General features: G+C 32.1%; 55 protein-coding genes, 1 pseudogene and 1 other annotated feature (2 of these 57 cut by a window edge). Of the genes and pseudogenes, 54 read left to right on the top strand and 2 right to left on the bottom strand.

Going from position 1 to position 57,671, the window contains the following annotated elements; all coding sequences use genetic code 11:
- From aroA to thrS, 25 genes and pseudogenes are all read left to right on the top strand, one after another.
- Nucleotides 1-661, top strand: partial view of a 3-phosphoshikimate 1-carboxyvinyltransferase gene (gene aroA, locus B5E87_RS02435; protein WP_087243358.1) — the 3' portion only. Its footprint begins 614 nt before the window's first position; only the last 661 of its 1,275 coding nucleotides appear in the window; the start codon falls outside the window, past its left edge; its stop codon occupies nt 659-661.
- A complete protein-coding gene (gene aroC / locus B5E87_RS02430; protein ID WP_087243357.1) occupies nt 642-1,709 on the top strand; it encodes a chorismate synthase in 1,068 nt (355 codons plus the stop codon). The genes aroA and aroC overlap by 20 nt, the downstream gene beginning before the upstream one ends.
- Before the next feature lie 2 nt (nt 1,710-1,711).
- Nucleotides 1,712-2,830, top strand: coding sequence for a chorismate mutase (locus B5E87_RS02425; protein ID WP_087243356.1), 1,119 nt, complete (start codon nt 1,712-1,714; stop codon nt 2,828-2,830).
- On the top strand, nt 2,817-3,323 hold the full coding sequence (locus tag B5E87_RS02420; protein WP_087243355.1) for a shikimate kinase: 507 nt from the start codon (nt 2,817-2,819) through the stop codon (nt 3,321-3,323). Before B5E87_RS02425 ends, B5E87_RS02420 begins: the two co-directional genes overlap by 14 nt.
- A gap of 684 nt (nt 3,324-4,007) precedes the next feature.
- Nucleotides 4,008-4,895: an ROK family protein gene (locus B5E87_RS02415; protein ID WP_087243354.1), complete on the top strand. Its 888-nt coding sequence runs from the start codon at nt 4,008-4,010 to the stop codon at nt 4,893-4,895.
- A 33-nt stretch (nt 4,896-4,928) separates the two neighbouring features.
- Nucleotides 4,929-5,627, top strand: a complete 699-nt coding sequence (locus B5E87_RS02410; RefSeq protein ID WP_087243353.1) for a hydrolase — start codon at nt 4,929-4,931, stop codon at nt 5,625-5,627.
- A gap of 282 nt (nt 5,628-5,909) precedes the next feature.
- Nucleotides 5,910-6,797 (top strand): thymidylate synthase, encoded by an 888-nt coding sequence (gene thyA, locus B5E87_RS02405; protein ID WP_087243352.1) that lies wholly within the window; start codon nt 5,910-5,912, stop codon nt 6,795-6,797.
- Nucleotides 6,797-7,273, top strand: a complete 477-nt coding sequence (locus tag B5E87_RS02400) for a dihydrofolate reductase (RefSeq protein WP_087243351.1) — start codon at nt 6,797-6,799, stop codon at nt 7,271-7,273. The genes thyA and B5E87_RS02400 overlap by 1 nt, the downstream gene beginning before the upstream one ends.
- On the top strand, nt 7,270-7,989 hold the full coding sequence (locus B5E87_RS02395; protein WP_087243350.1) for a lysophospholipid acyltransferase family protein: 720 nt from the start codon (nt 7,270-7,272) through the stop codon (nt 7,987-7,989). Before B5E87_RS02400 ends, B5E87_RS02395 begins: the two co-directional genes overlap by 4 nt.
- Nucleotides 7,990-8,175: 186 nt before the next feature.
- The gene (locus B5E87_RS02390; RefSeq protein ID WP_087243349.1) at nt 8,176-9,135 is read left to right on the top strand and encodes a hypothetical protein; all 960 of its coding nucleotides are present in this window, start codon (nt 8,176-8,178) and stop codon (nt 9,133-9,135) included.
- A gap of 88 nt (nt 9,136-9,223) precedes the next feature.
- Nucleotides 9,224-10,348 carry an FAD:protein FMN transferase gene (locus tag B5E87_RS02385; protein WP_479684542.1) on the top strand — a complete coding sequence of 375 codons (1,125 nt, stop codon included), beginning with the start codon at nt 9,224-9,226 and terminating at the stop codon, nt 10,346-10,348.
- A gap of 10 nt (nt 10,349-10,358) precedes the next feature.
- On the top strand, nt 10,359-10,598 hold the full coding sequence (locus B5E87_RS02380; protein WP_087243347.1) for a TIGR03905 family TSCPD domain-containing protein: 240 nt from the start codon (nt 10,359-10,361) through the stop codon (nt 10,596-10,598).
- A 70-nt stretch (nt 10,599-10,668) separates the two neighbouring features.
- On the top strand, nt 10,669-10,977 hold the full coding sequence (locus tag B5E87_RS02375; RefSeq protein WP_087243346.1) for a hypothetical protein: 309 nt from the start codon (nt 10,669-10,671) through the stop codon (nt 10,975-10,977).
- A gap of 39 nt (nt 10,978-11,016) precedes the next feature.
- Nucleotides 11,017-14,076: a DNA polymerase III subunit alpha gene (dnaE, locus tag B5E87_RS02370; protein WP_241147114.1), complete on the top strand. Its 3,060-nt coding sequence runs from the start codon at nt 11,017-11,019 to the stop codon at nt 14,074-14,076.
- A gap of 2 nt (nt 14,077-14,078) precedes the next feature.
- Entirely contained in the window at nt 14,079-16,688 is a 2,610-nt protein-coding gene (polA, locus tag B5E87_RS02365) for a DNA polymerase I (RefSeq protein WP_087243344.1), read from the top strand.
- A 7-nt stretch (nt 16,689-16,695) separates the two neighbouring features.
- A complete protein-coding gene (gene mutM / locus B5E87_RS02360) occupies nt 16,696-17,508 on the top strand; it encodes a DNA-formamidopyrimidine glycosylase (protein ID WP_087243343.1) in 813 nt (270 codons plus the stop codon).
- 12 nt (nt 17,509-17,520) lie between these two features.
- A complete protein-coding gene (gene coaE, locus B5E87_RS02355; RefSeq protein WP_087243342.1) occupies nt 17,521-18,117 on the top strand; it encodes a dephospho-CoA kinase in 597 nt (198 codons plus the stop codon).
- Nucleotides 18,098-19,345: a DnaD domain protein gene (locus B5E87_RS02350; RefSeq protein WP_087243341.1), complete on the top strand. Its 1,248-nt coding sequence runs from the start codon at nt 18,098-18,100 to the stop codon at nt 19,343-19,345. The genes coaE and B5E87_RS02350 overlap by 20 nt, the downstream gene beginning before the upstream one ends.
- Nucleotides 19,342-20,235, top strand: a complete 894-nt coding sequence (locus B5E87_RS02345) for an ATP-binding protein (protein ID WP_087243340.1) — start codon at nt 19,342-19,344, stop codon at nt 20,233-20,235. Before B5E87_RS02350 ends, B5E87_RS02345 begins: the two co-directional genes overlap by 4 nt.
- Nucleotides 20,236-20,328: 93 nt before the next feature.
- A complete protein-coding gene (pfkA, locus tag B5E87_RS02340; protein WP_087243339.1) occupies nt 20,329-21,288 on the top strand; it encodes a 6-phosphofructokinase in 960 nt (319 codons plus the stop codon).
- Between the two features lie 32 nt (nt 21,289-21,320).
- Nucleotides 21,321-22,745 (top strand): pyruvate kinase, encoded by a 1,425-nt coding sequence (gene pyk / locus B5E87_RS02335; protein ID WP_087243338.1) that lies wholly within the window; start codon nt 21,321-21,323, stop codon nt 22,743-22,745.
- A 403-nt stretch (nt 22,746-23,148) separates the two neighbouring features.
- Nucleotides 23,149-23,427 (top strand): hypothetical protein, encoded by a 279-nt coding sequence (locus tag B5E87_RS02325; protein ID WP_087243336.1) that lies wholly within the window; start codon nt 23,149-23,151, stop codon nt 23,425-23,427.
- Between the two features lie 231 nt (nt 23,428-23,658).
- Complete coding sequence (locus B5E87_RS02320; protein ID WP_087243335.1) at nt 23,659-23,841, top strand: hypothetical protein; 183 nt, start codon at nt 23,659-23,661, stop codon at nt 23,839-23,841.
- Between the two features lie 42 nt (nt 23,842-23,883).
- Nucleotides 23,884-24,174: pseudogene (locus B5E87_RS02315) on the top strand (GNAT family N-acetyltransferase); the annotation flags it as partial.
- The gene (thrS, locus tag B5E87_RS02310) at nt 24,174-25,907 is read left to right on the top strand and encodes a threonine--tRNA ligase (protein WP_087243333.1); all 1,734 of its coding nucleotides are present in this window, start codon (nt 24,174-24,176) and stop codon (nt 25,905-25,907) included. The pseudogene B5E87_RS02315 and the gene thrS, both read left to right, overlap by 1 nt.
- A gap of 71 nt (nt 25,908-25,978) precedes the next feature.
- Here the strand turns inward: thrS and cysK are convergent, their stop codons facing one another.
- On the bottom strand, nt 25,979-26,905 hold the full coding sequence (gene cysK / locus B5E87_RS02305) for a cysteine synthase A (RefSeq protein WP_087243332.1): 927 nt from the start codon (nt 26,903-26,905) through the stop codon (nt 25,979-25,981).
- A 164-nt stretch (nt 26,906-27,069) separates the two neighbouring features.
- Between cysK and B5E87_RS02300 the strand changes: the two genes are divergently transcribed.
- The 11 genes from B5E87_RS02300 (at nt 27,070) to B5E87_RS02250 (ending at nt 37,079) form a co-directional block, all read left to right on the top strand.
- Nucleotides 27,070-27,420 (top strand): hypothetical protein, encoded by a 351-nt coding sequence (locus B5E87_RS02300; protein ID WP_087243331.1) that lies wholly within the window; start codon nt 27,070-27,072, stop codon nt 27,418-27,420.
- Nucleotides 27,421-27,429: 9 nt separating this feature from the next.
- Complete coding sequence (locus B5E87_RS02295) at nt 27,430-28,596, top strand: cation diffusion facilitator family transporter (RefSeq protein WP_087243330.1); 1,167 nt, start codon at nt 27,430-27,432, stop codon at nt 28,594-28,596.
- 40 nt (nt 28,597-28,636) lie between these two features.
- Nucleotides 28,637-28,870, top strand: a binding site (T-box leader).
- A 33-nt stretch (nt 28,871-28,903) separates the two neighbouring features.
- A complete protein-coding gene (locus tag B5E87_RS02290) occupies nt 28,904-29,923 on the top strand; it encodes a methionine ABC transporter ATP-binding protein (RefSeq protein ID WP_087243329.1) in 1,020 nt (339 codons plus the stop codon).
- A 1-nt stretch (nt 29,924) separates the two neighbouring features.
- Nucleotides 29,925-30,590: a methionine ABC transporter permease gene (locus tag B5E87_RS02285; RefSeq protein ID WP_087243328.1), complete on the top strand. Its 666-nt coding sequence runs from the start codon at nt 29,925-29,927 to the stop codon at nt 30,588-30,590.
- Nucleotides 30,591-30,602: 12 nt separating this feature from the next.
- Nucleotides 30,603-31,424 carry a MetQ/NlpA family ABC transporter substrate-binding protein gene (locus tag B5E87_RS02280; protein WP_087243327.1) on the top strand — a complete coding sequence of 274 codons (822 nt, stop codon included), beginning with the start codon at nt 30,603-30,605 and terminating at the stop codon, nt 31,422-31,424.
- A gap of 276 nt (nt 31,425-31,700) precedes the next feature.
- A complete protein-coding gene (relB, locus tag B5E87_RS02275) occupies nt 31,701-31,919 on the top strand; it encodes a type II toxin-antitoxin system RelB family antitoxin (protein ID WP_087243326.1) in 219 nt (72 codons plus the stop codon).
- Nucleotides 31,916-32,182: a type II toxin-antitoxin system RelE family toxin gene (locus B5E87_RS02270; RefSeq protein WP_087243325.1), complete on the top strand. Its 267-nt coding sequence runs from the start codon at nt 31,916-31,918 to the stop codon at nt 32,180-32,182. Before relB ends, B5E87_RS02270 begins: the two co-directional genes overlap by 4 nt.
- 311 nt (nt 32,183-32,493) lie before the next feature.
- Nucleotides 32,494-33,159 carry a response regulator transcription factor gene (locus B5E87_RS02265; RefSeq protein ID WP_087243324.1) on the top strand — a complete coding sequence of 222 codons (666 nt, stop codon included), beginning with the start codon at nt 32,494-32,496 and terminating at the stop codon, nt 33,157-33,159.
- The gene (locus B5E87_RS02260) at nt 33,144-34,142 is read left to right on the top strand and encodes a sensor histidine kinase (RefSeq protein ID WP_087243323.1); all 999 of its coding nucleotides are present in this window, start codon (nt 33,144-33,146) and stop codon (nt 34,140-34,142) included. Before B5E87_RS02265 ends, B5E87_RS02260 begins: the two co-directional genes overlap by 16 nt.
- A 55-nt stretch (nt 34,143-34,197) precedes the next feature.
- Nucleotides 34,198-36,396: an ABC transporter permease gene (locus B5E87_RS02255; RefSeq protein WP_087243322.1), complete on the top strand. Its 2,199-nt coding sequence runs from the start codon at nt 34,198-34,200 to the stop codon at nt 36,394-36,396.
- Nucleotides 36,393-37,079, top strand: a complete 687-nt coding sequence (locus tag B5E87_RS02250; RefSeq protein ID WP_164483551.1) for an ABC transporter ATP-binding protein — start codon at nt 36,393-36,395, stop codon at nt 37,077-37,079. The genes B5E87_RS02255 and B5E87_RS02250 overlap by 4 nt, the downstream gene beginning before the upstream one ends.
- 26 nt (nt 37,080-37,105) lie before the next feature.
- Here the strand turns inward: B5E87_RS02250 and B5E87_RS02245 are convergent, their stop codons facing one another.
- Entirely contained in the window at nt 37,106-38,896 is a 1,791-nt protein-coding gene (locus tag B5E87_RS02245) for a flavin reductase (RefSeq protein ID WP_087243321.1), read from the bottom strand.
- 225 nt (nt 38,897-39,121) lie between these two features.
- Here B5E87_RS02245 and ppk1 point away from each other — a divergent pair, with 225 nt between their 5' ends.
- The 18 genes from ppk1 to B5E87_RS02150 form a co-directional block, all read left to right on the top strand.
- On the top strand, nt 39,122-41,176 hold the full coding sequence (ppk1, locus tag B5E87_RS02240; protein ID WP_087243320.1) for a polyphosphate kinase 1: 2,055 nt from the start codon (nt 39,122-39,124) through the stop codon (nt 41,174-41,176).
- Between the two features lie 4 nt (nt 41,177-41,180).
- A complete protein-coding gene (locus B5E87_RS02235; protein WP_087243319.1) occupies nt 41,181-42,266 on the top strand; it encodes a 6-phosphofructokinase in 1,086 nt (361 codons plus the stop codon).
- A 126-nt stretch (nt 42,267-42,392) separates the two neighbouring features.
- Nucleotides 42,393-42,869, top strand: a complete 477-nt coding sequence (locus B5E87_RS02230; protein WP_087243318.1) for a pyridoxamine 5'-phosphate oxidase family protein — start codon at nt 42,393-42,395, stop codon at nt 42,867-42,869.
- Nucleotides 42,870-43,010: 141 nt separating this feature from the next.
- Nucleotides 43,011-43,592: a TVP38/TMEM64 family protein gene (locus tag B5E87_RS02225; RefSeq protein ID WP_087243317.1), complete on the top strand. Its 582-nt coding sequence runs from the start codon at nt 43,011-43,013 to the stop codon at nt 43,590-43,592.
- Between the two features lie 420 nt (nt 43,593-44,012).
- A complete protein-coding gene (locus B5E87_RS02220; RefSeq protein ID WP_158095525.1) occupies nt 44,013-45,389 on the top strand; it encodes an MBOAT family O-acyltransferase in 1,377 nt (458 codons plus the stop codon).
- An 11-nt stretch (nt 45,390-45,400) separates the two neighbouring features.
- Nucleotides 45,401-46,522 (top strand): hypothetical protein, encoded by a 1,122-nt coding sequence (locus tag B5E87_RS02215; RefSeq protein WP_087243315.1) that lies wholly within the window; start codon nt 45,401-45,403, stop codon nt 46,520-46,522.
- A 1-nt stretch (nt 46,523) separates the two neighbouring features.
- Nucleotides 46,524-48,032 (top strand): amino acid adenylation domain-containing protein, encoded by a 1,509-nt coding sequence (locus tag B5E87_RS02210; RefSeq protein WP_087243314.1) that lies wholly within the window; start codon nt 46,524-46,526, stop codon nt 48,030-48,032.
- Nucleotides 48,025-49,206, top strand: coding sequence for a diaminopimelate decarboxylase family protein (locus B5E87_RS02205; RefSeq protein ID WP_087243313.1), 1,182 nt, complete (start codon nt 48,025-48,027; stop codon nt 49,204-49,206). Before B5E87_RS02210 ends, B5E87_RS02205 begins: the two co-directional genes overlap by 8 nt.
- A gap of 4 nt (nt 49,207-49,210) precedes the next feature.
- A complete protein-coding gene (locus B5E87_RS02200; RefSeq protein ID WP_087243312.1) occupies nt 49,211-49,438 on the top strand; it encodes a phosphopantetheine-binding protein in 228 nt (75 codons plus the stop codon).
- A gap of 28 nt (nt 49,439-49,466) precedes the next feature.
- Nucleotides 49,467-49,859: a DUF5301 domain-containing protein gene (locus tag B5E87_RS02195; RefSeq protein WP_158095524.1), complete on the top strand. Its 393-nt coding sequence runs from the start codon at nt 49,467-49,469 to the stop codon at nt 49,857-49,859.
- Between the two features lie 122 nt (nt 49,860-49,981).
- The gene (locus B5E87_RS02190; RefSeq protein ID WP_087243310.1) at nt 49,982-50,740 is read left to right on the top strand and encodes a MurR/RpiR family transcriptional regulator; all 759 of its coding nucleotides are present in this window, start codon (nt 49,982-49,984) and stop codon (nt 50,738-50,740) included.
- Between the two features lie 9 nt (nt 50,741-50,749).
- Nucleotides 50,750-51,766, top strand: a complete 1,017-nt coding sequence (locus tag B5E87_RS02185) for a CapA family protein (RefSeq protein WP_087243362.1) — start codon at nt 50,750-50,752, stop codon at nt 51,764-51,766.
- Between the two features lie 446 nt (nt 51,767-52,212).
- Nucleotides 52,213-52,806 (top strand): Abi family protein, encoded by a 594-nt coding sequence (locus B5E87_RS15665; RefSeq protein ID WP_087243308.1) that lies wholly within the window; start codon nt 52,213-52,215, stop codon nt 52,804-52,806.
- A 255-nt stretch (nt 52,807-53,061) separates the two neighbouring features.
- Nucleotides 53,062-54,474: an ROK family protein gene (locus B5E87_RS02170; RefSeq protein ID WP_087243307.1), complete on the top strand. Its 1,413-nt coding sequence runs from the start codon at nt 53,062-53,064 to the stop codon at nt 54,472-54,474.
- Between the two features lie 62 nt (nt 54,475-54,536).
- Complete coding sequence (fmt, locus tag B5E87_RS02165; RefSeq protein ID WP_087243306.1) at nt 54,537-55,487, top strand: methionyl-tRNA formyltransferase; 951 nt, start codon at nt 54,537-54,539, stop codon at nt 55,485-55,487.
- Between the two features lie 251 nt (nt 55,488-55,738).
- Complete coding sequence (locus B5E87_RS02160) at nt 55,739-56,236, top strand: GyrI-like domain-containing protein (RefSeq protein ID WP_087243305.1); 498 nt, start codon at nt 55,739-55,741, stop codon at nt 56,234-56,236.
- A 118-nt stretch (nt 56,237-56,354) separates the two neighbouring features.
- Complete coding sequence (locus B5E87_RS02155) at nt 56,355-56,996, top strand: helix-turn-helix domain-containing protein (protein WP_087243304.1); 642 nt, start codon at nt 56,355-56,357, stop codon at nt 56,994-56,996.
- Between the two features lie 3 nt (nt 56,997-56,999).
- Nucleotides 57,000-57,671, top strand: the 5' portion of a protein-coding gene (locus tag B5E87_RS02150; RefSeq protein WP_087243303.1) for a pyrimidine-nucleoside phosphorylase. It continues 630 nt past the right edge of the window; 672 of the gene's 1,302 nt are visible here — the first part of the coding sequence; the start codon lies at nt 57,000-57,002; its stop codon lies off the right edge, out of view.

Genomic DNA, 57,671 nt, shown 5'->3' with positions numbered 1-57,671 from the left:
TCACATTGAAAATCATGATTATCGTGAGTTTATCATTCGTGGAGGACAACAGTATCAGGCATGTGATTATCGTGTTGAGGCTGATTTTTCTCAGGCAGCCTTTTATCTGGTAGCAGGAGCCTTGCATAATGATGTGCTTCTTCAAGATTTGAATATTGATTCTTATCAAGGTGATAAGGTTGTCATTGAACTGTTGAAACAAATGGGGTGTCAATTTGAAAGAACAGCTCAAGGAGACAGGATGTCTTGTCAAAAGATGCATGCAATCACAATTGATGGTTCACAATGTCCAGATATTATTCCCGTGATGGCTTTAGCTTGTGCTGTTAGTGAAGGGACTTCCAGAATTGAAAACATTAGTCGTTTACGTATCAAAGAATGTGATCGTCTCAAAGCAACAGTCGAAGTGATTAATCAACTGGGAGGACAGGCTAAGGAATTTGAAGACGCTATGGAAATTCAAGGCGTTGCTTCATTACAGGGTGGACATGTTTCATCTTATCATGATCATCGTATGGCGATGATGGAAGCTATCGCTTCAAGTGTGTGTGATCAGCCCGTTGTCATTGATGATGAACAATGTGTGGACAAGTCTTATCCAGATTTCTGGGAGGATTTTCAGTCGTTAGGAGGTGACTTTCATGAGTGCGAATTGGGGTAGTCATATTGAATTGTCACTTTTTGGTGAAAGTCATGGAGAAGCCATTGGTATTGTGATGGGGAACTTGCCAGCAGGTATTCGCCTGGATATGGAACAGATTCGCTGGTATATGAAACGTCGTGCACCGGGGCAAAATAAAATGTCAACACCTCGACAGGAAAAAGATGAGGTACATATTGTCAGTGGACTTGTAGATGGAGTCACAACAGGAGCGCCAATATGCGCCATGATTTATAATCAGAATCAGCATTCTAAAGATTATAGTGAGCTAAAAGCCTGCATGCGCCCAGGGCATAGCGATTATCCAGCCTATATGAAATATCATGGTTTCAATGATGTGCGTGGTGGTGGACATTTTTCAGGACGTCTGACGGCTCCCCTTGTTTTTGCTGGAAGTATTGCCAGACAAATTTTAAAAGAAAAAGGAATTATTGTTGGGGCACATATTCAAAGTATTCATCATATTCAAGATCAACCTTTTCCAGTAGATATTGATGAAACATTATTAGAACAATTATCATCAAAAATGTATCCCACTCTTGATGAAGATGTTTTTTCAAAAATGCAGGAAGTCATTGAATCTGCACGACTTCAACAGGATTCAGTTGGGGGAATTGTTGAATGTGCGATTATAAATGTTCCAGCAGGAATAGGCAATCCATTCTTTGATTCTATTGAATCTCATTTATCGCCATTACTCTTTAGTATACCAGCGGTAAAAAGTGTCAGCTTTGGTCAAAGAAATATCACTGAAATGTATGGTCATGAAGCGAATGATGCTTACTATTATCAAGAAGGACAAGTGAAAACAAAAACCAATCATAATGGTGGAGTCACGGGAGGTATCACAAATGGAATGCCGATTGTTTTTCAAGTTGGTATCAAACCGACACCATCTATTTCACAAATACAGGAAACAGTGAATGTACAAACACAAACAAATACACAAATTCAAGTGAAAGGAAGACATGATCCATGTATCGTACCAAGAGCAGTGGTCGTTGTTGAATCCATGGCTGCTTTAGGTATTTTGGATATGCTGGGATAATTATGAAGGATTTAAAACAATGTCGTCAGGAAATTGATGAAATAGATGAACAGATGATGGCTTTATTTGAACGAAGAATGAAAGTAGCAAAAGATGTTGTGACGTATAAGATGGCTCATCATATGGAGATTTTTCAAAGTGAACGCGAAGCTCAGGTCATTCAAAACAATGTTTCACGTATCCAGTCAGAAGATTTTCATTCTTATGCAAAACTGTTTCTGACATCTATGATGAATATTTCAAAGTCATATCAGACAACATTTTTACCGCATCCTCAAACCTTGACTTATGCTTTGCCTAAGGCCAATAATATTACAGTTGGATTTCAGGGGGTACCAGGTTCTTTTTCACAAAAAGCATTAGATACTTATTTTGGTAAACAAACCAAAAGACAACAATATACGCATTTTAAAGATGTTTTTGAAGCTTTAAAACGTGATGAAATAGATTATGGTATTGTTCCTTTGGAAAATTCATCTACTGGAGCTATTAATGATAATTATGATGCGATTAGAGATTATGGATTTTATATTGTTGGTGAACAGAGTCTTTCTGTTTCACAACATTTATTAGGCATCAAAGGGGCTAAGCTTGAAGATATTCAAGACGTTTATTCGCATCCTCAAGGTTTATTACAGACATCTCTGTTTTTAGAAAAACATCATATTCAACCTCACGAATATGAAAATACAGCGATGGCAGCCAAGTATGTCTCAACATTACAGAATCCTCATATTGGAGCTATAGCCTCTTCTCAGGCAGCTCAATTATATGATTTAGATATTCTTCAAGATAATATTCAAAATATTCAAAACAATGCCACTCGTTTTATTATTTTTGGGAAACAATTAGAAGTTGTAGAAGATGCTTCATGTATTAGTATTGTTTTTACCTTACCACATCAAGTCGGCGCATTATATCAGGTCATGAAGATTATTTATGATTATGCGATTAATATGTTACGTATTGAATCACGCCCATTATTAGAAACACCTTGGGAATATTATTTCTATGTGGATTTAGAAGGAAGTTTAAAAGATGTGGCGATGATACAGGCTTTGGAAGATATGAAAGCTCATACCAAAACAATGAGAGTATTAGGAAATTATGTTAAAAAGTAAAAAAAATATTATCTTGATTGGTATGATGGGATGTGGAAAAACGACAATTGCACGTTTGTTAAAAGATCAGTTAAAAATGAATTGGATTGATATGGATATATATATTGAAGATAAATATCAGATGCGTATTTCTGAAATGTTTGATATATCTGAAGATTATTTTAGACAAAAAGAAACAGAATGTTGTTTGGATGTTTCTAAAATGGAAAACATGATTATTTCAACGGGTGGAGGTGTCGTTGAAAGATGCGATAATATCAAGGCGCTTCGTCAAAATGGTTATATTATCTATGTTGATAGACCCATCCCCTTGATATTAGAAGATATAGACACTTCATCACGTCCTTTATTGAAAGATGGGGCTCAAAGACTTTATGAGCTCTATCAAAAAAGACATCCTCTTTATTTAAAGGCCTGTGATTATCATGTTGATAATGATGAAACATTAGAAGAGATATGTACAAAAATAATATTGAAATTAAAAGAATTATAGTCATTGATAAGCTATAATTCTTTTCTTTATCATTTCTACTCTGGCTAATTTTAACAATTGAAAATTGTAGACTTTTTTATTTGAATATGTATAATATAAATGCATATTTGGTGCATATTCATAATGAGGTGTTCAATCTCAAGGCATCCTATGATGACGAGTGACGGTTATGACTCGTCGGTAAAATAAAAAATGACCGAACGATGATGATGTGTGAGAGCAAAGACACATCGGTAAAATAAAAAATGGCTCAAGGATGCAAGATAGAGGAATCTGTAACAGGTTCCTCTTATTTTTTAGAAAAAGGAAGATATTCAAAATGTATGATTATGTAGAACATGTTAATGGTTATATACCATTATATATCAAACAATTTGATAGAAAATATAAATATTCTACTCTTCAATATTTTCATAAGGAATTGAGGATTTCGAAGTGAAGATAAAAATGTTAGGAAAATTGATATGAAGTATCATTGAAATGATGTAGTTGTGAGATGAATCATGACTATAGTTTGATTTATATCAATGAAAAATTTATGTTTAGAATCGAGATGTCATTTATCAAATAAATAGGATATGATAATTTTATCGTTTCTGTAAAGATATTTCTGGTTTGGTTATTCACAGGGAAGTTTATTTAATGGTATAATAAAGTGTAAAAAGAATAAGAAAGGTGAATGAAATGAAAAAATATTTATGTGTAGATGTTGGTGGGACAGCCATTAAAATGGGGATATTAGATGAAGAAGGAACAATTTATGAAACAAAGAAAGTCAAAGTTCCTCCAACAATAGAAGAGATGTACCAGGTTATCGTTGATGCTTTCTTTCATGAAGATAATTTAGAAGGTGTTGCTTTAAGTATGCCAGGTGCAGTAGATAGTGAAAAGGGAATTATTGGTGGTTCTAGTGCTATTGATTATATTCATGGACCACATATTAAAGAAGATTTAGAAAGTCGTTTACATGTTCGTGTCGAAATGGAAAATGATGCCAATTGTGCGGCATTGGCTGAAGTCTGGAAAGGGGCTGCCAGTGATGTTGATGATTGTTGCTTTATTGTCAGTGGAACAGGTATTGGTGGTGCCGTTGTCAAAAATCGTCGTATTCACAAAGGGGTACATTTACATGGTGGAGAGTTTGGTTATATGATTGCTCAATTTGACTTTGATACGCATGAAATGCATACATGGTCTGAAATTGGATCAACAGTTGCTGTTGTGAAAAATGTCGCAAAAGCAAAAGGAATTGATGCTTCCTCATTAAATGGTCAGGACATCTTTGATCATTATCATGATGATCCTATTTATGAAAAATATGTTGATCAATATTATTATATTTTAGCTAATGGTATTTATAATTTACAATATGCCTATGACCCTCAAAAAATAGTCATTGGTGGCGGTATTAGTGCAAGAAGTGATTTACTTGATGAAGTGAACCAACGTTTAGATGTAATCTTTAAGACTTTTACACATGCGAAAGTTCGTCCAACCGTTTTCACATGTCAATATCAAAATGAAGCTAATTTATTAGGAGCTTTATTTCATTTCTTCACAGTGAATTCATAAAAATAATATATAATAATATAGAGGTGATGATGCATGGAAAAAATAACACCTACTGTTGATTCTAAGTTAAGACATATTGTCAAAGTTCCTCAATGTATATATGATGTATCAGGAATCACAATTAATGGGAAAAGGATTAAATCTTTAGTGTTTTCTACTGATGTGGCAGTTATTTCAAATTGCAACGCTGATGCCGTGATAGCTGTTTATCCATTTACCCCTACAATGCAGATTACAAATGCTATTATTGAAGTGGCACAAAAACCTGTTTTTGCTGGAGTGGGTGGAGGAACAACATCAGGACCAAGAGTGAATAAAATCGCTTTAGATGCTGAATTGCATGGGGCTACAGCTGTTGTTTTAAATGCACCGACTAAGACAAAATTTGTACAGGAGCTATCTCAGATTATTGATATTCCTATTGTTTTAACAGTTGTTTCTACTGATGAACCATTAGAAGAAAGAATGTTACATTCAGGAGCAAGTATCATTAATGTATCAGGTGGTAAAAAGACAGTAGAAATTATTAAAGCATTACGTAAGATTGATCGAGATTTTCCAATTATCGCAACAGGTGGACCAAATGAAGAAACGATTAGAGAAGTCATTGCAGCAGGAGCGAATGCTGTGACGTATACACCACCATCAAATGGGGAAATATTTAAAGAAATGATGGAGCGCTATCGTATACAATGTTCACACCATGATGATGACGATGACGACGATGATTAAATAATCACATACGATTTAAAAATGAGATTTTCAAATATATTTGAGTATCTCTTTTTTTATGAGCATTGATATTAATGAGTCTACTTTTATATATGCTTACAAAGAAATATTTTATAAAAGATACCAAGGCTATATGTGTATAAAAGAATTTTTCGTGCAATAAACGATATATTGAAGTCTAGTTAAAAATAATAGACTTTATCAATATCATTTCTATTTATGCAATACAAAAATAATGACTTTTGTTTCTTTATTCGCTATAATAAGCAAGAGGTGAAAAATGTGAAACAGTATTTAGATATGTGTCGTTATATATTAGAACATGGGGAAGATCGTGATGATCGTACAGGAACGGGAACACGTAGTGTTTTTGGTTATCAGACACGTTATGATTTACGTGAGGGTTTTCCTTTGATGACAACAAAAAAGATGTTTTTAAGACCTATTGCAGAAGAGCTTTTATGGTTTATTAAGGGAGATACAAATATTAAGTATTTAGTTGATAGAAATGTCAAAATATGGAATGAATGGCCTTATGAAAATTTTAAGAAATCCAAAGATTTTCATGGTGAAAGTTTAGAAGAATTTGTTGCGAAAATAAAAGAACTGCCTGCTGATGATCCATTTGTTGTGAAATATGGAGAACTAGGACCTGTTTATGGAAGACAATGGCGTAATTTTAATGAACAAGGTATTGATCAATTACAGAATTTAATTGATTCTTTAAAAAACAATCCTTTTTCAAGAAGACATATTGTCAGTGCATGGAATCCTGTAGAAGTTGATCAGATGGCTTTACCACCATGTCATGCTTTTTTACAGTTTTATGTGTCAGCTGATCGCAAATATTTATCTTGTCAGTTATATCAAAGAAGTGCTGATACATTTTTAGGTGTTCCTTTTAATATTGCATCTTATGCTTTAATGACAGCTATGTTAGCGCAGGTATGTGGATATGAAGCCAAAGAATTTATTCATACCATTGGGGATGCCCATATTTATAAAGATCATTTTGATGTTGTGAAAGAACAAATTTCTAGAACACCACTTCCATTATGTCAATTAAAGTTAAATCCTGAAGTGAAGTCTTTATTTGATTTTACAATTGATGATATACATATTGAAAATTATCAAAGTCACGGAAGATTATATGGGAAGGTGAGTGTCTAATGATTAGTATTATTGTGGCTATGGATGATAATCGTTTGATTGGAAAGAAGGATTCATCTAATGGAATGCCATGGAACAACAAAGAAGATTTAAAGCATTTTAAAGAAACAACCATTCATCAGACTATTTTAATGGGTTATACAACATATCAGGCTATTGGTAGACCATTACCTCATCGTCATACTATTGTTGTGAGCTTTGAACCATTTGAAGATGATCGTGTAGAAGTGAGAACATCATTAGAAGAAGTGATTCAGGAATATAAAGAGAGTGGAAAAGATTTATTTATTTCTGGTGGGGCTTCCATCTATAAGCAGTCTTTACCTTATGTTGACCAATTGTTGATTTCTAGAATAAAAGGAACACATGATGGAGAAACTTATTTTCCAGATTTTGATGGATATGGTTTTGTTTTAAAGGAAGTTAAACCATTTGAAACATTTGATTTGGAAATTTATCAAAGAGGTGCCCAATGAAAAGAATTATATTTTTAATCTTTAGATTATTATACAGAATACCTGGATGGTTATTAACGATTCATCGTTATAATAAAAATAAAGAGAACATCAGTTTTGCACAAAGATTCTATTTTATTCAAGAATTGGTTAGAAAAGTCAATCAAAAATCAAGAGTTCAGATTCATTGTTATGGTAAAGAGAATTTACCTGAAGAACAGGGTTATTTAATGGCTCCTAATCATCAGGGATTATTTGATGCCTTGATTTTATTTGGAACACATGATAAACCATTTAAATTTATTGTAAAAAAAGAGTTAATGCATGTCTTTGTCTTAAAAAATGTATTACATATGGTTGATGCTTTAGCCATTGATCGTGAAAATATTCGTGCTTCAGTCAAAGTCATTAGACAAGCTTCAAAAGATATGGCTGCTGGTACAAGCTATGTCATCTTCCCTGAGGGAACAAGATGTCGTCAACAAAACAAAATGCTTGAATTTAAAGGTGGAACTTTTAAATCTGTTATGGATGCAAAAAAACCAATTGTGCCAGTCGCATTAATTGATTGTTATAAGGTGTTTGATAATAACTCTATTGAAAAAGTAGATGCTCAGATTCATTATCTACCACCTATCTATTATGATGAATATAAAGATATGAATAGTACAGAAGTTGCAAGTATGGTTCAATCAAGAGTTGAAAAATGTATTCAGGAAAACGAGAATAAATTCTAGAAATTTATTCTTTTTTTTCTTATGAATTTTTTCACAAAATCATTGATGGATTCAAAATAATTTGTATTTTCTGTTTGTTTTGAACCTAAAAATAAGTGGGAAAACAGCGAAAAAAACTTGATATATAAACGCTTTCAAGATATAATATATATAGTTCAAAAAAGGAATGGGAAGGAGAATTTTTTTATGAACAAATTATTAAAAGTTTTAGCTGCATCTGCTTTAGTGGCTACTGTTTTAGTTGGATGCGGTAAAAAAGGAGAATCAACTGGAGGAGCTGCTGAAGGTGCAAAATATGCAAAAGCTGGTTTAGGTGTAGTATCAACTGTATCTGAAGGACAAGTTAATACTACATTTGCTGGTGTAGGTTTAGATGCTGACGGAAAAGTTCAATGGATCGACATTGATGTTGCACAAGGAACACCTAATGGTGGAGATGCTCAATATACTCAAACTAAAGAACAAAGAGGTTCTGATTATGGAATGAAAGATACTTCAGCTCAAATGGGTAACATTGAAGGTGGAGCAGAATGGGATGCACAAGCTGCTGCATATGAAAAATGGGCTACAGGAAAAACTGCTAAAGAAATCGCAAACGTTGAAACTATGGATTTCCATGGTGGAAAAGCTGCAAAAACTGGTTCTGAATTAGCTGCTGGATGTACAATTACTATTGATGATTTCCAAGCTGCTGTTGCGAAAGCAATTGAAAACGCTCAAGAAGTTTCTACTGATAACTTATCTTTAGGTAGAGCTATGTCTTATGAAAGTGATACTTATCAAGAACCTTGGACTTATTTAACTACTGATTTAGCTTTAGTTGCTACTGATGCAGATGGAAAAATTCAATGGTTAGATATTGAAACTGCAAAAATCGCTGCTGATGGTTCTCAATTAAAAACTAAAACTGAATTAGGCGATGAATATGCAATGAAATCTACTTCAGCTCAAATGGGTAACATCGAAGGTGGAGCAGAATGGGATCAACAAGCTGCTTCATTTGAAACATGGGCTAAAGGAAAAACTGCTGATGAAGTTGCCAAAGCTGCTGGTGAAGATGGAAAACCAACAGATACAGATTTAAGTTCTGGATGCACAATTTCAATTACTCAATTCCAAGCTGCTGTTGCTGATGCATTAAAATAATGAAATCAATACAAGAGTCATGAAATTCATGGCTCTTTTTTGTGGTTTTTTTTCTTATTTATTGCTATAATGAACACTGGTGATGAAATTGAAAAAAGGAATATTAAGCTTATTGGCTTTATCAATGATGAGTTTGGTCGTTGGATGTGAAAAAAAATATGAATTAATGAGTCATCATTTTACAGGACCATTTGATACCATTACGACTTATATGTCTTATGCCAATAATGAAGAAGAATTTAATGAACAATGTGATTATATTGAAGAACAGTTGAATTATTATGATCATCTGTTTGACAAGTATAATACATATGATAATATGAATAATCTCAAAACAATTAATGATAATGCAGGTCAAAAGGCCATTGAAGTTGATCTACCATTAATTGATTTATTGACACTAAGTATTGAAAGAAATAAAACGATTTCTTCTAAAGTGAATGTCGCTTTTGGAAGTGTTATTAATATTTGGCATGATTACCGTGATAAGGCTGAAGCTAATGGTGGTGTTGGTGAAGTGCCAGATAGCGAAGAATTAGAAAAAGCTAATTTACATACAAGTATTGATAGTATTCAAATTGATGAAAAGCAAAAGACTGTCTATATTGATGATCCTGAAGTTTCAATTGATGTAGGGGCCACTGCTAAGGGTTATGCGATTGAATTAATTAAAGATGGTCTGATTGAAAAAGGTGTTGATAATTTCTTATTGAGTGGTGGTGGCAATGTGGCCAGCCATGGTCAAAGAAAAATTCAAAAAGAAGGTGATTTTTATCTTGATGAATGTGCCGATAAATTCTGTGTCGGTATTGAATCACCTCAAGATGGTAATTATTCAGCAAGTGCAGATGATCCTGACAGTGAAAATGAAGCTGTTTTAGTTGTTCAGGGAGAATCAATTGTCACAAGTGGAGACTATCAAAGATTCTATCAGGATGATAATGGCATCAGATATCATCATTTGATTGATCCGGATACTTTATATCCAGCTGTTTATTTTAGAAGTGTCAGTATCATTACAGAAGATAGTGGCTTGGCTGATTTCTTGAGTTCAGCTGTTTTCTTGATGAGTTATGAAGATGGATTGAAACTGATCAATTCATTGGATGGCGTAGAAGCAATCTGGCTATTAGAAGATGGTCAAATCAGAATGTCAGATGGTTTAAAAGATAATGAAAATATTTATGTAATAGAAAAATCAAGATTGAAATAGGAGGAAAAGTATGCAAAGTTATAAAACCAAAGGAACATGTTCATCACGAATTGATTTTGATATTGAAGATGGTAAAGTAACACATGTGAAATTTATTGGTGGCTGTTCAGGAAATACACAGGGAGTAGCCAGACTTGTTGAAGGGATGAGTAAAGAAGAAGCTATTGCTAGATTAGAAGGTATTCGCTGTGGTGCGAAATCAACATCTTGTCCAGATCAGCTTGCAAAAGCATTAAAACAAGCTCAGTAGAACAAAACAATGTTCTACTTTTTTTGTCTTTTTTAGTTGTTGTCTACATATGATAGATTAGGTGATGTCTATGATGATACGTAGAATGAAAAAAATGCAACTGTTATGTGGAATTCTTTTAATATTACAACTGGTATGTTTTCAATGGATGATTCCATTTCATTTTTTAGCTGTTTTGTTGAGTATCATTATTATAATTAATCAAAGATGGTTTAAAGTTATACAACTTCAATATCATTTTTATTTAATTGGTTTATATTTTTATCGTTTATGGGTTTTAAGTATTGAAAGTTTTTATTTTTTAGATTTGATTTATGTTGTGTTTTGTCTGTATATTGCGATTATGTTAATTCTTTTCTCGTTTCATTGTATCTTATAATGATTTTTTTTGTTATAATGTAGCATAAAGGAGGCGGTTATGATGTTTGGTCATTTGCAGATTTATAGTGGTTATAGTTTTCAACAAAGTACAATTTTAATTGAAGATTTGGTTATGGCTGCAAAAGAGAAACATTTAGATGCCTTAGCCTTAACAGATAAAAATAATATGTTTGCGACAATAGAATTTAGTGAAACATGTTTAAAAAATAATATTAAACCTATTTTGGGCATGGAAGCCAGTGTCTTGATTGATGGGAATATTTATCCGTTTATTCTTTTGGCTATTGATGATCAGGGTTATTTTGATCTGGTTCAAATCTGCTGTGAGATTAATTTAAGTCAAGATCGTGCCATTGCCCTAAATAAACTGGCTTTGTATCATGAACATCTTTATATCATTTCTGGTTTGGAAGATGGTATTATTGAACGTCATGTCACAAAGGAAATGGAAGATGAAGCAATTAAATATATGCGTTTATTTCAAGAACTTTTTCATGATCATTATTATATCATGTTACAAAACCATCATTTAAAATTTCAGGAACAACGCAATCAAAGAATCATATCTTTGGCTCGTTATGTTAAAGTCAAAGTGATTTGTTCTAATGAAGTGCGCTATTTAAAAAAACAGGATGCTTTGGCTGTTGATTTGATGCAGGCTTCTTTAAGTGGGACGGTCTTAGATGTGCAATATGAGCCATTGACGCAAGAAAAATATTTAAAAAGTGAAGCTGAAATGGAACAGTTATTTTCATCAGAGATTATTGAAGAAACAAGAAAAGTGTTAGTGACATGTAAAGCGACAGTGCCTTTACATGAAAAATATTTACCAACATATCCTGTTCCACATCAGGGAAAAGCTGTTGATTATTTAAGAAGTTTATGTAAAGTTGGATTAAAGAAACGCTTTGGTCATCAGGACATTCCCATCGCTTATAAAAAACGTCTACAATATGAATTGAATGTGATTCATGAAATGGGATTTGATGATTATTTTTTAATTGTCTGGGATTATGTTCGCTGGGCAAAAGTGCATAAAATTCAAGTCGGACCTGGAAGAGGGAGTGCGGCTGGAAGTCTGGTTGCCTATGTTTTAGGAATTACCAATATTGATCCATTACGTTATGATTTGCTGTTTGAGCGTTTTTTAAATCCTGGTCGTGTTTCTATGCCTGATATTGATATTGATTTTCAGGATGATCGTCGTGATGAAGTGATTCGTTATGTTATTGATAAATACGGTCAGGATCATGCCGCACAGATTGTCACTTTTAATACTTATGGACCTCGTGTAGCAATCAAAGAAATGGGAAAAGTCATGGGAATTCCACTTGCACGATTAGAATTAATTGCCAAGATGATACCGACTTCTCCTAAAAACAAAAAAACGATTACGCAGATGTATCAGACTTCTGCGCAGTTTCAATCTCTGATCAATCAAGATCCACGTCTTAAAAAAATCGTTGGAGCAACGAGTATTATTGAACATTTACCACGTAATGTATCAACACATGCGGCGGGAGTTATTTTATCTAGACGTGCTTTACATGAAGTTGTGCCATTAGTTGTAGGACCAACTTCAACATTAATGAGTCAATATTCTAAAGATTATATTGAAACAGCTGGTTTTTTGAAAATGGATTTTCTAGCTCTTAAAAATCTCACAATGTTGGATTATATTTGTAAAGATATTGAACACAATGAAGGGGTTTCTATTGCATTGAATCAATTGCCATTAGATGATGAAAAGACATATCGTCTGATTTCCAAAGCAGATACTTTTGGTGTCTTTCAGTTAGAATCTTATGGGATGCGTCATTTGTTAAGACAGATGAAACCTTACTGTTTTGATGATATTGTGGCAGCTATAGCCTTGTTTAGACCAGGACCTATGGAAAATATTCCGACTTATTTAAAACGTCGCAGTCATCAAGAAAAGATTACATATCCTTTAAAGGAGTTAGAACCTATTTTAAAATCGACTTATGGCATCATGGTTTATCAGGAACAAATGATGCAGGTTGCCCAAAAAATGGCAGGTTTTTCACTTATGAAAGCTGATATACTGAGAAAGGCAACATCTAAAAAAGAAACACAGCTGATGCAGTCCATGAAAGAAGAATTTATTCAAGGTTGTTTAGATCATGGTTTCACTCAAGAAAAAGCTATTGAAGTTTTTGGCCTGATTGAAAAGTTTGCCGATTATGGATTTAATAAGTCACATAGTGTGGCTTATGGATACGTGGCTTATCAGTTGGCATATTTAAAAGCCAATTATCCACTTTACTTTTTTGCATCGATCTTATCTAATGAATTATCAAGTGAAAATACAAAGGTGCATTGTATTCAGGAGTGTAAAGCTTATCATGTCCAGATTTTACCACCGTCAGTCAATTATTCTCAGGCTCGTTTTATGGTGGAAGATGGGCATATTCGCTATTCTTTATTAGCCATTAAAAATGTTGGATATGCAGGTTATAAAGCTATCGTTGAAGAACGTGAAAAAGGATTGTTTTTAGATATTTATGATTTTATGATGCGTATGGAAAATTCACATTTATCTAAAAAAATGTTAGAATCATTGGTTGATGCAGGGGCTTTGGATGAGTTTGGAATGTCACGTCAAACCATTTTAAAGAATCTGGATGCGATTAGGGATTATGGACATTTAAAAGAAAATCTGGGGATTGATGAAAAACCAGTTTTAACGATTTATCAAGATCAGCAGGAAGAAAAACTCGCAAGAGAAAAAGCTGTATTAGGTGTGTATCTATCTATGCATCCTATTGAACTGATGAAACAAAAGATTCAGACAGCTTATGTTAATGTGGCTGATTTGGATGAATATATCCAAAAGACAGTTAATGTTGTTGTGCAGTTACAACGTGTTAAAAATATTACTGATCGTAAGGGTCAGGAAATGTGTTTTATTGAAGCAATGGATGAAACAGGTAGTATGGATGGTGTTGTCTTTGCTTCAAGTTATAAAAACATAGGAATGATGTTAAAGAAAGGAAATATTTGTCTTATTCAGGGAAAAGTCAATATGAAAGATAAATTATCTTTGATTGTGGATAAGGCAAGGGTTGTTGAATAGATATGGAAGAATTAATTTTGATTGATGGAAATTCATTGTTATTTAAAGCTTATTATGCCACAGCATCAATGGGAAATTTAATGGTGAATAAAGATGGGATACCAACCAATGCAGTCTTTGGCTTTGCGAATATGTTACAAAAGATATTAGAACGTGAAAGTGCCTATATTGTTGTGGCATTTGATTATGGTAAAAAGACATTTAGAAATGATTTATTGGAACAATACAAAGCCACAAGAAAAGAGACGCCGGATGAATTAAAATGTCAGTTTGCGATGGTCAGAGAATTTCTAGATGCTTATTCTATTCCTTATTATGAATTAGAGGGATATGAAGGTGATGATTTAATTGGCACATTATCAAGGCTAGGGGAAGAACAAGGTTTAAGCGTGTCTATTTTTACAGGAGATAAAGATGCTTTTCAGCTTGTTTCTAAGCAGACAACAGTTTATCGTACTGTGAAAGGTGTCACTCAGCTTGATGTTTATACACCTGAAACAATTCAGGAAAAATATGGTTTGGTTCCTGATCAGATTCGTGATTTTCTAGGGCTTATGGGAGATAGTGCTGATAATATTCCTGGAATTAAAGGTGTAGGTGAAAAAACAGCTTTAAAATTGCTTCATGAGTATGGAACGATTGAAAACTTAAAGGAACATATGCATGAAATCAAAGGAAAAATGGGTGAAAAGATTCGTGAAAATATTGATATTGGACTTCAGTCTAAAAAAATAGCTACGATTTTAAGAGATGTTCCTATGACATTGGATTTAAATCAGGCCCGTTATGATGGATATGATTTTGAAAAGCTCAAGGCTTTTTATACACATTATGATATGAATTCATTATTGAAAAAGATTTCTGTTGAATCACGTCCAACATCAAAAACGGATTTTCAATATGAAGTTGTTCAAAAAATGCCACCGATTCAAGAAGACAGTAGTGTTTTAGGGGCTATTTATGATCAAAACTATCATAAATCCATTGTTTTAGGATATGCTTTATATAATGCACATCAGGCTTATTTCATTACTTTTGAAGATGCTCTCAAAGATCAGCAGTTTTTAGACTATTTAAAAGATGAACATTATCATAAATACAGTTATAATATCAAAGCTCAAATTTTATCAGCCAAATGGAATGGCATTGAAATCAAAGGTATGGACTTTGATTTACAATTAGCTTCTTATATTTTAAATCCAAGTTTAAAAGATGAAATGAAATATATTGGAGATTATTATGGTTATACATCTCTACAATATGAAGAAGAGGTTTTTGGAAAGAATACAAAGAAACATATTCCTGAATTAGATTTATTAGCCAAACATACTATTTCTAAAGCGAAGGCTATCTATGATTTAAAAGATCAGGCCATTGAAAAACTAAAACAGGAAGAACAGTATGATTTGTATCAGAATCTAGAATTACCAGTGACTTATATTTTGGCTCAAATGGAATATGTTGGAGCTAAGATAGATGTTGATGTCTTGAAGAAACTGGAACAGAATTTTGATCAGCAGATTAAAGAAATTGAAGAAGATATTTATATGCTGGCTGGTGAAAAATTCAATATTGCTTCTCCTAAACAGTTAGGTGATATTTTATTTCATAAATTAGGTTTACCGAATGGTAAAAAAACAAAGAGTGGATATTCTACATCACAGGATATCTTAGAAAAGATTGAAGACTTACATCCAATTGTGCCTTTGATTCAACAATATCGTATGTTGACAAAATTATCATCTACATATGTCAAAGGATTACAGGAACAAGTCTTTCCTGATGGTAAAATTCATACCATTTTTAATCAGGCTTTAACACAGACAGGACGTTTATCATCTATTGATCCTAACTTGCAAAATATTCCTGTTCGCCAAGAAGAAGGAAAACTGATTCGACAGGCTTTTGTAGCGAGTCATGATTATTTAATATCTTTTGATTATTCACAGATTGAATTGCGTATTTTAGCACATTTGGCTCAAGTGAAATCATTGATTGACGCTTTCCATCAAAATAAAGATATCCATACACATACAGCGGCACTGGTTTTCAAAGTCAAAGATGAGGATGTCACACCACAAATGCGTCGTCAGGCCAAAGCCGTTAACTTTGGAATCATTTATGGTATGGGAGAATTCCGTTTATCTAAACAGATCGGTGTGACATTATCTGAAGCTAAAGAATTCATTCGTCGCTATTTTGAAGAATATCCTGAAATTCAACAATATATGCATCGTGTTGTAGAAGACTGCAAAAAAAATGGTTATGTATCTACGGTATTGAATCGTAAACGTTATATTCCAACTATTAATGATAAGAATTTTATGGTGCGTGAACAGGCAAAACGTTTTGCGATGAATTCTCCAATTCAGGGAAGCGGTGCTGATATTTTAAAACTTGCGATGATTCAGGTAGATCGTTTGATGAAAGAAAAGAAAATGAAATCACAAATGATTTTACAGGTACACGATGAATTGATTTTTGATGTTTATAAAGAAGAATTGGATGAAATGATGACGATTATCAAATCAGCTATGGAAAATGCCTTCCAAATGGAAGTTCCATTAAAAGTAGATGGAACTTATGCGACCAACTGGTATGATTTAAAATAAGGATTATATGCCAGAATTACCAGAAGTAGAAACCGTCAGGCGTACTTTAAAGAATTTTATTTTAGAACGCCCTATTTTAGGCATTGATGTTTATTATGATCGTATCATTCAGGGAGATACACAATTATTTGTCAAAAGTCTTCAACATGAAATCTTTTGCGATATTGATCGTGTTGGAAAATATCTGATTTTTAAATGTCAAAATCATGCATTTGTTTCTCATTTGCGTATGGAAGGAAAATTCCATATTGTTGAAAGTGATGAGCCTGTCAGTAAACATACACATGTTGTTTTTCATATGGATAGGCATCAGGATTTAAGATATATAGATACAAGAAAGTTTGGACGTATGGAACTGGTGAGTCTGGATGACTATCGTGAACAGTTACCTTTAAAGAAATTAGGTCCAGAACCTTTTGAAATCACAACAGAGGCTTTATATGAACGTTTGCATCATTGTTCTTTGCCTATTAAAACAGCCTTGCTTGATCAAAGTATAATGTGTGGGATAGGAAATATTTATGCCAATGAGATATGTTTTTATATGCATATCGATCCACGTACCAAAGCTTCTCGTTTATCTCGAAAAAGAGTAGATGAATTAAGAAAGGTTGCGATTATGGTATTGCAAAGTGCCATTGAACAGGGTGGCACAACGATTCATTCCTTTGATGCTAATGGTATACATGGTCTGTTTCAGGTTCAGCTTAAAGTTCATGGACAAAAGGTTTGTCCAGTCTGTCATCATGATATTAAAAAAGTCATGGTTCATCAGCGTGGCACTTATTTTTGTCCACAATGTCAAAAGAAACGTTATTAAGGGGTGTGAAAAATGAGTCGAGTCATTGGAATTACGGGGTCAATTGCAGTGGGAAAAAGCAGTGTGACACAATATTTAAAAACACATGGTTATTGTGTTTTGGATGCTGATGAGATTTCACATCAGGCTTTAGAAAAGAACAGTGGATGTTATCATCAGATCATTGCTCACTTTGACTGTTTAGATGAAAATGGAAATATCAGTCGCCAAAAGCTGGGACAGATTGTTTTCCATGATGCCAAAAAGAAAGCTTTATTAGAAAGTATTATTCACCCTTATGTGAAAACAACATTACAGGAGGGAATTGAGACTTCTCAAGAACCGCTGATCTTTTTAGATGTACCATTATTATATGAAACGCATATGGATGAAATGTGTGATAGTGTCATTGTTGTTTATGTTGATGAAATGACTCAAATGAAACGTCTGATGGCACGCAATCATATTGATGAAACACAGGCTCAACATTTAATGAGTCAACAAATATCTATTGAAAGAAAAAAAGACATGGGAGATTATATCATTGATAATCGTTATGGTTTTGAAGAGTTATATCAAAATATAGAAAGGGTATTAAAGGATTTAAAAGATGAAACTGTATGTGACTGATTTATATCGTGTAGAAATGCGTTATCCGCTTGATGACGTGCAAATAGATACATTATATTATCTGTATCAGCCTTTGATTGGCATGGAGGCAATGCATTTGTATATGATGCTTGTCATGGAAGGAAAACGTATGCGCCGTTTTATTGCACCTTGTCCACTTTCACGTTTAACATCTTATATGTCAATGAGTGTTATGGATATGGAAAAAGCTTTACGTAGTTTAGAAGCAATAGGATTGGTGAAAACCTATGTCAAACATGAAAATGATATAACCCAATATATTTATCGCCTTTATGCCCCTCTATCTTTAAAAGCATTCTTTAAAAATCAGATTTTATCTTCATTATTACAGTTATCTTTATCTGAAGAGGATTTTCAAAAAACAGTGCAATATTTTAAGATTTCTTTAGAAAATCTAGATGGTTATGAAGATATTACAGCAAGATTTCAAGATGTTTTTACTATCCAGCATTTTCCCCAAAAAACACGTCTTTTAAAATACAATGAAGATTTGATCCATCAAACAACACAGGATGTCAAAATAGATTATGATTATGATTTATTGTATCAGAGTTTAGCAGATTATCAGGTGAATCGTTCTTTACTGAGTCAGGATGATTTGAATTATGCGACAGAACTGGCTTATGTTTATCATGTTGATGCTTTAACATTGGCAGGCATTATGAAAGATGCTATGGAATCACAGGGAATCAATCGCAGTCGTATGAAGCAGGCAATTCAAAAATATTTTGATGTATCTCAAACATCTCAACTGCAGGAAGTTTATCATAAGCAGCCTATCCAGTTTCAAACATCAGATCAGACTTCATCACCACTTGTTTTACATATGAAATATTTAGATTCCTTAACACCTTATGATCTTTTAAAAGATAAACAGGGAGGCAAAGAACCTGTCTATCATGATTTAATGATTGTGGAAACATTAATGGTTCAATTAGGTTTAAAACCTGCTGTGGTGAATGTTTTGATTGAATATGTCTTAGGTAAGAATAATAATCGTTTGTCAAAACGTTATTGTGAAGCGATTGGTGCTTCATGGGCCCGTAAAAATATTCAGACGGCTATGGATGCCTATCGTGAATTGATGAATCAATCCACACCAGAACAATCCAAAGAAGAAGAGGTTTCATCATCTTCATCACAAAGTCAAGTGTCATCACAAGAGCTGATGGACTTACTTAATCAATTGAAGGAGGGACAATTATGATCAAAATATCTGATATGATCGTCAAAGATGATATTGAAAAGTTAAAAAAAGAAAGCCAGTATGCATTATTAAAGGAACAAAATATTCAAGCTTTTTTAAAACAGAATCATTTAGATCCATCTGTTATGGATGATTACTGGGTAGAATTTTTAGATTATAATGATGATTTTCATGTTTGTCAGTCATGTCAATCTTTAAATCAGTGTCCTAAGGATACCATAGGTATGCAAAAAATATTAAAATATTATGATGGTGAAATTGTTTTAGAACTGCAAAGCTGTCCTTTTGGTAAAGAAATGGAAAAGAAGAGAAAACTTCTTGATCACTTTGTGATGAGTAATGTTAGTGAAGATTTAATGCTGACAGATTTGTCTTCACTCAAGATTGTTGAAAATGCGGCGAAACTTTCAGCTAATCATCAAAATGCTTTAGGACATATTCTTAAGTATTCACAGACACCCACTTCACAAGGACTTTTCTTACATGGTCCAATGGGAAGTGGAAAGACAACATTGTTGGCTGGTTTGATGAATAGTTTAGCTAAAAAAGATAAACAGATTGGATTTATTCATTTTCCAACTTATCTGATTGACCTCAAAGCCAGTTTTTCTTCTGGTGATAATGAATACGCTATGGATAAGTTGTTGAAGGTTGATTATTTACTGTTGGATGAATTAGGTGAAGAAAATATCACAGCGTGGTCACGTGATGAAATTCTATTAACCATTTTATCTTATCGTTTATTGAATCATTTACCTACTTTTTTTACAAGTATGTATGGTTATAATGAATTAAAAAAAGTCTATACTTTAAAAAAAGGTGATGAAATTCGTGCAAATACAATTATTTCAAAATTGAAAGCGTTAAGCATTGAAATAATGCTTGACTGAACCAAAATGACGATATAGAATGTACTCGAAAGTATAGAATACAACGTCATTTTATGATAAAATAATAACGAAAAAAGCGAGAGGAGAGTAGTTATGGTGAAATGCATTGGAGTATTAACTTCTGGTGGAGATGCGCCAGGAATGAACGCAGCTATCCGTGCTGTAACAAGAACTTGTTTAAACAAGGGAATTAAAATTTATGGGGTGCGATTAGGATATAAAGGACTTCATGATGGTGATTTTATTGAATTCGATAGGCATAGTACACGTAATATTATTAACATTGGGGGAACATTCTTAAAATCTGCACGTTTTCCTGAATTTAAAGACCCTAAAGTCAGAGAAGAAGCCATTGAACAAATGAAAAAAGTTGGAATGGAAGCTTTGGTTGTTATTGGGGGAGATGGAAGCTATAATGGAGCTTTAAAATTAACCGAAATGGGAATCAACTGTATTGGTATTCCTGGAACAATAGATAATGATATTCCTGATACTGATTTTACAATTGGATTTGATACAGCTTTAAATACAATTGTAGATGCTTTAGATAAATTAAGAGATACATCAAGCTCACATCAAAGATGTACAATTCTTGAAGTTATGGGAAGAAGATGTGGTGACTTGGCTGTTCATGCAGGACTTGCCTGTGGAGCAGAAATGATTGTGACAAGCGAAAGTGGTTTTGATGAAGAAGAAGTCATTGAAACTTTAAAACGTTCAAAAGCTTCTGATAAAAAACATGCTTTGGTTGTTATTACTGAACATATTACTGATGTTCATGAACTTGCAAAACGTGTTGAAGAAGCAACTGGTTTTGAAACACGTGCTAATGTTTTAGGACATATGCAAAGAGGTGGACGTCCATCTGCTAGAGATCGTGTTTTAGCTACTCGTATGGGAATCAAAGCTGTTGAATTATTAGAAGAAGGTAAAGGTGGTCTTTGCATTAGTGATGTTAAAGGTGAAATTGTTGGACTACCAATTCAAGAAGTCTTAGGACATAAACGTAAAATCAATCAAGGTATTTACGAAGATGTATTAAAACTTCGTTAAATATAAACTAAGCTATAGGAGATTAATTGAGAATGAAAGATAAGATGAAGAAAACAAAGATTATTTGTACAATTGGACCTGCATCTGAAGATCCAAAAATGTTAAAAAAATTAGTTTTAGCTGGTATGAATGTTATGCGTTGTAACTTCTCTCATGGTGATTATGAAGAACATGGTAAAAAAATGCAAACAATGCGTGATGTCAATGCTGAACTTGGGACAAACTGTGCTATTTTATTAGATACAAAAGGGCCTGAAATTAGAACTGGTGATTTTGAAGGTGGATTTACTGAATTTAAAAAAGGACAAGTATCTACAATCTGTGTGGAAGATATCGTAGGGACTGCAGATCGTTTCACAATCACTTATAAAGATTTATACAAAGATGTTAAACCTGGTGGATTTATCTTAGTGAACGATGGTCAAGTTGAATTATTAGTTGACCATGTTGAAGGAACTGATATCGTTTGTGTTTGTGCAAATGATGGTAAAGTCAAAAATAAACGTGGAATCAATGTTCCTGGTATCGAACTTGGATTTGATTTCATTTCTGAAAAAGATAGAGCTGACTTAGAATTCGGATGTCAACAAGATGTAGATTACATCGCTGCATCATTTGTACGTCGTCCTCAAGACGTTTTAGATGTTAAAAAAATATTAGTTGAAAATGGAAAACCTGATATTCAAATCATCGCTAAAATTGAAAATAGCGAAGGTGTTGAAAAAATGGATGATATCATTAAAGTTGCTGATGGTATCATGGTTGCACGTGGGGATTTAGGTGTTGAAGTTCCTGCTGAAGATGTACCATTAATTCAAAAAGAATTAATCAGAAAATGTAAAGCAGCTGGTAAAATTGTTATTACTGCAACACAAATGCTTGAATCTATGCAAGAAAATCCAAGACCAACTCGTGCTGAAGTCAGCGACGTTGCAAACGCTATTTATGATGGTACTGATGCTATTATGTTATCTGGTGAATCTGCACAAGGTAAATATCCAGAAGAAGCTGTTATGGTTATGAACAAAATTGCAATTAAAACAGAATCTACATTAGATTATGCTTCATTACATAGAAAAGCTGTCAGAACTGCATCTGATGATCCTTCTGAAGCTATCTGTATGTCAGTAGCTGAAATTGCAACAAAATTCAATGTTGCTGCCATCGTTGCATTTACAGAATCTGGATTTACAGCAAAGAAAATGTCTAGATATAGACCAGAATGTCCAATCATTGCGGCAACTCCATATGAAAAAACAACTAAGAAATTAGCAATTAACTGGGGTGTTAAATCTGTCACATGTAAACACATGGATACAACAGAAGGTTTATTAAACTTAGCTGAAGTTATTGCAAAAGAAAACGGTGTTAATGCTGGGGAAACAATCCTTGTTACTGGAGGAACTCCTGGTGTTCGTGGAACAACAAGCTACTTACAATTAATCACTGTTAAATAAATTTTCAATCAATTTCTATTCATGAGAAAAGTATCACTTTCAAAGTGATGCTTTTTTATGTAAAATTTACATTTTAGAGATTTTTTCATATTTTATACACAAAAATATGATATTTTAAATATAGAAAAGAAATAAAGAGAAAGGTATGCTGAAATATGTTTCATCAAGCAGGAGATAAACTGAAGATTTGTTCCTATTTATTTATGATTTTCTATACAATGAAATCACTCATTTTTCGATTACAATATATATTGTCAATTGAAAATTTATTCAGTTTTTCAAAAGATATCGTCTTTGCATTCATTGTGTCATTATTGATTTATGGCTGTAGCTATATAGTGAAATTATATGAAAATAAGGATATTTTATAAACTCAAAAAATGACAGGGGGGGGGTACAAAACGTGACTTATAAAGTATCTAAAATTTTAAAAGTATGTGCTTATATTTTCTTAGTTGGGAGTATCTTACAACAAGGATATACAATAGCGATGAATACATCTTATTTAAATACTGGAGAGCTAATGGGAGTAGAATCTATGCTGATGATGTTGTGGTCTTGTTTTATCTCCTTTTTGCTTTCATTAATCATCTACGGATTTGCAGAAATTATTGAATATTATGAAATGAAAAAAACAAAAGATACAGATATCTTGACAAATGAGAATAATGATGTAAAATAACTTTACAAGCAATGATTTAGGATATGTTTTTATAAGTGATTGTTTAGAGAAAAGATGGTTGGTGAAAATCTTTGATAGCTTATAGAAATACTCCCTAATAGGCTACACTCGAAAGAGATTGTCGTAGAACTGCGTTAAAGTTTTGAGGTTATCTGATAGATAATGAATAAAGGTGGTACCACGAGATTTCGTCCTTTGGATGAAATCTCTTTTTTATTAAGGGGGTCAGATATGGAAAAAGGACATTTAGAATTTCCTGATTATCATCATGAAGAATCAATGAAAGCATTGATTCAAGCTATGAAAGATGATCATAATCCTTTTGGTGTCAATGGTGCAGGTTTTTTAGAAAGCTGTTCAAGTTATCAGGAATGGATTTCAAGAGAAAAGAAGAATCATTTAGGTATTGAATGAGAAGATGGTTTTGTTCCAGGGACAGAGTTTTTATATGTTGTCGATAATCAAGTGATTGGTTGTATTCATATCCGTCATTGCTTAAATGAGGCTTTATTCAAACATGGTGGACATATTGGCTATTCCATTCATCCCGATTATCGTAGGCAGGGATATGCTACAGATATGTTGAAACAGGCACTTCAATTTTGTCAACAATGGGAAATTGAACCCGTATTAATCACTTGTCATCAAGATAATGTGGCTTCAAGAAAGACCATTGAAAAATGTGGTGGTGTTTTTGAAAATCAATATGATGATATTTTAAGATTTTGGATAGGAGGAAAGAAATAATGAGAGATTTTATTAATGAAGAAGCTTTAAATACTTTAAATCATTCATGTGCACATGTGATGGCACAGGCAGTTAAGCATTTATATCCTCAAGCTAAATTCTGGGTTGGACCAGTTGTGAGTGAAGGATTCTACTATGATATTGATTTAGGTGATCAGGTGATTACTGATGATGATTTACCTAAAATTGAAAAAGAAATGAAGAAAATCTGTAAAGATGGAAAAAGAATTATCAGAGAAGACATTTCTAAGGAAGAAGCTTTAGACATGTTTAAAGATGATCCTTATAAGTTAGATTTAATTCAAGGTTTAGAAGATGGACATATTACATGTTATCGTCAAGGAGACTTCGTCGATTTATGTAGAGGGCCACATGTAGAAACTGTCAAATTATGTAAGAATTTTAAATTATTAAAACATTCTGGAGCTTACTGGAAAGGGGATAAAAACAATAAAGTTCTACAAAGAATTTATGGTGTTTGTTTCCCAACAGCTGAAGAGTTACAGGAACATTTAGACTTTTTAGAAGAAGCTAAAAAAAGAGATCATAAAAAATTAGGAAGAGAACTTGATTTATTTATGATGAGTGAATATGCACCAGGTATGCCATTTTTCTTACCACATGGGATGTTATTAAGAAATACATTAGAACAATACTGGTATGAAGAACATGCCAAAGAAGGATATCAGTTCATTAAAACACCAATCATGATGTCAAGAGAGTTATGGGAAACTTCAGGACATTGGGATAACTATAAAGAAAATATGTATACAAGTGAAGTTGATGAGCGTGAATTTGCGATTAAACCAATGAACTGTCCAGGAAGTATGCTTGTTTATAAAAATGGTTTACATTCTTATAAAGATTTACCACTTCGTATGGGAGAACTTGGACAAGTGCATAGACATGAAGCCAGTGGTGCTTTAAATGGTTTATTTAGAGTACGTACTTTTACACAGGACGATGCACATATCTTTATGACACCTGATCAGATTGAAAGTGAAGTTGTACGTTTGATTTCATTTATTGATCGTGTTTATTCTAATTTAGGCTTACCATATGATATTGAATTATCAACTCGTCCAGAAGAAAAATATATTGGAGATTTAGAAATCTGGGAAAAGAGTGAAGCAGCCTTAGCAGCAGCATGTCAGGCAGCTGGAAAAGACTTTAAAGTCAATCCTGGAGATGGGGCTTTCTATGGTCCAAAACTTGACTTCCATGTCAGAGATTCTTTAGGAAGAGTTTGGCAATGTGGAACAATCCAATTAGATATGAACTTACCAGAAAGATTTGATTTAACATATGTGGATCATAATGGTGAAAAAGTGAGACCAGTTATGTTACATCGTGTGATCTTTGGTTCTATTGAAAGATTTATTGGTATTTTGATTGAACACTTTGCAGGGGCATTCCCATTATGGTTAGCACCAACACAAGTCAAAGTGATTCCAGTTAAAAATGAATATCATTTAGAATATTCAAAAGAAGTCTATAAACTTCTAGAAGACAAAGGAATTCGTGTGGAATTAGATGATCGTGAAGAAAAATTAGGTTATCGTATTCGTGAAGCACAGATGAAGAAGATTCCATATCAGCTAGTCTTAGGGGATAAAGAAAGAGATGAAAGAACTGTGACTTATCGTCAATATGGTGAACAAAAACAAATCACTGTATCATTAGATGAATTTGTAGATATGGTCTTAAAACAAATTGAAGAAAAATCAAGATAAGCGAGTTGAATGACTCGCTTTTTGATTGAAAAGAAAAAGTTATTTCATAGTTTTGAAATAACTTCCCTTTTTTATTCATATAATGCTGTTGATAAATAACGATCGCCACCATCAGGTAATAAAACAACAATATTCTTATCTTTGTTTTCAGGATGTTTAGCTAAAGTTTTAGCAGCATATAAAGCAGCACCTGAAGAAATACCAGTAAGAATTCCTTCTTTTTGAGCAAGCTGTCTAGCTGCTTCAAAAGCTTCATCAGTAGAAACAGTTATTATCTGATCATAAATATGTGTATCTAAAGTTTCAGGAACAAAGTTTGCGCCAATACCTTGAAGCTGATGGGAACCTGTTTGTCCATTTGAAAGGAGTGGAGAATCTTTTGGTTCTACCGCAATGATTTGTACCTGTGGATTCTTTTCTTTTAAATATTGTCCAACTCCACTGATTGTCCCACCAGTTCCAACTCCAGCAACAAAGATATCTACTTTTCCATCCATCTGTTCATTCATTTCTGGACCTGTTGATAGATAATGGGCTTTTGGATTGCTTGGATTGGTAAACTGACTAGGAATGAAGCTTTGAGGAATGTCTTTTGCTAAAGCTTTAGCTTTATTAATGGCTCCAGTCATTCCTTCTTGACCAGGTGTTAAAACAAGCTTGGCACCGAATGCTTTCATGAGTTTTCTTCTTTCTTCACTCATTGTATCAGGCATTACGATAATGACTTCAAAACCTAAAGCCACACCAATGGCACATAATCCAATACCTGTATTACCACTTGTTGGTTCTATAATTGTTGCACCAGGTTGTAGTTTTCCAGATTCTAAAGCATCTAATAACATACCTCTTGCAACACGATCTTTGACACTGCCAGCAGGATTATAATATTCCAGCTTGGCGAATAAATGGGCCTGAGTTTGTTCCTGCTTTTCTATATGATGTAATTGTAGAATAGGTGTTTGTCCTACCATCTGTTGAATACTGTGATAAATTTTCATATCTGAAAACCTCCTTTTTATTGTCCTCATTATAGAAAGTATAGGCTAAAAAAGCAAAGAATATGATAAATCTTTTGTGTGTCATTAATAAGAAAATCATAATATTATTTACCAAATCGTCATATTCTATGTTATAATGAAGAAACATAGAGGGAGGAATAAAAATGATCTGTTATGATAAAAATGATATAAAGGATTTAAAAAATCATGAAGATAAATATTATATGCCAAATGCATTGTTTGATACAATGCAATACAAACTTGTCCGTTTGGAAGTCAAATGGGCTTATGTTGCATGTTTGAATGTTATGTTGAAAACACCATTATATGATTATGATGGATTTGCTTATATTAAAGATGATCATCCTCAAATGATTGAAGTTTTAAAAGACTTAGCTCATAAAAATGTTGATCAGCAAAAAATTGATGGTTATATTCAAGAATTAGAAGATTGTGGACTTGCTCAAAGAAAAGGTAGAAATATTTATTTGAAAAAAATTTCTAATATCTTTTAGGAGGTAATTATGTTTGATTTGATTGTTAAAAAAACAATTCCAAATTATCAAGATACACAAGCACCTGAAATAAGAGAAAAGTATGGAACACTATGTAGTGTTCTTTCTATTATATGTAACTGTGTCATGGTCATCTTTAAATTATTATTTGGATTTATGACACATTCAGTAGCTATTCAGGCTGATGGATTTAACAATCTATCAGATATGGGGAGCAATTTAGCAACACTTTTTGGTTTTAAATTAGCAGGAAAACATCCTGATAGTGACCATCCTTATGGACATGGTCGTTATGAATATATTGCAGGATTAATCATTTCTTTTTTAATTTTATTAGTAGCGTTTTCCTCTTTTAAAGAATCAGTGATGAAAATTATCAAACCTGAAGCCCTTCTTTTTACATGGGGTGCCCTCATTGTTTTGGTGGTATCTATTTTTATCAAATTATGGATGGCTTCTTTTAATAGAAAAGCTGGAAAAATCATTGATTCCACATCTTTAAAAGCAGCTTCACAAGATAGTTTAAATGATGTCTGTGCAACTCTTGCAACCTTGGTTTCTTTATGTTTAAGTTTAGTAACCTCATTTCCTGTGGATGGAATAATTGGGGTTATTGTTTCCATTGTTGTGTTTAAGTCAGGAATTGATATTTTTAAGGATACTGTTGATCCATTATTAGGAAAAGCGCCTGATAAAGAACTGGTTAATGACATCTATGAGTATGTTCTATCATTTGATCAGGTTTTAGGTATTCATGATTTTATGTTGCATGATTATGGGCCTGGACGTCAATATATGACTTTTCATGCTGAAGTGGATTGCCATGAAGATATCATGACTGTTCATGATCAGATTGATGTTATTGAAAGAGATTTATTAGAAAAGTTTAATATTTTAACAACAATCCATATGGATCCTATTGATACAATGGATGAACTTACAAATCAGTTAAAACAGGAAGTTCAAAATATTGTTCAGGCATTGAATCCAAACTATAGTATTCATGATTTTCGACTGGTCAAAGGACCAACACATATTAATCTCATTTTTGATGTTTTATTGCCTGCTGATGATGAAATTTCACATCAGGAGTTGAAGCAAAAAATCACAGAAGCGATTCAACAAATCAATTCACACTATTTTTGTGTGATACAGATAGATCATGCATTTTTATAAAAAGTGTTTGACAAATGTTTATAGACAAGATAATATATTATTAACAACAGTGAAGAGAAGAGTAGTTTATGATGATTTGATAGAGAGTTCTTGGTTGGTGGAAAAGAATATTGAGGCATAAATGAAGATGGTCTTGGAGTTTCATTAGTGAATGATTTAGCTAATGGCGGGTGTACCCGTTATCGTACTAGAGTATGTTGGTACTCGAAGAGATTGTTATAGTGATGTAACGATGAATTAAGGTGGTAACACGGGTTATATACTCGTCCTTAGTGGGACGAGTTTTTTTATTTATAGGAGGGATTTCATGATTGAATTAAAACATATTCAAAAAGTTTTCCATACACCTAAAGGAGATATTCATGCCTGTCAGGATGTTAATTTAACAATCCAGAATGGTGAAATCTTTGGGGTTATTGGATATAGTGGTGCTGGGAAGTCAACACTTGTTCGTATTATGAATCAGCTTGAAAAACAGACAAGTGGAGAAGTCTTTATTGATGGTGAAGATATTTCATTATACAATGCTAAAGATTTAAGAAAGAAAAGAACAGAGATGGGAATGATTTTTCAACATTTTAATTTATTGTGGTCAAGAACAGTACAAAAAAATATTGAATTGCCATTAGAGATTGCTGGTGTTGAAAAAAGCAAACGTGTTCAAAAAGCAAAAGAATTAATTGAACTGGTTGGATTGCAGGGACGTGAAAATGCTTATCCAAGTGAATTATCTGGTGGACAGAAACAACGTGTAGGTATCGCAAGAGCATTAGCCAATGATCCAAGTATTCTGTTATGTGATGAAGCAACCAGTGCATTGGACCCTGATACAACGGAACAGATTTTAGATTTATTAAAAGATATCAATCAAAAACTCGGGATTACGATTGTCATGATTACACATCAGATGGAAGTCGTACAAAAAATCTGTCATCGTATCGCTGTTATGAGTGAAGGAAAAGTTGTAGAAACAGGTCGTGTCAAAGATATCTTTGAACATCCTCATCATCACATTACTAAACGTTTTGTCAGAGATATATCAAGTAAGATTGATGATGATAAGCAAAATGAAAATCTTAAACAGATTTATCCAGATGGTATTTTATTAAGATTAACATTTGATGAAGATATTTCCAGACAACCTATTGTTTCTCGTGTCATTAAAGAAACAAAATTAGATTTAAGTATTGTTTCAGGAAACCTCACAAATACAATTGATAGTTCTTTTGGAGTATTGATTGTCAATGTCATAGGTGGAACACAACAGGATTATGAAGATGTCATTCAAAAATTTAAAGACTATCAGGTTATTGTGGAGGTGATTTAAGATGAGTGAATTTTTAAGTCAAATTGACTGGGATGCTATGTATGTTGCCATCCAGGAAACATTATTGATGACAGTGATTTCTTTAGTGATTGCTGTTATATTAGGGTTTGTTTTAGGAATCATCCTTTATATCACAAAAGAAGACGGACTTTATCCTCATAAAGTTATTCATCGTATTTTAGATTTTATTATTAATCTTTTTAGAGCTATCCCATTTATTATTTTAATATTCCTGCTTCTACAGTTTACAATTAAAATTATGGGAACAATGTTAGGAGTCAAAGGGGCTTTACCAGCACTGATTCTATCAAGTGCACCTTTCTATGCAAGAATGTGTATGATAGCTTTAAGTGAGATTGATAAAGGAACAATTGAAGCCAGCAAGGCTATGGGGGCAAGTTCCTGGCAGATTATTACAAAGGTTCTTATACCTGAAGCTAAACCAGCATTAATTTCAAGTATGACTGTTATGGCTATTTCTTTGGTAGGTTATACAGCTATGGCAGGATGTATTGGATCTGGAGGACTTGGAAACTTAGCCTATATGTATGGATATGCTAGACAAAATATGCCAGTTATGTATACAGCGACATTCTTTGTTTTAGTGATTGTCTTTATTATACAGATTATTGGTGATTTGATTGTGAAAAGAATTGATAAGAGATAGGGAGGAAAACATATGAAAAAATTATTTATTGGAATTTGTGCATTATTTTTAGCTATTGGATTAACAGGTTGTGGAGGTGGAAACACAGCGAGTGATGAAAAAACATTAACTGTTTCTGCAACATTAGATCCTCATTCTAAAATTTTAGAGGAAGCTAAACCTATATTGAAAGAAAAATATGACATTGATTTAGAAATTAAAGTGTTGGATGATTATTATATTTTCAACAAAGCTTTAGATGCAGGAGAAGTAGATGCTAACTATTTCCAACATCGTCCATTCTTTGAAGGTGAACTTAGTGAACATGGATATAAAATTGTAGAGGAAGCTGGTATTCACTTAGAGCCATTTGGATTTTATTCTCAGACAATAAAAGATATTAAAGATATTCCTGAAAATGGGGAAGTGATTATTTCTAACTCTGTAGCTGACCATGGAAGAATTCTTGGGATTCTAGAAGATGCTGGAGTGATTGAATTAAGTGATGATGTCGAACGTCTTGAAGCAACAACAGAGGATATTGTATCTAATCCAAAGAATTTATCATTTGAAGAAATTAAACCAGAATTACTTGCAACTGCTTATCAAAATAATCAAGGAGATTTAGTTGCGATTAATGGAAACTATGCCCTGCAGGCTGGATTAAATCCAACAGAAGATGCGTTAATTATTGAAACAGTAGATGCTGATAATCCATATGTGAATATTGTTGCAGTACAAGAAGGTCATGAAAATGATGAAAAGATTAAAGCATTGATTGAAGTCTTAAAATCTGATGAAATAAAACAATTTGTAGAAGATGAATATAAAGGTGCTGTTGTTATGGTAGATTAAGATGAGTATTTCTCATCCATTGGCATAAACTTAAGATATACTCTTAGGTTTATGCCTTTTTAATAGGATTTCATATTTGAATTGTGGTATAGGATGATGATGTTATATTGATGAAAGTTATAAAAATAATAGTGGTCGTCCAAATGATTGAATATTTTTGTGAAGTTGTAACTTTTATTAGGCAAGATATGTAATGAAGTCCCAAAAAATGTATATAATAAAATTGACAGCATAGTATTTGCGTAGTACAATGTATTACAGAAAGAGGTGATTCTTATGAGCTTTTCAATCAGACTGAATGCAGAGGAAGAGAAACTGTTCAAGAGCTATGCTAATTTTCATGGGATTTCTTTAAGTGAAGCAATGAAAACTGCATTGTTGGAAAAAATTGAGGAAGAATACGATATAGCGATTGCCCAACAAGCACATGAAGAATATTTGAAAGACCCTGAAACAATATCACATGAAAATTTTATGAAGGAACTTGGCTTATGAACTACAAAGTTGAATATTCAAAAGCCGCTCAGAAGCAAATTAAGAAAATGGATCGATATACGCAAGTTATGATTATGAGGTGGATAACAAAAAATCTTGTTGGTTGTACTGATCCACGAGCACATGGAAAGGGATTAAAAGGGAATCTAAAAAACCAATGGAGATATAGAGTGGGGCATTATCGTATTCTATGTGACATAGAAGATGATAAGCTCATCATTCTTGTTATTAATATTGGACATAGAAGAGAGATTTACAAATAGAATCTCTCTTTCATTTTGATAAAAATCAAAGGGGACAAGATTTGAAAGATAGAAAGTGGAAATAGTAAACTTTAAAAGACAGTCGACAAATAAAATGATTGATAAAATATAATAGCAAAATCAAAAGAAAAATTTTAGCAAGGAGGGTTTTTACACTTTTTCGTGTATGTCTTTGATTGAAGCATAATAATAAAAAGGCACAAACTTAAAAACAAAATTATTTTTAAGTCCATGCTATGAGATAAGAGAAATCCTATCTTTTTTCACTTTTATTTCACTTTTCTATGTTACAATAAAATGGGTGATAATAAATGAAAAATATATTGATTGTTGAAGATGATGAGCATATACAAATATCATTAAAAGAAGTTTTAGAAACAAAAGGATATCATGTGATTCAGGCCTATCATTATCAAGAAGCTATGGATCATGTCTGTGATGATATTCATTTGATCATTTTAGATATACAGTTACCTGGTGGTAATGGCATAGCTTTATGTCGACAGATTCGTAAAAAGTATCATATGCCCATCCTCTATTTAACATGTCGAAATGATGAGGATACTATTGTAGAGGGACTTAATGCTGGTGGTGATGATTATGTTTGTAAACCTTTTGGTATTAAGGAACTTTTAGCAAGAATTGAAGCATTACTGAGAAGAATTCCTGTTGATGAAGATATTATTTATACTGCAGATTTGAAAATAGATACCAAATCTTATCAGGTATATAAACAGGGACAACTTATAGATTTAGGCTTAATTCCTTATTATATTCTTGTTCATCTTGTTCAACATCAGGGGATTGTTGTGACACGTCAACAACTTTTGATGATGATTGAACATTTAACGGGACATGATTTAGAAGATAATACTCTATCAGTTCATATGAAAAGATTAAGGGAAAAAATAGGAACTTATCATGGTTCTTATATTGAAACAATGAGAGGGGTGGGATATCGATGGATTCAAAAATAAATGCTTATGTTTTAAAAATAATGATACTTCTTTATATCATTATTTTTTGTTTATTAGGTTTCTTTTTGATTTATGATTTTCAAATCCTTTGGCTCTGTTTTATGATTTTGTTTGGAAGTTTGGGTCTTCTTTTTTATATCATATACCAGCATTATCAAAAACAGATGACATATCTTATTCAACAATGTGAAAGCATTATTGAAGATCAGTCAATGTCACCCATGGATGGTGAAGGAAACATCAGTATATTGTCGTTTCAGTTATCGACACTCCAAAAACGATATCATGCTTTATTACAAACCATGTCACAGGAACAAATTAAATTAAAGGATTATATTGAAAACATTTCGCATCAGCTCAAAACACCTATGACATCAATGCGTTTAAATGAAGAAATGCTGATGGAATGTCTGCAGGGTCAAGAGTTATCCAAAGTTCAGCACATTTATCAACAGACATTAAAAATTGAAACATTAGTTAATGATTTATTGACATTAGCTTTATTGGATTCTCATAGCATCCAATTTCAGTTTCAGTTAGAAGATATCACTATGATGATTGAAGATATTGAAAATGATTTGGATTATTTAATGACACAACATGATGTTCATATTCATTTACAGACGACTATACCCAATATCATGTGTGATTATAAATGGTTTAAAGAAGCTTTGATTAACATTTTGAAGAATTGTATAGAATATAGTCAACATCAGACTGTGGATATCCATATTGATGAAACTGAAACACTTATTCGTATTGTGATAAGAGATTACGGACAGGGATTTTCAAAAGAAGATTTAAAACATATCTTTGAACGTTTTTATCGTGGTCAAAATAAACAAAAAAATGGGACTGGTATTGGTATGGCAATGGTGAAAGAAATTGTAGAAGCTCATCATGGCAATATTCATATTTATAATCAAAATGGTGCTGTTTTTGAAATTTATCTCCCTAAAATTTTCGCAAAGAAAAAATTATAAAAGTCACGGGCATTTAAGTTACGAATGATAAGATATTGACAAGGAGGGAAAGGATATGAATAAGACAATATTTCAATTGGCATATCGCCAAGTTAAAATTCATAAAAGTCAATATCTTTTTATGTGCATATTTATCTTTGTGATGACATTAGCTTTTCATACTTATATCATTGGCACTCAATCTTATCATCAGATGCATAAAGTTTATAATGAAAAGTATTATGGTTCATGGTATATAAAGTATAATGTCCAAAAAGTAGAATTTGACTTATTAAAAGAAGAAATTGCTGATAATCAGGACATAGAATATCATTTTATGTATATGTTAGGACAAACAGATGACGGTTTCAATATTGATTTTGGGGATGAAGGTTTTTATGATTTTTGTGCAATCACATTAAAAGAAGGACATTTTCCTTTACAAGACAATGAAATTGTTGTCAGTGATGATTTATCCTATAAAATCAATGATCTTGTTGAAGTGGATCTTTTAGGAACAAAGAAAATGAAAGTTGTCGGAATTGTCCATAATTCTCAAAATCTGTTCTGTGATATTTACACTTTACCACAGGATGATTATGAGGAAGTGATTATGTATTGCGATTCATTATATGACTCACCACAAAGCTTAGTACCATTTCATGATTCTTATTATATAGAAGAAAATACTAATGTTTATGGATACAATCATAATGAAGCGTGGAACGATTTTTATACGATTTCTGCAAATCTTGGTGTCTTTTTACAGGCGGGTCTTTTAATTGCAGTATCATTAATTGCTTTGACGACAACGCTTTTAAAAAGACGCGTCAAAGAATTTGCATTACTAAGAGGAATTGGAATGACAACCAAACAACTTTTTCTTATGGAAATGTATGAAATTGCCTTATGCAGTGTTCTTTCCATATTATCAGCAACTCTTCTTGCACCACTGCTTTCCTATTTGATTGTTTATTATATATCCTTATCACAGGAATGTTTTATTTATGTATTTTCATTGCCTACTTATCTCTTTTATACTTTCATTTTATTTTTAAGTGTTCTCTGTTTCTTTATCTATCCTGCTAGAAAATCTTCATCTCAGGCATTAAATGGAACCTTTGATCATGCACAGTTTAAATATTTTGATGTGAGAATCAACCAATTCAAATATCTTTATAAATGGCGTATAGCCTGGAGAGAATGGAAAACTCATAAAAAAATGAATATTTTATTTATTGTTTTGATTTGTTTATGCAGTGTACCATTACTGATTAACCAAATAATCAGGGGATATAAAGAGGAAATGATACAACCAGAGAGTTATATCTATGATTGTAAAAACACTTATTATTTTGAAGTAGAAGGGGATATCAATCAGTTAAAGCAAATTGAACAGCTTGATTTTCCTGAAATAGATAAGTATTCTTATCAAAATGCTGCTTATGAATCACCTTCTAGTAGTTCATCATCATCACAAATGACAAAACTTAATGATGAATTGATGAAAAAAGCACAAATAGAAGGAACATATCCACAAAAAGAAAATGAAGTTTTAGTGAACGAATATGCAAATATAGCGATAGGAGATATTGTAAAAATAGAAAATCATGATTTTTATGTTACAGGAATTGTACAATCATATACTATCGAAGGCGATAGGTCTAATGATTATAATAGTTTTGATTATCAGTTCATCAATGGTGAGATTTTTATGACAAAAGAAGCTTTCGATAAAATGTTTTCATCATCTCATCCTGTATTATGTATCTGGTATGACGATTTTGAAGAGCGTGATCAATATTTACAAATGATTGAAGATAATGATATTGGAGGAATATCTATCTATGATATGGGATTGAAAGAATTTACACGATATAATGGGTCAATTGAAGAAATACCACTTCTTGTAGATAATGAAATGATGATTGTTGGTCTCATTATGTTTTTTATTCTATGTTATTACTTAAATAAAAATTATCTCATCAATCATCAAAGAGATTATATGATGATGAGAATTGTGGGAATGACAAAAAGAGAAATGTTAATCAAAGAAGTAGAAAAAGGTTTTTATTCTTTTGTCATTATTAATATTATGAATATAACTTTGATTTTATTGGTAGAATCTTATCTTCAGATTGTCTATATTCCTATAGTGGAATTTCTTGTGATGAGTTTCATATGTTTAGGTATATGTGTGGTTATTTATATGATGCCATTATATGTTTTATGGAATGATTTAATGAATATTGATAATGGAGGTGGATTATCATGATCATTTTAGAAGGGAAGAATTTAAGAAGAACTTATGGATATGCTGAAAACAAGGTAGATGCGATTAAGAATATTTCAATAGAAATTGAAGAAGGTTCTTTTGTGGCTGTTGTTGGAACCAGTGGTAGTGGGAAGAGTACTTTATTGCATGTATTGGCTGGTTTGGTAAAGCCAAATGCTGGAAAAGTTTATTTACAGGGAGAATCACTCTATGATATGAATGATGATCGTTTAACGCGTTTAAGAAGGAGAAAAATGGGATTTGTGTTTCAATTCTTTAATCTGATTACAACTCATAATGTGATTGAAAATATTGTTTTACCAATTCATTTAGATAATAGACAGGTGGATGAAGAATATGTGGATGAGATTATTGATTTATTGAAACTTAAGGAAAAGAAATACGCCTTTATTCATGAACTTTCAGGTGGACAACAGCAACGTGTCGCAATTGCTAGAGCACTGGCCTCTAAACCAGCAATTATCTTTGCCGATGAGCCAACTGGAAATTTAGATGCGAAGAGTTCACAGGAAGTGATTCAATTATTAAAAATAGCACAAAGAAAATATCATGAAACTGTAATTATGGTGACACATGATGAAATGATTGCTAATGTAGCTGATCGTATTTTACGTATTGAAGATGGACAAATCATACAGGATACGGCACAAAAAAACGAATGATTGTATAAATCATTCGTTTTGAATTTTTATTGAATTGGTTCAAAATCAATAGCACCATGTTTACATAATGGACAGATGTAGTCTTCTGGAAGAACATCTCCTTCATAAATGTAACCACAGATTTTACATACAAATCCTTTTTTGCCTTCTGTTTGAGGTTTTGGTTTGACATGATTTTGATAATATGTATAAGTCATTGTATCTAAATCAGAAATGACGCGCGCTTCTGTTACTTTACATATAAACATACCATGTGTCTGTAAGTCTACATATTCTTCAACTTCAAGTGACATAAAAGCATTAATATAACGAGGTAAGAAAGCTAAACCGTTGTCAGCATATAATGGTTCAAAACCATCGAATTTATTAACTGTACGACCACTTTGGAAACCAAATCTTTCAAAAATACTAAATGGAGCATCAACAGATAAACAGTTAACATTCATTTTTCCCGTTTGTTTAATGACATGATGTGAATAATTTTGTTTATTAATATTCACCGCAACACGATTTGGATTATCACTGACTTGTGTGACAGTATTAACAATTAATCCGTTATCTTGTTTACCATCATGACTTGTCACAACATAAAGTCCATAACCAATTTTAAATAAAGCACTCATATCATGTTTATTTGCTTTATCATTAGATTTGGCAATATAGTCACGACATAATTCATCCGCTAATTGGTCAATGGCTTCTTGACTTTCACTATTTAATGCTGATTTAACAGTGACATGATTTTCAGCCCAAGTTATGTTCTTACAGTTTTCTAACATGCCTTTCATGACTTTACAAGCCATTGGAGCCCATGATCCATTTTCTATTAATGCGATTGTACGATTTTGGAAATTTCTTTCCGTTAAATGATGAATGAATTCTTTCATGAATGGGAAAACATCTGCATTATAAGTCACTGAAGCTAAAACAAGCTTACCATATCGAAAAGCATCACTTACACATAAAGCCATATCATCACGTGCTAAATCATGCACAACAACTTTTGGACATCCTTTTTCTGTTAATTTTGATGCCAATAAATCAACTGCTTTTTGAGTATGTCCATAAATAGAATTATAAGCAATCATAACACCATCTGTTTCGACACTATAAGATGACCATGTCTGATAAAGATTTAAATAGTGTGATAGATTGTCTTTTAAAACAGGTCCATGTAATGGACAGATCATTTGAATATCTAAAGTTGCAGCTTTTTTAAGCACTGCCTGGACTTGTGCACCATATTTTCCAACAATACCAATGTAGTAACGACGTGCTTCATCATCCCAGTCTTCTTTAACATCGTTAGCTCCAAATTTTCCAAATCCATCTGCTGAAAATAAAATCTTATCCTTTTGATCATAAGTCATCATTACTTCAGGCCAATGTACCATTGGCGCAAATACAAATGATAATGTATGTTGACCTAAACATAATTCTTCACCGTTTTTCACAACTAATCTTTGATAGTTTTCATCTAAAGCGAAGAACTGTTCTATCATCATAAATGTTTTAGCATTCCCCACTAATGTTGTGTTAGGGTAAACTTTCATAAAGTTTAAGATATTAGCAGAATGGTCAGGTTCCATATGTTGAATAATTAAATAATCAGGCTGACGCCCTTGTAAAACTTCATCAATATTATCTAGCCATTCATGTGTAAAATGAATATCTACAGTATCCATTATCGCAATCTTTTCATCTAAAATTACATAAGAATTATAAGCCATACCATTTGGGACAACGTATTGTCCTTCAAATAAATCAATATGATGGTCATTAACACCTACATATCTGATATCTTTTGTTATTTCCATACTTTGAACTCCTTTCAATGTCTCTATTCATTATAGTCATATCCTAGTGAAAAATCAATGTCGATGCGTAAAACAAAAAATGTTTATTTTCATGATAAAAAAGTGTAAAATAAAAATATAAAATCAATGTAAAGAAAACCTAAAGTTTTTGTAAATAAGATAAATAAGCTTGATTATATGAATAAGACATATTATTTTTTTATTGACATATATAAGGAGGAAATTATGAGAGGTTGTAGAGAAAATAGAGAATTATCATGGTTAAAATTCAACGACCGTGTTTTAATGCAGGCAAAGGATAAAAAAGTACCTTTAGGAGAACAGTTAAACTTTGTATCTATCTTTCAATCCAATATGGATGAATTTTTTATGGTGCGCATTGGAACATTATATGATCAAATGTTATTTTACCCATCTTCTAAAGATAATAAAACACAAATGACAGGGGAAGAACAATTAAAAGCCTGTTTAACAAGAGTTGGTTTTTTAAATCGTAAAAAAGATCGTATCTATACACGTATTATGGATGATTTAAAAGAATATGGTTGGGGTATTGTCAAATATCATCAATTAAAGAATAAAGAGGATCGTAAATATTTTGAAAACTATTTTGATTCAGAAATCTTACCTTTGATTTCACCACAGGTTGTATCTAAAAGACAGCCATTTCCTTTTTTAAATAATAAGGAGTTATATATTATTGTTCAGTTAGAATCTAAAAAAGGAAAACGTAAAATGGGGATTGTCTCTTGTGGTAACGCTATTGATGAAAGAATGTTGGCAGTCCCAAGTATGCAAGGTCAGTTTATTTTAGTAGAAGATATTATTTTACATTTTGTATCTAAAGTCTTTAGTAAATATACGATTAAAAATAAAGGTTTTATTCGTGTGACAAGAAGTGCTGATATTGATGAAGATGATCATTCTTTGGAAGGACATGATGATTATCGTGAAATGATGGAAACTTTGATTAAACAACGTCGTAAATTATGTCCAATTCGTTTGGAAATTTCAGAAGGATTGGAAGATTTGGAAATTATGATGTTGATGAACTTCTTGAATTTAAAGAAAAATCAGGTCTTTTTATCACAGGCTCCTTTAGATTTAGGTTTTATTGGGACATTAAGAGATCATTTACGTATGTTACATCCACAGTTATTTTATAAGAAATTAGAGCCAAGAAATAGTCCAATGGTTGAAAATGCTGTGCCAATGATTAAACAGATTAGTAAAAAAGATATTTTACTTGCGTATCCTTTTGAATCCATGTCACCATTTTTAAGACTATTAGATGAAGCCAGCCGTGATCCACATGTTGCAAGTATCAAGATGACATTGTATCGTGTCGCTAAAAATTCTAAGATTGTTAAATCTTTGATTAGAGCAGCTGATAATGGAAAAGAAGTTGTTGTTTTGGTGGAATTAAGAGCGCGTTTTGATGAAGAAAATAATATTGACTGGTCAAAACGTCTAGAAGCTGCTGGATGTCGTGTGATCTATGGATTGGATGGTTATAAAGTTCATTCTAAACTTTGTTTAATTACTTATAAAAATAGTCAAGGTGTTCAATATGTTTCACAAATTGGAACAGGAAACTATAATGAAAATACCGCTAAACTTTATACAGATTTATCTTTAATGACACATCATCATGAATTAGGTGAAGAAATTAATGATGTCTTTAATCATTTAAGTTTAGGGGAAACCATGTCACATACAGAGCATTTGATGGTGGCACCACACTGTATGTTGTCAAAAATCTGTGAATATATTGATGAACAAATTGCATTAGCTAAAGAAGGTAAAGAAGCTTATGTTGGATTTAAATGTAATTCTGTGACATCAAAAACAATGATTAATAAGTTAATTGAAGCCAGTCAGGCTGGTGTTAAGATTGATATGATTGTCAGAGGAATTTGTTGTATTATTCCTCATGTAGAAGGTTATACTGATAATATCCGTGTGATTTCTATTGTAGGACGTTATCTGGAACATTCACGTATTTATATTTTTGGAACTGGTGAAGACAAAAAAGTTTATATTTCTTCAGCTGATTTAATGACAAGAAATCTAGAAAGCCGTGTTGAAGTTGCGACACCTATTTTCGATAAAAAGATTCAAAATATCATTTGTTCAATGTTTAATACTATGTTGAATGATAATGTGAAAGCTTGTGAATTATTGGGAGATGGAAGTTATAAACGTATTAAAAATAAACAGACTGCAATGAATAGTCAGGAATACTTTTTTAAAAAAGGAATTGATGTAAAGGAGTCATGATATTGTGAGAGTGGGTATTTTAACAAGTGGTGGTGATTGTCAGGCTTTAAATGCGACAATGAGAGGACTGGCTAAAACACTTTATCAACAGAAAAAAGATATTGAAATTATTGGTTTTTTAGATGGGTATAAAGGTCTTATGTATGAAAACTATCGTATTATGAAACCTGAAGATTTTGAAGATATATTGAATCTTGGTGGTACCATTTTAGGGACTTCAAGATGTCCATTTAAAAAAATGTGTGTGATTGAAAATGGTTTTGATAAAGTGGCTGCTATGAAAAAAACATATCAAAAATTAAAATTAGACTGTTTAGCCATTCTTGGTGGTAATGGATCATTAAAAACTGCCAATCTGTTATCACAGGAAGGATTGAATGTTATTGGGTTGCCTAAAACCATTGATAATGATACATGGGGAACAGATTATACATTTGGTTTTCAGTCAGCTATTGACATCGCAACAAGATATTTAGATGAAATTCAAACAACTGCTGCCAGTCATAGCCGTGTGTTTGTTGTGGAAATCATGGGACATAAAGTTGGACATATCTGCTTATCAGCTGGGATTGCCGCTGGTGCTGATATTATCCTATTGCCTGAAATTCCTTATGATATCGAAGTTGTTGCGGGAGAGATTGAAAAGAAAGTGAAAGCAGGAAAAAAACATATTGTGATTGCCTGTGCAGAAGGGGCTATTTCTAAAGAAGAATCACTGCTTTCAAAGAAACATTATAAATTGAAAGTCGCAACGCGAGAAGGACATTCTGTTGTTTATGAAATCGCCAATAAGTTATCACATTATATTGATAAAGAGATACGTGTATCTTGTGCCGGACATGCTCAACGCGGTGGACAGCCTTGTGCATATGATCGAGAAATATCAACATTATTTGGTATTGAAGGTGCTAAACTGATTATGAATAAGGATTTTGGAAAACTGGTTGTTTTTGTCAATCATCGTCTTGATGCTATTCCATTAGAAGAAACTGCTGGAAAATTAAAATATGTTGATGTACAAGGTGATACTGTCAAAAATGCCAAACTGATGGGAATTTCTTTTGGTGATGAGATGACTTTGTCAAAGTGAAGATCATTAAGAATCAGACTTATTTAACAGGTCTGATTTTTTTGTTAATGTTTTTAACATTTTACTATTGATAGAGAATTGTTTTATAATAGAGTAAAGGAATAATGAAAGAGGAAGGATTTTGTTATGTTTAGAAACATGAGAAGAGTGAAAAATGAGATTTCTTTAGAAGAAGCTAAAGAGTTATTAAAAAAGAATAGAAGAGCAGCATTATCAGTTCATGGAGATGATGGTTATCCATATACAATTCCTATTAATTTTTATTATGATGAAGATGAAAATAAAATTTATTTTCATAGTGCAAAAGCTGGACATAAGATTGATGCAATAAAAAACAATGATAAAATCTGTTTGACAACATGGGATGATGGTTATCTGGTAGAGGGAGATTGGGCTTTTTATGTATCCTCTTGTGTTGTCTTTGGGCGTGCCAAATTGATTGAAGATCGTCAAGTCACAGAAGATAAAACGAGAACATTAGCTTTAAAATATTTCCCAACAGTAGAAGAAGTGGAATATGTCATTAAAAAGAGCATTGATCGTGTTCAACTGGTTGCTATTGAAATTGAACATATTTCAGGTAAGAAGATTCATGAAAAGTAAAGGGTGTGTCTAAATCATGATCGGCTTTGATTTATTTTAATTAGAAAAATAAGTCAAAATACAAAATATTTAGAAAATATTAAGAATTTGTACATTATTTTATTCTTTTTTTGGGGTTATACTTTTACTGAGGTGGAAAGTATGACTTTAAAATCAACGAAATGGTTAACAGTAGCAGGAACTGTTGCATTATGTCTATTTCTTGTTTATTTGGGACAATCCCATTATTTGTCTCATCCAGAAAGTCTACAGTTATATTTAAAAAGAACAGGGGTTATCGCACCTGTTATATTCATACTTATTCAAATTGTACAGGTCATTATTCCAATTATCCCTGGTGGTGTCAGTAGTGGGATAGGTGTTATTGTATTTGGAGCTGTTGAAGGCTTTCTATATAATTATGTAGGATTGCTTATTGGTTCTTATATTGTTTTTCGATTAGTGAAAAAATATGGCCAAAATTTTATATTGAAAGTCACTGATCAAAAAACATATGATAAATATATTGGATGGCTTGATAAAGGTCAAAAATTTGAAATCTTTTTTTCTTTAGCCATTTTGCTGCCCGGTTTTCCAGATGATTTATTATGTATGATTGCTGGTCTTACCAGTATGTCAACAAGAAAATTTATGATAATTAATATTCTTTGTAAACCAATAGGATTGTTTTTCTATTCTTATGGAATAAAAGAGCTGTTAGGCATTTTAGGACAGTGCTTTTAAATGTTGAGCTTTGCCGTACAGGTTAATACATATAAAAATGATTTGATTAAAGTGATGTTATATTGATATATCAAAAGAAGCCAATCGTTATGATTGACTTCTTTTTTTGAAATGAAACTTTTATAAAGTACACAAGAATTACACAAAATTTCCATAGTAATTTCATAACAATTTTATATGATGAATTTTGTAAAAAAGAAGTGAAAAATAAGATTGATAAGGAATGATTTTATGGCTTTTAATACATTGGTTTTTTTATTGTTTTTTTTATTTGTTTTAGTCGGAAGCTTTCTTGTTCCCGCAAAGTGGAAGTGGATTTTTCTGCTGCTTTCCAGTTACTTTTTTTATTGTTATGCAAGTGTGAAGTTCTTGATATTTATTTTGTTGACGACACTGAGTTCTTATATGGCCACTCTGTATATGGGCAAGCAATATCAGATGGAAAGGAGTCAAACATCAACAAAAGAATATAAAAAGAAATGTCATTTGAAAAGAAAAAGAGTACTGATTCTCACATTAGTATTGAATTTTGGAATCTTATTATTTTTAAAATATTTTAATTTCTTTTCAGAAAATATAAATCATTTATTAGAAACATTGTCTTTGGGAAGTCAGATACCAACACTTCATTTGATCCTACCATTGGGAATTTCTTTCTATACATTTCAGACCATGTCTTATGTTATTGATGTTTATTGGGGAAAAATTGAACCAGAACGTAATTTGGCAAAAGTGGCTTTATTTGTGTCTTTCTTTCCACAAATTCTTCAGGGACCTATTGGTAGATTTAAAGATCTGGCTCCCCAACTTTATGCACCCAAAAAAGCAAGTTATCGTGATTTGAAATTTGGCTTACAGTTAATGTTATGGGGTTATTTTAAGAAAATGATTATTGCTGATAGAGCTGCAGTTATAGCTGATTTTGTCTTTGAAAATTATATGAATGTCTCAGGTATGGGTGTTGCTTTAGGAGTCTTTATGTATGCTATTCAGGATTATACTGATTTTTCAGGTTGTATAGATATTGCACGTGGATGTGCACAGACAATGGGAATGACTATGGCAGAAAATTTTCGTCGTCCTTATTTCTCAAAGACTGTTTCAGAATTTTGGAGAAGATGGCATATGTCATTGGGAAGTTGGATGAAAGATTATGTTTTTTATCCATTCTCATTGACTCCCGGGGTTAGACAAATAGGAAAATTCGCAAAGAAGCGTTTTGGTAAACACATTGGTCGAACTTTACCTATCGCTTTAGGAAATTTACTAGTCTTCTTTTTGGTGGGTGTATGGCATGGAGCACAATGGAATTATATTATCTGGGGAATCTTTTATGGATTCATAATAGCAATCAGTGGACTGATGAAACCAGTTTGGAATTATTTGAATCAAAAGCTACATATATCTGTTCAATCTCGTAGCTTTCAGCTCTTTCAGATATTGCGTACCTTTTGGATAACTTGTGTAGGATGTATTATTTTTAGAGCAGTGACACTTACAGATGGATGGCGTATTTTTCTTAAATGCTTTCATTTTTATGAATTTCCATTAGATATTAAAAAAGAGCTTGTTTCATTTGGATTGAATGGTAAAAATTATGTTGTTTTGTTGATAGGGTTGATTGTTTTATTGATTGTAGATATTCTTCAGGAGAAAAAGAGTGTTCGTGAACGTATTGAAAAAAGGTCTATCTGGATACGCTGGGGACTTTATCTTGTTGCATTTCTCATTATTTTATTGTTTGGCATGTATGGTCCAGGATATGATCAAACACAATTTGTATATATGCAGTTTTAAGGAGGAATTATATGACAAAATTTCAGAAATTCAAAATCTTTATTATGACAATCCTCATTGCAGGTCTGGTCTGTGGGATGAATTTTGTAATGTGTCGTCAGGCATATAGTTCTGATGCTGTACGTGTCAAAAATTTCTATAAGTTAGAAAACAATAGTCTTGATATGGTCATGATAGGAGCCAGTACAACATTTACGAATTATTCTGCTCCTCTAGCATTTAAAGAGTTTGGGTATACGAGTTATTCTCTTGGAACAAATGGTGCTCCTATGGGACTTGCAAAATCAATGCTGATTGAAGTTTTAAAGACTCAAAATCCTAAAGTGATTATTATTGATATTAATGGCATATTATATGATGATAAGTTTGAAAGCAAGGAAGGATCTTTGAGAGCATGGATTGATAATATGCCTTATTCTCAAAATAAGATCAAGACAATTCAAGAGCTGGTTTCTGAAGATGATCGGTTGTCTTATTATGTTCCATTTTTAAAATATCATTCTAATTGGGCAAAATTCAAAGATAATGTCAATGCCAGTATAGATGAATTAACGCATCATGATGATATTCATTTATCTTCAATGGGTATTCAAGGAACAGCTCAAATTACACCACAAAAATCTCCTATTCCTATTAAAACACATACGCAAGAAAGACCCATGTATCGTTTATCAGGACTGCATCTCAAAGAGTTATTAGACTATTGTCAAAATCATGGTTTAAAAAATATTTTATTTACCAATATGCCACGTTATTATTCAAAAAAAATGATACCAGAACGTGAACGTAATAACGCTGCAAAAGCTTTGATACATCAATATGGTTATGAGTATATAGATATGGATGATTATGTTGATGAGATTGGCTTAAATCCACAGACAGATTTTTATAATCAGAATCATTTGAATATTTATGGTCAAAAGAAACTAACGATGTATTTAGGAAAACGATTGAATGAAAAGTATCATTTATCAGATACTCAACATGATGAGAAGATAATTCAACGTTATCAACAGGAAGTGACAGCTTATGAAAAAATATATAAATGGGCAGATGAGCAGATTCGTTTAGGAAAGAAGAGAAGATATAACTATAAAGAAGTTAAAGAAATTATAGAGAAACAGGAGATATAAAATGTATAATGTTTTAGATTATTTAAAAGAGAGTGCCAGAAAATATCCTGATAAGGTTGCTTTTGCAGATATAGATCAATCAATAACATATGAAGAGCTATACAGAAAAGCACAGGAGATTGGTAGTGCATTGGCTTCAAAGATTTCAATAGGGCAGCCAGTTCCTATTTTTATGGAAAAGAGTGTAGATACGATTTGTCTGTTTTTTGGTGTCGTTTATGCTGGTGCATTTTATGTTTTGCTGGATATGAAACAACCCCAAACAAGATTAAATCATATTATGAAGACGTTAGATTCAAAAATGATAGTGACATCTCAAAAATATATAGAGGCACTCAAAAAGAAACAAATGGAAAGTGATGTTATCTTATTAGAAGATTTATACGGACATGTTAATCTAAAAAAGTTAGATAGTATTGCGAGTCAGCATACGGATACAATGCCGTTATATACAATTTTCACATCAGGTTCTACCGGTATTCCTAAAGGTGTATGTGTTGCACATCGTAGTGTGATTGATTTTATTGAAACATTTACCAAAACATTTCATATTAATGAAAATGATGTTATTGGGAATCAGGCTCCCTGGGATTTTGATGTCTCCGTCAAAGATATTTATTCAACAATCAAAACGGGAGCAACTATGCAAATTATACCAAGGCAATATTTTTCAATACCAACTCAATTGTTAGATTTTTTATGTGAAAGAGAAGTCACAACAATTATTTGGGCTGTATCAGCTGTTTGCATTATTTCAACTTTGAAAGGGTTTGAATATAAAGTACCTCATAAGATATCTAAAGTGATGTTTAGTGGTGAAGTCATGCCAATGAAACAGCTTCGTATCTGGCAGTCTTATTTACCAGATACAATGTATGTTAATTTATATGGGCCAACAGAAATCACATGTAATTGTGCTTATCATATAATAAGTCAAATGGATCAGGATGATGTCATTCCTATTGGAAAAGCATTTCAAAATGAAAAAGTCTTTCTTTTGGATGAACACAATCAGGAAGTGATAATACCAGATGTCTTGGGTGAAATATGTGTCAGTGGAACTGCCGTCAGTCTAGGATACTACAACAATCCACAACAGACACACCAGGCTTTTTGTCAAAATCCTCTGAATCCTTATTATCGAGAAATCATTTATCGTACTGGTGATTTAGGTTATTACAACAAACAAGGTGAATTATGTTTTGCCTCACGTAAAGATTTTCAGATTAAACATATGGGACATAGAATTGAGCTGGGTGAAATCGAAAAGGCCATGCAACATGTTGAAACGATTCAAAGAGCTTGTTGCCTTTATGAAAATCATAAAATCATTGCTTTCTATGATGGTGATATTGAACGTCGTGAATTGACACGTGTTTTAAAAAAAGAATTACCTGCCTTTATGATTCCTAATATTTTTTATAAGGTTCATGGGTTCCCTCTCACAAAAAATGGAAAGATTGATAGACAGAAATTAAAATCAATGATGAAGGAGGATTGCAATGTTTAAACCACAGTATCAGGATGTTATCACAGATTTAGCAACACCAGCATATGTATTTGACATAGATGTTTTACAAGAAAGAATAGAGTTTATTCAAGGCATATTAGGAAAGAATATACAGTTATGTTATGCTATGAAAGCTAATCCCTTTGTGATTAAAAGTATTGAGGGGATCATTGATTGTTATGAAGTCTGTTCTCATGGTGAATTTGAAATCTGTAAAAGGGCAGGCATACCTATGGAAAAAGTTGTCTTATCGGGTGTATATAAAAACGCTGATGATATTTTAAAGGTTATGAAGACATATCGTGAATGTCTTGTTTATACAAGTGAATCTGTACATCAGTTTACTATGATACATGAAATAGCTAAAAAACTAGATTGTCAGGTACCAGTATTACTGAGAATAACAACAGGGAATCAGTTTGGTATGTCAGAAAAAGAGATATGTCATCTCATTGAATCTCGCCAACAATATCCTCATGTTGAAATTGTTGGAATCCAACATTTTTCAGGAACTCAAAGAAAAAAATTAAAGCTGTATGAACAAGAACTCAAATATGTTGATACACTTTTACAGCGATTAGAAAAAGAGTATGGATATGTTGCAAAAAAATTGGAGTTTGGACCGGGCTTCTATGTGGAATATTTTCATGGAAGTCAGGTCTATGATGAAGTTGAACTTCTCCAAGGTTTTAAAGAACTTTTAGAGGGACTTCATTTTCAAGGGCAGATTATTTTGGAATTAGGAAGATTTATTGCAGCTAATTGTGGACAATATTATACCGAGATTGTTGATTATAAAGTCAATCAGGTTCCCTATTGCATTGTTGATGGTGGGATGCATCAGATAACATATTATGGTCAGATGATGGCTATGAAAATTCCACATTATCGTCAAATCAAAAAAGAAAAAGGAAATGGTCAAATTATTCAATGTCATGTGTCCGGGTCTTTGTGTACAATCAATGATAATCTGGTTAAGGCTTTACCTTTAGAGAATCCGCAGATTGGAGATATTTTAGAATTTCAACGAGTAGGTGCATATGCAATGTGTGAAGGTATATCGCTCTTTTTAAGTCGTGATTTACCAAGTATTTATCTTTATTCAAAACAGAATGGATTATGTTTACAACGTAGTCGTTTTGAAACAAATATATTAAATTACAAAGGAGAATAAGAAAATGGAAAAATTATTAGAATTATTAGAAGAAATTGATGGTGATATTGATTTTAGAGAATGTCAGACATTGATTGATGATGGTGAATTGGATTCATTTGCAATCTTAGAAATTGTAGCTGAAATCAATGATACGTTTGATGTTCAGATTGGAGCTTCAGATATCGTTCCTGAAAACTTTAATTCAGCAAAAGCTATGTGGAAAATGATACAAAGATTAAAAGATGAATAGAAAACATGTACATATTTATAAAAAAAGAATGAAAGCAACAGCAATTATAATGCTTATTATTGGTATTTTATATGGAATGTATATATCTAGAACCACTTATCAGATTGAGGTTCCTCAACTAAAAAAAATAAAAAGTATCGTTTTAATTCAAAAAAAGACCATTCAGGAATTGACCGATCAAGATGCAATAGCTGATATTGCTACTCTCTTGAAAGGGAAGAAAACTCAACAAGAGAGTATGAATAATACTCCTTTCAATGTTAGTCAAAAGATTAGACTTGAGTTTCATTCAAAATATGGTGACATAACCTTTATCTATCTTTATAAGAAAGATAATCAATATTATATAGAGGAACCCTACAATGGTATTTATCAGATGAGTGAGAATGAATATAACAGTATTACTCGTTATCTTAGATAAGAGTAGTGTGTATGTTAGAGGCATGAGTGCCTCTTTTTGTATGGATTGATTTATTTTATAGTGGGAGAAATATTAGTTTTCATTCTTGTTTTGTTGTATAATAGAAAAAAGGGGTGGAAAGGATGGAAATATTAATATCACGTATTTTAAAATATTTAAATGGCTGCTTAAATGATGATCATATGTATCGTATTGGTAGCTTTGTGGTTAAACATTATAATGAAATCTGTCAATATGATTTAGAACAATTTATCAAATCATCAAAGTGTTCTCAAGAAGAAGTGCAAGACTTCTTTTATCATCTTGGATTTCATTCTTATGAAGAGTTTCATCAACAGCTTATCATTGATAAACAAATTCGTTTGGACCAGATCAACGCCAGAATGTTACATACTTCTGTAGATAAGTTTTTATCACATTTAAATATTAAATTTTCTAAAGAAGAGTTTTTACATACCATTGATCAGATTTGTGATTTGATTTTTCATGCAAAAAGAGTTGTTATTGTGGGAGCACTATATCCAAGCAGTATTGCAGTTGATTTTCAGACGGATTTGATTACTTTTGGTAAGGAAGTTGTTGAATATCATCATTTTGATAAACGTTTTACATTTTCTGAAGATGATGTTGTCATTTTTATCACAGCAACAGGACGTACAATGGAACAAAATGCGAAAAAAATGGTCAATCAGCATCTATGTGATGCTTATGTTGTTTTAGTGACTCAAAATACAAAATATATCCAGTTTGAAAATGTCTGCCCTGATTATGTTGTTCATGTTTTAGGAACATTTGATGGTTTGGAATTTAGCTATCAGACAATGATGATTTTAGATTTATTAAGAATCAGATATTATCAAAAATTTTATGAGGAAGAATAAGTGGGAGTTATGAAAAAAAGAGTACAGTATTTTTTGGCATTGACAACTATTTTGATGATGACAGCTTGTCAAAGTCAACAACAGACATCACAAGTTGATGAAGAAAAGCAAGTAGAGATTCAAGAACCAGAAGTGAGGAAGACAGAAATAACTTTATCATTTGTTGGTGATATCACTTTAGGAAATTATATTGGACAGGGTTATGAAGGATCTTTTGATCAGGAATATGAAAAGCAGAATCAAGATAGTGCTTATTATCTCAAGAATGTTAAAGATGTTTTTGAAGAAGATGATTTAACGATTGCCAATCTAGAAGGTCCACTCACAACAAGCCCAGATTATGCTGAGAAAACTTTTGTTTTTCAGGGGAAACCTGAATATGTTGATATATTGGCTGATGGTGATATTGAGGCTGTGACATTAGCTAATAATCATTCTAAAGATCATTTTGAACAAGGTATGACAGATACTAAGGCAATTTTGGATGAAAAAGGAATCAGGCATTTTGGCTATGATGAAAGTTGTATGATTGATGTGAAAGGAATTCAAGTGGGATTTTTAGGTTATGCTTTTCCATATGAACTCACTGCAGAAATGAAAAAAGCAATAAGTGATTTAAAAGCTCAATGTGATATTGTGGTTGTTTATTATCATTGGGGTATTGAACGTGATAAGGCGCCAATGGAATCACAACGCAGTTTAGCTAAACAGACAATTGATGCTGGAGCAGATTTAATTATTGGTTCTCATCCTCATGTCTTACAGGGAATTGAAACATATAAGGGTAAGAAGATTGTTTATAGTTTAGGGAATTTTTGTTTTGGTGGGAATAAAAATCCTAGTGATAAAGATACAATAATTTATCAGCATACATTCTTATTTGAAAATAACGAATTGGTTCAAGAAGAACATGAAGTGATTCCATGTATGATATCATCTGTATCATCACGTAATAATTATCAGCCAACAATTGTAGAGGGTGAGGATGCCAGTCGTGTTTTAGAAAAAGTGAATGAAATCAAATAGCATGAATTCATGCTACTTTAGGCTGTTGATAAAGTATATATGGTCAACAGCTTTTATGATATGATGTTTAAAATATATAAATTGAGTCAATTGAAAAAGTCAATTCTATGTTTTGTAAAGGTATAGGATTTCATTTTTATTGAAGAATGATATAATTCTTTCACTTACATTATCTAATGAAACAATGCTAAAATAACTTGGAGGTGAATAATCATGCGCACAAAGTGTTCAGTTTCACAACAAATTATAAATCTAAAGAGTAAAAATATTAAGTTTAATATTATCAATGAGCAATCTGCTATACAATATTTGACACACCATACATATTACTTTAAGTTAAAATCTTTCGCTAAATCTTTTGAATACAATGAAGTAAAAAATGTATATATTAACTTAGATTTTGCATATTTAGTGGAATTATCAAAACTTGATATGTATTTAAGGGAATATATTATCAAACTATCTTTAGATACAGAGCATTTTTAAAAGTAAAATTAATTAATGATTTAACTCACAATGATAAAGAAGATGGATATCATATTATTGATAAACTTTTTATAAAATATCCATATATTAAACAAAATATAAATCATAAGAAGAATGATTCTGCATGTGCTGATTTGATTCATAAATACCAAAATAATTGGGCTATATGGAACATTGTAGAAGTCCTTTTATTTGGTGATTTTATTAAACTTTTTGAATTATATTACGAACTTTATCCAGAAAATAAGTCTAGAACAATAAATCATTTGTTATGGCCTTTAAAATTTATTAGAAATGCATCAGCTCATAATAATTGCTTATTAAACACTTTAAGAAAACCCTATACTCACACACATTTATACAATAACACAAAAAATATAATTGAACCAAGCAAAGAATTAGTGCTTTTATTAACAAAAATACCAAACATCAGTAAAAATTCTAGACGAAAAAAAATTATGAATCCAGTAATCCATGATTTTATAGCCACTTTATTTTTATTTAATGAAGTTTGTACGAGTTCTGTCTTAAAAGAAAAAGAATTTAACAGATGAAAAGATTTAATTCATGTCAGATTTATTAAACATAGGGATTATTTTATTAAAGACAATATACTCGTATCTCATTATGAATTTGTAAAAAAATAGTTGATTATTTATACGAAAAATGCATATAATAAGTAGAAGGACAAAAACGAAAGTTTTATGTAGAACAATGCCAGCATTGTTCTGCTTTTTTTATTTAAGGGTTTTATTTGATAATGGTGAATGATACAATATGATTAACAAATATCAAAGTGAGGAAAATATATGGATACGGAAAAAAAGGAATTGGATTTTGATTTTCAATCATGGATTAAAGAACAATATAATGATGATTATCAGATTGTAGAAGATAATGAATCTTTAATCAGATTAGTTACGGATTATGGAGAGGCTTCTATTCGTTTTACTGTTATTGAACAAAGTACAATTGTAGAGTTTTCTATTGTTTCTAAAAAAGATGATTCAGTGAAATTCTATCTTCATTTTGAGCTGAATGATGAAGATCATGCTAAACAGTTATATGATGAAATGGTAGAAACATTAGTTGGCTTAAAAAATGAAAAAACTTTACAAGTTCTTTTATCATGCTCATCTGGTTTGACAACGTCTATGTTTGCTCAAAATTTAAATGATGTGGCTCAAATGCTGAGATTGGATTATCATTTTGATGCTGTTTCTTATTTAAGTATTTATGAAGAAGTTGAAAAATATGATGTGGTTTTGATTGCACCACAGATTGGTTATATGTTGAATCGTTTAAAAGAAAGTTTAACAGATAAATTAGTCCTTCAGATTCCCACAACTGTTTTTGCTTCATATGATGCGCCAGGGGCTTTAAGATTTCTACAAAATGAACTTGAAGAGTATTATACTAACAAAACACAGGAAGCGCAAAAACATCATACGCATTGTATAGAATATGAAAATCGTATTTTATCTATTGTGATTTCTAATAATAAGGCACAAACAAGAATTTATTATCGTTTGAGTGATCATTGTGAAATTATTGATCATAATATGATTATCAAACCTTCTTTAAATGTTTATGATCTTTATGATATTATTGATACTGTTTTATTAAAACATCAATATGTGGATATGATTGGTATTGCAACACCAGGAATTGTTAAAGATGACCAACAGTTAAGAAATTCACCTGATGAAAAAATTCTGGATATAAAAAATGAATTTGAAAAGAAATATGGAATTAAAGTTTTAGTATGTAATAATGCTAATGCTGCAGTTGTGGGATTTTCTTTGGAACATCCTGAATATCAAAATATTATCTTTCACTCACAACCATTTGGTTTTGGTGTAGGAGGACAAGGTATTATTTCTCATGGTCAGATTGTGACAGGAAGAAATGGGGTTGCAGGAGAAGTCCGTTATTTTATTCATCGTATGCAATTTTCTGATGAATGTGCAAAACTGGCATGGACACAAGAAGGTGTGTTAGAGCTTGTGACAAAATCATTATTACCTTCAATATGTATTATGGGACCTGAAGCAATTGCTGTGTACTCACCTATGACAAATGATATGAATGAAGTTAGAAATAAACTCTTATCATTTATTCCTGAAGATTATATGCCAGAGCTTTACTCTATTAAAGAAGTGAGTCCATATATGCTAGATGGTCTTACAAAACTATGTGTCAATGATTTAAAAAAGAATTAAAAAGATTGTATAAAATGGAAAAATAGCCTAATATTATAAGATAGTGAAAGTGAGTGAATGAAATGAGAGAAAGAATTGTATTTATGGGAACAGCATCATTTTCGTTGGCTGTTTTGAAAATGCTGATAGAAGAGGGTTACAATATTGTTGGTGTTGTCACTCAGCCTGATCGTTATGTAGGTAGAAAAAAAGTTTTGACAATGCCAGATGTAAAAGTAGAAGCTTTAAAATATGATATTCCTGTTATTCAACCTGCACGTATTAAAGAAGATTACCAGGCAGTTGCAGATTTAAAACCTGATTTGATTATTACAGCAGCATATGGTCAGATTGTACCACAGGCTGTTTTGGATATTCCTCGTTTAGGATGTATTAATGTTCATGCATCATTGTTACCATTATATCGTGGGGGTGCACCAGTACATCAGGCTATTATTGATGGACAAGAGAAAACAGGTGTCACAATTATGTATATGGTCAAAAAAATGGATGCTGGAGATATGATTGCCCAAAAAGAAACACCTATCTTAGAAGAAGATACAGTAGGTATTTTATATGATCGTTTAAGTGATCTAGGTGCCAAATTATTAAAAGAAACATTACCAGATATTTTAAAGGGAATAAATCAACGTATACCTCAAGATGAAAATCTAGTGACTTATGCGCCCACTCTTTCTAGAGAAGATGAACGTCTTGACTGGAATATGTCTGCTCGACAAGTTTATAATAAAGTTCGTGGAACAAATCCATGGCCAGGAAGTTATACAACTTATCAGGGAAAGACTGTTAAAATCTGGGCAGGACAAGTTCATCAATGTGAAAATGCGATGAAACATCATGCTCATCAGGATAATGGAACGATTGTCAAGATTTTTAAAGATGCTATTGGAGTTAAAGTGAATGATGGCGTTTATCTGATTACAGAATTACAATTAGAAGGTAAAAAAAGAATGTCTGTTAAAGATTATTTAAATGGACATTGCATTTTTGAAGTCGATACAAAGTTTGAATAAAACTTTGTATTTTCTTTATAAAGAGCTTGTATATTAATAAGAATCATAAAAAGGAAATGGAGATTATTTTGATTTAAAATATATCCATATGTAGATTTTTCATAGCTGTGTGATTCAATAGTAGTAAACTTTTTAAATCAATAGTGAACTTTCTATTTTTTATTCCATTTTTATGATATTCTATTTTTAAGAGAAGTTATTGCATAAGAAGGTAACAATGTTTTAACAATGATCATTCAAGGAGGAAACATATGGATTATAAAATAGTTCAAAAAGAAGCATTTCGTTTTGTAGGAGTCAGTAAACGTGTATCACTTCAATTTGAAGGTGTGAATAATGAAATTGTACAATTAGCAAGTGAAATAACAGAGGAACAAAAAAGAGAGTTGCATCGACTACAAAATATGGAACCATATGAAATTGTGAATGTATCTTATGATTCTGATACTGATTTTCTGGAAGAAAAAGGACAACTGACACATATGATTGGTGTCTTAACGACATGCGTTGATATCAGTGATCAATTTGATCAACTTTCAGTTCCTTCGCTGACATGGGCAGTATTTCCAAATGAAGGACCATTCCCATCAACTTTACAAGACACAATGGCAAGCATTTATGCTAAGTGGCTTCCAACTTCTGATTATGAACTGGCATATTCGTTATCATTTTCTTTTACAAAAATGGATGAACATCAAGATCATTATGCCTACAGTGAGGTTTGGATTCCTGTTCAATTGAAAAAATAAGAAAATAGAAAAGTTTAAGCAGTTTATTGGAATGATGAACTGCTTTTTTTTATGATTCTACTTTTACGTGGTGTCCTTTTTATCCATTTTCGTTATAATGAAGACAGGAGGAATCATTATGGATCAAAAGAAAATAGGCTTATTCATAGCAACTTGTCGTAAGAAAAAAGGATTGACTCAAAAACAATTGGCTGAAAAACTTTCTGTTACAGATAAATCCGTATCTAAATGGGAAAGGGGCATTCATCTTCCTGATGCTTCGCTTTATATCCCTTTATGTGAAATATTAGGAATAACTATAAGTGAATTTTTCTTAGGAGAATATGAAACAGAACATCATGAAGTTGTTCCACAAGTTTTAAAAGAAGATTATCATAAGATGCAACGCAATGAAAGATGGAATATGGTTTTATTTATCGTATCAATGCTTAGTGTATTTTGGATATCTTTTACGTGGCACTGGGATTTAGGATGGTTAATGTTGGAAGAACATTTGGCTCCATTTGCGAATATGTATTATTTGTCATATGGATATTGGTTGGCTTATTATCTTATATTTAGAAGAAAAAAGTTTGGATATGTTTTGATGTGGATCATTTATTTGATTTTAGTAAGTGGTATTATAGCAAACTGGGGATATGCTTTTGATGTTATGTTAAATCATATTGATTTTTGGATAAATAGTGCATTCACAATCTGGGGAGTGTATAATGGAGATATAAGATTTCGTAATCTTTTAAAAAAGAAAAGTGAGGAATAAAATATGCGAATGGTTGATTTGATTGAAAAGAAAAAAGATGGATTCAAACATACTCCAGAAGAGATTCACTTTATTGTAGCAGGTTATACAAAAGGTGATATACCTGATTATCAGATGAGTGCATGGCTGATGGCCGTTTGTTTTCAAGGCTTAGATAAAGAAGAAACAGCTATTTTAACCAAAGAGATGATGCATAGTGGTGATGTCATTGATTTAAGTCGTATTCAAGGAATCAAAGTTGATAAACATAGCACTGGCGGTGTTGGTGATAAAACATCTTTGGTTTTAGGACCGATTGTGGCAGCCTGTGGAGTACCTGTAGCTAAAATGAGTGGAAGAGGATTAGGACATACTGGTGGGACATTGGATAAATTAGAATCTATACCAGGACTTCACATTATGATTGATGAAGAAGATTTTGTGAAGCAGGTTAATGATTGTGGATTGGCGATTATTGGACAGAGTGGTCATTTAGATCCGGCTGATAAAAAAATGTATGCTTTACGTGATGTTACCGCAACTGTTTCCTGTATTCCATTAATTGCATCATCTATCATGTCAAAAAAACTGGCGGCCGGCAGTGATGCGATATTGTTAGATGTCAAATATGGTGATGGTGCCTTTATGAATACAATTGAAGAAGCTAAAGAATTGGCACGTACAATGATTGAAATT

It is taken from the genome of Massilimicrobiota sp. An142 (assembly GCF_002160725.1).
In the GTDB taxonomy this organism is placed as follows: domain Bacteria; phylum Bacillota_I; class Bacilli_A; order Erysipelotrichales; family Coprobacillaceae; genus Allocoprobacillus; species Allocoprobacillus merdigallinarum.
Note: the sequence above shows the minus strand (reverse complement) of the source record. Positions and strands in the feature narration are given on the sequence as shown.

What these genes read in the sequence shown, in the direction of transcription:
- B5E87_RS02375 (WP_087243346.1), top strand. Translation starts at nt 10,669, where the DNA reads ATGATGATACGTAGAATGAAAAAAATGCAACTGTTATGTGGAATTCTT.
- B5E87_RS02280 (WP_087243327.1), top strand. Translation starts at nt 30,603, where the DNA reads ATGAAAAAATTATTTATTGGAATTTGTGCATTATTTTTAGCTATTGGA.
- B5E87_RS02425 (WP_087243356.1), top strand. Translation starts at nt 1,712, where the DNA reads ATGAAGGATTTAAAACAATGTCGTCAGGAAATTGATGAAATAGATGAA.
- B5E87_RS02255 (WP_087243322.1), top strand. Translation starts at nt 34,198, where the DNA reads ATGAATAAGACAATATTTCAATTGGCATATCGCCAAGTTAAAATTCAT.
- B5E87_RS02205 (WP_087243313.1), top strand. Translation starts at nt 48,025, where the DNA reads ATGTTTAAACCACAGTATCAGGATGTTATCACAGATTTAGCAACACCA.
- B5E87_RS02415 (WP_087243354.1), top strand. Translation starts at nt 4,008, where the DNA reads ATGAAAAAATATTTATGTGTAGATGTTGGTGGGACAGCCATTAAAATG.
- B5E87_RS02320 (WP_087243335.1), top strand. Translation starts at nt 23,659, where the DNA reads ATGGAAAAAGGACATTTAGAATTTCCTGATTATCATCATGAAGAATCA.
- B5E87_RS02155 (WP_087243304.1), top strand. Translation starts at nt 56,355, where the DNA reads ATGGATCAAAAGAAAATAGGCTTATTCATAGCAACTTGTCGTAAGAAA.
- B5E87_RS02270 (WP_087243325.1), top strand. Translation starts at nt 31,916, where the DNA reads ATGAACTACAAAGTTGAATATTCAAAAGCCGCTCAGAAGCAAATTAAG.
- B5E87_RS02170 (WP_087243307.1), top strand. Translation starts at nt 53,062, where the DNA reads ATGGATACGGAAAAAAAGGAATTGGATTTTGATTTTCAATCATGGATT.
- aroC (WP_087243357.1), top strand. Translation starts at nt 642, where the DNA reads ATGAGTGCGAATTGGGGTAGTCATATTGAATTGTCACTTTTTGGTGAA.
- B5E87_RS02300 (WP_087243331.1), top strand. Translation starts at nt 27,070, where the DNA reads ATGATCTGTTATGATAAAAATGATATAAAGGATTTAAAAAATCATGAA.
- dnaE (WP_241147114.1), top strand. Translation starts at nt 11,017, where the DNA reads ATGATGTTTGGTCATTTGCAGATTTATAGTGGTTATAGTTTTCAACAA.
- fmt (WP_087243306.1), top strand. Translation starts at nt 54,537, where the DNA reads ATGAGAGAAAGAATTGTATTTATGGGAACAGCATCATTTTCGTTGGCT.
- B5E87_RS02185 (WP_087243362.1), top strand. Translation starts at nt 50,750, where the DNA reads ATGAAAAAAAGAGTACAGTATTTTTTGGCATTGACAACTATTTTGATG.
- B5E87_RS02215 (WP_087243315.1), top strand. Translation starts at nt 45,401, where the DNA reads ATGACAAAATTTCAGAAATTCAAAATCTTTATTATGACAATCCTCATT.
- B5E87_RS02395 (WP_087243350.1), top strand. Translation starts at nt 7,270, where the DNA reads ATGAAAAGAATTATATTTTTAATCTTTAGATTATTATACAGAATACCT.
- B5E87_RS02220 (WP_158095525.1), top strand. Translation starts at nt 44,013, where the DNA reads ATGGGCAAGCAATATCAGATGGAAAGGAGTCAAACATCAACAAAAGAA.
- ppk1 (WP_087243320.1), top strand. Translation starts at nt 39,122, where the DNA reads ATGAGAGGTTGTAGAGAAAATAGAGAATTATCATGGTTAAAATTCAAC.
- B5E87_RS02230 (WP_087243318.1), top strand. Translation starts at nt 42,393, where the DNA reads ATGTTTAGAAACATGAGAAGAGTGAAAAATGAGATTTCTTTAGAAGAA.
- pyk (WP_087243338.1), top strand. Translation starts at nt 21,321, where the DNA reads ATGAAAGATAAGATGAAGAAAACAAAGATTATTTGTACAATTGGACCT.
- cysK (WP_087243332.1), bottom strand. Translation starts at nt 26,905, where the DNA reads ATGAAAATTTATCACAGTATTCAACAGATGGTAGGACAAACACCTATT.
- B5E87_RS02245 (WP_087243321.1), bottom strand. Translation starts at nt 38,896, where the DNA reads ATGGAAATAACAAAAGATATCAGATATGTAGGTGTTAATGACCATCAT.
- B5E87_RS02260 (WP_087243323.1), top strand. Translation starts at nt 33,144, where the DNA reads ATGGATTCAAAAATAAATGCTTATGTTTTAAAAATAATGATACTTCTT.
- B5E87_RS02350 (WP_087243341.1), top strand. Translation starts at nt 18,098, where the DNA reads ATGAAACTGTATGTGACTGATTTATATCGTGTAGAAATGCGTTATCCG.
- B5E87_RS02195 (WP_158095524.1), top strand. Translation starts at nt 49,467, where the DNA reads ATGAAAGCAACAGCAATTATAATGCTTATTATTGGTATTTTATATGGA.
- coaE (WP_087243342.1), top strand. Translation starts at nt 17,521, where the DNA reads ATGAGTCGAGTCATTGGAATTACGGGGTCAATTGCAGTGGGAAAAAGC.
- B5E87_RS02190 (WP_087243310.1), top strand. Translation starts at nt 49,982, where the DNA reads ATGGAAATATTAATATCACGTATTTTAAAATATTTAAATGGCTGCTTA.
- polA (WP_087243344.1), top strand. Translation starts at nt 14,079, where the DNA reads ATGGAAGAATTAATTTTGATTGATGGAAATTCATTGTTATTTAAAGCT.
- B5E87_RS02225 (WP_087243317.1), top strand. Translation starts at nt 43,011, where the DNA reads ATGACTTTAAAATCAACGAAATGGTTAACAGTAGCAGGAACTGTTGCA.
- mutM (WP_087243343.1), top strand. Translation starts at nt 16,696, where the DNA reads ATGCCAGAATTACCAGAAGTAGAAACCGTCAGGCGTACTTTAAAGAAT.
- B5E87_RS02400 (WP_087243351.1), top strand. Translation starts at nt 6,797, where the DNA reads ATGATTAGTATTATTGTGGCTATGGATGATAATCGTTTGATTGGAAAG.
- thrS (WP_087243333.1), top strand. Translation starts at nt 24,174, where the DNA reads ATGAGAGATTTTATTAATGAAGAAGCTTTAAATACTTTAAATCATTCA.
- B5E87_RS02210 (WP_087243314.1), top strand. Translation starts at nt 46,524, where the DNA reads ATGTATAATGTTTTAGATTATTTAAAAGAGAGTGCCAGAAAATATCCT.
- B5E87_RS02380 (WP_087243347.1), top strand. Translation starts at nt 10,359, where the DNA reads ATGCAAAGTTATAAAACCAAAGGAACATGTTCATCACGAATTGATTTT.
- B5E87_RS02200 (WP_087243312.1), top strand. Translation starts at nt 49,211, where the DNA reads ATGGAAAAATTATTAGAATTATTAGAAGAAATTGATGGTGATATTGAT.
- B5E87_RS02250 (WP_164483551.1), top strand. Translation starts at nt 36,393, where the DNA reads ATGATCATTTTAGAAGGGAAGAATTTAAGAAGAACTTATGGATATGCT.
- B5E87_RS02410 (WP_087243353.1), top strand. Translation starts at nt 4,929, where the DNA reads ATGGAAAAAATAACACCTACTGTTGATTCTAAGTTAAGACATATTGTC.
- relB (WP_087243326.1), top strand. Translation starts at nt 31,701, where the DNA reads ATGAGCTTTTCAATCAGACTGAATGCAGAGGAAGAGAAACTGTTCAAG.
- B5E87_RS02265 (WP_087243324.1), top strand. Translation starts at nt 32,494, where the DNA reads ATGAAAAATATATTGATTGTTGAAGATGATGAGCATATACAAATATCA.
- B5E87_RS02390 (WP_087243349.1), top strand. Translation starts at nt 8,176, where the DNA reads ATGAACAAATTATTAAAAGTTTTAGCTGCATCTGCTTTAGTGGCTACT.
- B5E87_RS02285 (WP_087243328.1), top strand. Translation starts at nt 29,925, where the DNA reads ATGAGTGAATTTTTAAGTCAAATTGACTGGGATGCTATGTATGTTGCC.
- B5E87_RS02290 (WP_087243329.1), top strand. Translation starts at nt 28,904, where the DNA reads ATGATTGAATTAAAACATATTCAAAAAGTTTTCCATACACCTAAAGGA.
- B5E87_RS02345 (WP_087243340.1), top strand. Translation starts at nt 19,342, where the DNA reads ATGATCAAAATATCTGATATGATCGTCAAAGATGATATTGAAAAGTTA.
- pfkA (WP_087243339.1), top strand. Translation starts at nt 20,329, where the DNA reads ATGGTGAAATGCATTGGAGTATTAACTTCTGGTGGAGATGCGCCAGGA.
- B5E87_RS02160 (WP_087243305.1), top strand. Translation starts at nt 55,739, where the DNA reads ATGGATTATAAAATAGTTCAAAAAGAAGCATTTCGTTTTGTAGGAGTC.
- B5E87_RS02420 (WP_087243355.1), top strand. Translation starts at nt 2,817, where the DNA reads ATGTTAAAAAGTAAAAAAAATATTATCTTGATTGGTATGATGGGATGT.
- B5E87_RS02295 (WP_087243330.1), top strand. Translation starts at nt 27,430, where the DNA reads ATGTTTGATTTGATTGTTAAAAAAACAATTCCAAATTATCAAGATACA.